Consider the following 57,282-nt stretch of genomic DNA (forward strand, 5'->3'; position numbering starts at 1 on the left):
GGCGGATGCTCGAGCAGCTCGAGCTGGTCGGCCAGGTACGCGTCGAGCCGGGTGCGCTCGGCAGCGGTCCTGCCCCACCGCACCCACGCGACCCCGCCGCGGATCGCGAGCACGGCATCCGCGGGTGCGTCGACGAGGGATGCGTCGATCGCGACGGGCGCGGTGGCGTGGTTCACGACGTCGCCGATCGCGAAGCCGCCCGCGAGCGCGGCGACGCGCTCGGCGCGGCGCAGCTCCACCGACGCCGTGAGCCCCTGCGGTCGGCCGGGATCGGTCACGCGCGTGATGGTGCCCGTCGCGTGCACCGAGCCGTCGCGCGCGACGAGCAGCGCCCCGACGCGCCACACGCGGCCGCGGCGATCGATGCGCGGCGGCCGACCCACGCCGAGGATCCGTCGCGGGATGACGACCTCGCCGAGCCACTCCTCGCGTGCGCCGGCGGCAGCGAGGCGCCGCACGGCCGCGTCGATGGCCGCGCGCACGGCGGCGACGTCGTCGCTCACGCGGCGCCGCCGAGACGAGCGATGGTCGGCGGCTCCCCCACGATGCGCATGCAGCGAGGGTAGCGAGCGGGTGACGAGCGCCGCGGGCGGGGCGCTCCGCCACCAGGATTCGAACCTGGACTGCACGGCTCCAAAGGCCGGCGTGCTGCCGTTACACCATGGCGGATCGCGCCCTCCAGCCTACGAGGCTCCAGGGCGCGACCCACGACGCCTGCCTCGCCTCAGGACCGCTCGGAGCTCCGCGTCGACGCGTCCTGCTCGTCGTCGTCGCCGACGTCGAGGCCGGGGTCGCCCGCGTGCGGCTGGTCCTCGACCTCCGGCAGCTGGCCGCGGGTCTTGACGAGGCTCGCGACCGTCGCGACGAGGATCGTCGCCGCGATGACGACGAGCGAGAGCCACGTGGGGATCTCGGGCACCTGCTCGAGCGGCTGCCCGCCGTTGATGAACGGCAGCTCGTTGACGTGCAGGGCGTGCAGCAGCAGCTTCACGCCGATGAACGCGAGGATGAAGGCGAGCCCCTGCGCGAGGTAGACGAGGCGCTGCAGCAGGCCGCCGACGAGGAAGTACAGCTGCCGCAGCCCCATGAGGGCGAAGGCGTTCGCCGTGAACACGATGTAGGCCTCCTCGGTGAGGCCGTAGATCGCCGGGATGGAGTCGACGGCGAAGATGAGGTCGACGACGCCGATCGCGACGATCGTGAGCAGCATCGGCGTCACGAACCGCTTGCCGTCGACCACCACGGTCAGCCGGTCGCCGTGGTACTTGTCGGTGACGGGCAGCCGGCGCCGCAGCAGACGCATCGCGCGGCTGTTCGCCGGGTCGGCCTCGTGGTCGGAGAACGCCTGGCGCCACGCGAGCAACAGCAGCAGCGCCCCGAACACGTAGAAGATCCACGACAGGTTCTCGATGAGCGCCGCACCGATCGCGATGAAGCCGCCGCGCATGATCAGCGCGATCACGATGCCGATGAGCAGCACCTTCTGCTGGTACTCGCGCGGCACCGCGAAGGCGGTCATGACGAGCAGGAAGACGAAGATGTTGTCGACCGACAGCGCCTTCTCGGTGAGGTAGCCCGCGAAGTACTCGCCGCCGAAGCCCCAGCCGGACACGAGACCGATGCCCACGCCGAACAGCAGCGCGAGCCCGATGTAGAAGGCCGACCAGCGCGCGGCCTCGCCGATGGAGGGTTCGTGGGGCTTCCGCACGTGCGCGAAGAACTCGAACACGAAGAACGCGATCGTCACGGCGATGGTGACGATCCAGACGATCGGGGTGATCTCCATGCGCTTCCTCTCTCGGGCAGCAGGTCGACATCCGGATCCTGACAGCCGCCGACCGGCGCCGCGCGTCAGGGCGAACCCATAGGAGTCCGTGGCAGCGCCGGCGCCGCAGGTGCGAGGCGCGAGGTGCGAGACTCGACGCATGCCCGCCCACGACGAGGTCGACGAGATCATCGCGCAGTGGGTGCATGTGCGCCCCGATGCCGACGTCGCCCCGTTCGCGGTGCTCTCGCGGCTCACGCGCCTCGCGCGGCGCCTGCAGCGCGTGCGGGCGGCGGCGTTCGCGGATGCGGGCATCGAGGCGTGGGAGTGGGATGTGCTCGCCGCGCTGCGACGTGCCGATGCGGCGCTCACGCCGAAGGAGCTCATCGCGCAGACCATGGTGACGAGCGGCACGATGACGAACCGCATCGACAACCTGGTGGGGCGCGGCCTCGTCGAGCGCATCGCGAACGACGCCGATCGTCGCTCGACGCGCATCCGCCTCACCGACGACGGGCTCGACCGCGTCGACTCCGCGCTCGACGCGCTGCTCGACGCCGAGCATCGCGTGCTCGCCGCCATGGGCCACGACGACCGACGTCGACTCGCGGGCCTGCTGCGCGACGTGGGTCACGGGCTCGACGCCGGGCCGGTGCTGCCGTAGTGTCGCGCGCGCCGCTCGTCGTGCGCGGCTCCGTGCGGCACGTCTTCGCGTCGAGGGCGAGCGCCGTCCTCGCGGCGTTCGGGGTGGTCGTGCTCGGCGCCGGCATCCTCATCGGTCCCGTGGGAGCGGTCATCGGCGTCGCGACGCTCGGCCTCCTCGCCTGGCAGTGGCGGTCGCTGCCGAGGCGCATGCTCGTCGTCGACGCCCCGGGGCCGGGCGCGAAGGTGCACCACGGCCGCGACGGCCGGCGCTCGGTGCGCCTCGCCGACGTCGCCGGCGGCATCGTGCAGCGCACGGCGGGCACGACGTACCGCGGCATCCGCACCGGCGCGACCGTCGAGCAGTGGCTGCTCGTCGGCCGCGACGGACGCGTGCTCGATCGCGTCGACGGCCGTGGCCTCGCAGCCGACGACCTGCTCGCCGCACGCTCGCGCATCGGCGGCACCTGGATGTCGCTGCGCGAGGCGCACGAGCGCGGGGCCCTCCCCGCCGACGCCCCGTGGGATCTCCGCCACCCACGGCGCGCGGGAGCGGTCGCGGTGGCAGCGGGCATCGCGACCCTCGTCATCCTGCTGGCGGCGTGGGCGTCGCTCGCGGAGGTCGGCCGCGCCGCCTTCCTGTGGCCGTGGTGGTGACGCGACGTCGGCCGCGCACGAGATGAGCCTGAGCGGCCCACCGGGTGGCATGCACCCTCGGCGGCCCGCTCAGGCTCATCTCGTGCTGTCGGCGCGGACGCGCCGCACGCCTCAGTAGCGGTAGTGGTCGGGCTTGAACGGGCCCTCGACGGGCACGCCGATGTAGCGCGCCTGGCGGTCGGTGAGGGTCGTGAGGCGCACGCCGAGCGCGTCGAGGTGCAGACGCGCGACCTCCTCGTCGAGCACCTTCGGCAGCACGTGCACGTCGGTGGCGTACTCGGCGGAGCGCTGCGCGAGCTCGATCTGCGCGAGCACCTGGTTCGAGAACGAGTTCGACATCACGAACGACGGGTGACCCGTCGCGTTGCCGAGGTTCATGAGGCGACCCTCCGACAGCACGAGGATCGATCGGCCGGTCGGCAGGCGCCACTCGTGCACCTGCGGCTTGATCTCGACGCGCTCGGCGCCCGTGGCCGCGAGGCCCGCGACGTCGATCTCGTTGTCGAAGTGCCCGACGTTCGACACGATCGCGAGGTGCTTCATGCCGAGCATGTGGTCGGTGGTGATGACGTGCTCGTTGCCCGTCGTCGTCACCCAGATGTCGACCTCGTCGAGCACGTCCTCGACGCGTGCGACCTGGTACCCGTCCATCGCCGCCTGCAGCGCGCAGATCGGGTCGACCTCCGACACGATGACGCGCGCGCCCTGGCCGCGCAGCGACTCCGCCGCGCCCTTGCCCACGTCGCCGTAGCCGACGACGAACGCGACCTTGCCGCCGATGAGCACGTCGGTGGCGCGGTTCAGGCCGTCGGGCAGCGAGTGGCGGATGCCGTAGCGGTTGTCGAACTTCGACTTCGTCACGGCGTCGTTGACGTTGATGGCGGGGAAGAGCAGCTGGCCCTCGCGCGCGAGCTCGTACAGGCGGTGCACGCCGGTGGTCGTCTCCTCGGTGACGCCGAGCAGGCCGTCGGCGATGCGCGACCAGTACCGGTCGTCGGCCGTGATGGATGCGGTGAGCACGGCGTCGACGACGCGCTCCTCCTCGCTCGCGTCGGCGGCGGTCTCGGGCAGGCGCCCTGCCTGCTCGAGCGCGCGGCCGCGGTGCACGAGCAGGGTGGCGTCGCCGCCGTCGTCGAGGATGAGGGTGGGACCCTCGTCGAAGGCGAAGATCTGCTGCGTGCAGGCCCAGTACTCCTCGAGCGTCTCGCCCTTCCACGCGAACACCGGGACGCCCGCGGGGGCGTCGACCGTGCCGTTCGGGCCGACGACGACGGCCGCTGCCGCCTCGTCCTGCGTGGAGAAGATGTTGCACGACGCCCAGCGCACGTCGGCGCCGAGCGCGACGAGCGTCTCGATGAGCACGGCCGTCTGCACCGTCATGTGCAGCGAGCCTGCGATGCGCTGGCCCGCGAGCGGCTGCTCGGCGGCGTAGCGCTCGCGCAGCGCCATGAGGCCGGGCATCTCGTGCTCGGCGAGGCGGATCTGGTGGCGTCCGGCCTCGGCGAGGGCGAGGTCGCGCACCTGGAAGTCGAGTCGGCTGGCTGCATCCACGGTCATGCGCCCATCCTCCCACTCGAGGCGGGCGTCGCGCGTCCGCTCACCGCGCACCACGCGTCCGCTCACCGCGGAGCGCGCGTCCGCTCCCCTAGGCGCGGATGATCGCGAGCGCGGCGTCGCGGACGCGCTCCATCGTGCCCGCCTCCTCCGCCTCGACGTTGAGCCGCAGCAGCGGCTCGGTGTTCGAGGGGCGCACGGAGATCCACCACGAGCGGTCGTGGGCCGTGATGCACAGGCCGTCGAGCTCGTCGAGCTCGCCCTCGCTCGCGAACGCCTCGACGATGCGGGCGTAGGCGGCCGGCACGTCGTCGACGGTCGAGTTGATCTCGCCGGACGCGTGGTACGGGGTGAAGCGGTCGGCGAGCGCCGACATCGCCTCGCCGGTCGCGCCGAGCTCTGCGAGCACGTGCATGGCGGCGAGCATGCCGTTGTCGGCGCCGAAGAAGTCGCGGAAGTAGTAGTGCGCGCTGTGCTCGCCGCCGAACACCGCGTTCGTGCGCGCCATCTCGTCCTTGATGAGCGAGTGGCCGACGCGGGTGCGGATGGGCGTCGCGCCGGCGCCCGCGATGGTCTCGGGCACGATGCGCGACGAGATGAGGTTGTGCAGCACGACGACGTCGGTCTCGCCCGCGGCCTGCACGCGGCCGATCTCGCGGAGCGCGACGATGGCCGAGATCGCGGAGGGCGACACGGCGGCGCCGTGCTCGTCGACGACGAAGCAGCGGTCGGCGTCGCCGTCGAACGCGAGCCCGAGGTCGGCGTCGTGCTGCACGACCGCGGCCTGCAGGTCGACGAGGTTCTTCGGCTCGAGGGGGTTCGCCTCGTGGTTGGGGAAGGTGCCGTCGAGCTCGAAGTACATCGGCACGATCTCGATCGGCAGCGCGGGCAGGCCCGCGTCGGTGCCGAGCACGGCGGGCACCGTCATGCCGCCCATGCCGTTCGCGGCGTCGACGACGACCTTGAGCGGTCGCACGCTCGAGAGGTCGACGAGGTCGCGCAGGTAGGCGGCGTAGTCGGCGAGGACGTCGCGCTCGACGAGCGAGCCGGTCTCGGCCTCCGCCTCCGGGATGCCGGTCTCGAGGTAGGCGGCCGCCCGATCGCGCACGGCGGCGAGCCCCGTGTCGAGGCTCATGGCCTGCGCGCCCGCCCGGGAGAGCTTCATGCCGTTGTAGGCCGCGGGGTTGTGTGAGGCCGTGAACATGATGGCGGGGGCGTCGAGCGTGCCGGACGCGAAGTACGACTCGTCGGTCGAGCACAGCCCGATGAGCACGACGTCGCCACCGCGCGCACGGATGCCGTCGGCGGCCGCGGCGGCGAGGTCGGGCGACGAGGGGCGCATGTCGTGGCCGATGACGATCGGGCGGTCGACGCCGACCTCGTCGGCGAAGCCCGCGCCGAGCGCGCGCACGACGGTGGGCGTGAGCTGCCCGTCGACGAGCCCACGCACGTCGTAGGCCTTCACGATGGCGGCGAGGTTCTCGGAGTCGGTCATCGGCTGTCCTTCGGCGTCGGGCGATGTCGGCGGTCAGACATCGGCGCGGTGCTGCACGATCGTCCATCCGGCCGGCGGCTGGATGCGAGCGGCGTGCACGTCGCAGAGGTCGTATCCGCCCTCCTGCCGCGCATCGAGCAGCGGGCCGATCGCCATCATGCGGTCGTCGTAGTCGTAGGTGAGGGTGCGGTCGGCGTAGTTGCGGCACGTGGGTCGCGAGCACAGCCTGCCGTCCATCCGGATCAGGCTACTCGTAGGATCGACGCATGGCCCGCGCACGCTCCCGACGACGCCACGATCGGGGTCCGAGATCCTCGGTCGCCGGGCCGGTGCTCCCGCTGCTCGAGTCGCGGCAGACGCGCTTCGAGGACGTGGCGGCCGACGCCGCCGAGCACCTCATGGGTCTGTGGCCCGACGACCTCGCGGGCGTGCGCTTCCGCTGGGCCGACATGCCGCCGTCGGAGACGGCGCCAGGCGCCCGCGAGGTGCCGCAGTGGGCGGTCGACCACCGCGAGCGCACGATCACGATCTTCCGCCTCCCCATCCAGCGTCTCGTGCATCTGCACGTCGACGACGAGTGGCATCGGCGCATCGCGATCGAGTCGTGCGTGTTCCGGGCTGCGGCGGAGATCATCGGCCGGGAGCCGTGGGAGATCGCTCCCGACCGCTACCGGCACCACTGAGGCGCGTCAGAGCACGACGTCGATGCCGCTGCGGGCGGCGAGCGGCGGCGTGATCGACGATCCGGCGATGCCGTCGGGCCCCGAGGTGGTGACGGCGGCGACGACGCCCTCGCCCTCGATCGTCGCGATGCCCGCCTGGGCGGGCAGCGAGCGCAGCCCGTTCGGCGCGAGCTCGAACGACTGGCCGCCGACGGCGACGGTCGTCGCCTCGTCGCCGATGTTGAGCACGTGGATGCGCGGATCCTGCCCCTGCGGGACCGCGACGGTCGTGGCGCCCGCGAGCGGCTGCGTGGCGGCGGCGATCCAGTCGAGGTCGACGCGGTCGCCGTCGATGCGCACGTGCCGCGCGCCCGCGACGATCGGCACGTCGGCATCGATGCGCAGCGCGTAGGTGCCGGGGGCGAGCCCTCCGAGGTCGACCTCCTGCACCTGCCCGCCCTCGAGGTCGAGGGTCGACGCGATGGGCTGCGATCCGTCGGCGATCGTCGTGATCGTCACCTGCGTCGACTCGGCGGCGAGCAGCCGCAGCGCAGGCGTCGCGTCTGCGAAGCCCTCCTGCGTCTGCACGCCCGTCGCCTCGCCGATCTCGAGCCCCGCGATCGCGACGCTCGTGGCGGCCTGGGTCGGGTCGGCGACGTCGACGCCGCCCGGCTGCAGCGTGCGCACCACCGTGTGCTGCAGGTGCGCGGCGACGGGGCCGCCGGAGGATGCGACGTGCACGACGGGCGAGGCGACGCCCGGCGCGAGCGCCGCGAGGTCCAGGACGGCCGTGCTGGCGGGCGCGATGGCGATGCCGGTCGAGCCGACCGCGTCGACCTCGCCCTCGGTGCCGAAGATCCGCACGTCGACCGACGTGGAGGCGCGACCGGGGTTCGCGATCGTCAGCACCGAGCTGCGGCCCGTGGTCGTGGCGCCGCCGACGAGCCACTGCGACGTCGACGGGGCGACGCATTCGCTCGCCGCGGCGCCGAAGGCGGCATCGCTCGCGACCGCGAGGGACTCGGCGCCTGCGACGTCCGCTCCGCGCAGCGCCACGAGCGAGCCCTCGACGCCGTCGAGCGCGACGTCGGCGCGCTCGTCGGTCGACGTGACGAGCTGGGGGTCGGCGAGCACGCGCACGATGCCGGCGTCGCCGCTCGCGTCGCCGACGCCGAGCAGCGGACCCGCGCACACGCGCGACTCGATCGGGGCGGTCGGCACGACGGACTGCGCTCGTGGCTCGGCGGTCGTCGCGGGCAGCGAGGGTCCTGCGAGCACGGCGAGCACGCCCACGGCGATCGTCGCGATCCCTGCGGCGGCGCGCACGCCCCACAGCCCCACGGTGCGGGGCTGCAGCGCGCGGGCCCGCTCGGCGGCCTCGTTCGCGGCGGCCTCGCGGTCGGTGGCGGTGACGTCGGTCGCGAGGTCGACGGGCGCGGCGTCGTCGGTCGCGGCGTCGTCGTGCGCTGCGTCGTCGGTCACGGCGTCGTCGTGCGCAGCCTCGTCGACGGCATCCGCGGATGCGTCGTCACCCTCCGGCACCGAGCCGGCTGCACCCGCGGCCGCAGCGTCGCGCGCCGACTCGGGCGCCGCATCCTCCTGCGAGCCGTGCGTCTCGCGCGGCTCGCCGTCGTGTCCCGTGCGGTCGTCGCTCATGCCCAGTCCTTCACGATCCTCGCTCGGCGCGATCGCGCCCGCGAGCCGCGCCTGGCCGACGGCAGCGCGAGCACGATCGCCGCAGCGATCGACAGCAGCTGCGCGGCGAGCAGCGCCCACGCGAGCGTCGTCGTGGCGGGGGCGGTCGCGACGGCGGCGTCGCGCTGCCACAGGACGCCCACGGTCGTCTCGCCGATCTCCTCGAGCCCGTCTCGCTCGGACAGGCTCGCGTCGACGACGGTGCCGAGCGCCGCGTCGCCGTCGGCGAGCAGCACGTAGCGCACCGACCACTCGTCGAGGGCGGCATCCACGTCGCCACCGCCCGCGACGAGGTCGGCGGCGACGACGGCGAGCGCCGAGCCCCGCTCGCCGACGTCCGACGTCGCGACGAGCGTCGACGCGTCGGTGAGGGTCGCACCCGAGCCCCGCTCGACGCGAGCGGCGACCGCGTCGTCGCCGAGCGGCGTCACGACGAGCGTGCCCACCGCGGGGTCGGCGACCGCGTCGGCGACGACGAACGCGGGCAGCGCGCGCACCGGCGCCTGCTCGAGGACGGGCGTGAGCATGCCGAGGACGACGACGGGTGCCGCACCGAGCGCCGCTGCGAGCGCGACGAGCGACGTCGGCACGCCGGCGCGCATGTCGAGCACCGCGGCCGTGCGGGTCGCCGCGGCCACGAGCCCGAGCAGCATGGCGCTCACGCCCGTGCCCGCCCACAGGTGCACGGCGTCGAGGCCCGTCGTCGCGACGGCGACGTGCGTCTGCGCCACGGCGGTCGCGAGGCCGAGCGTCGCGAGCGCGATCGCCACGAGCGCCCGTACCCGCAGGAACGGCGCGGCGACCGCCATGAGCACGAGCGGCGCCGCGAGGCCGATCGCGATCCAGCGGCCGTCGACGCCGAGCGCGTCGCCGACGACGCCGAGGCCGCCGAGGTCGCCCGAGGGCATGCCCAGCAGCAGCTGCAGCGGCGTCGCGGGCTCGCTCGCGAGCTGCACGCCCGGGTCGGCGAGCGCGGCGAGCGGCGTGCCGGCGGCCCACTGCCACGCGACGGTCGGGCCCGCGAGCAGCAGCGTCGGGACGATGGCGGCGAGGATGCGCGGCGAGCGCCAGTCGCGCACGGCAAGCGCGAGCCAGCACACGAGCACGAGGGGCAGCAGCGACGGCGCGCCCGCGACGATGCCCGCCATCGCGAGCGCCGCGCCGCCGGTCGCTCGCCACGAGCGTGCGGCGGCGAGGCCGCAGGTCGCGGCGACGGGCAGCAGCACGTGCGCGACGACCGCGCCGAGCCTGCCCTCGTGGACGCCGACGAGCAGCGTCGGCGCGAACGCCCACACGGCGGCTGCGACGGTCGGCATCCACCTGCTCGTCGTGATCGAGCGCACGAACGCCCACCCGGTGACGGCCGAGAGCGGCGCGGCGGCGAGCAGCGCGACGATGACGGCCGTCGACGGCGCCCAGGGCGTCAGGGTGCCGAGCATCGCGAGCAGGAGCGCGAAGCCGTCGGCCGGCCCGGCGACGTCGCCGAGGCCGTCGCGCACGCCCCACGTCACGTCGGACCACAGGCCGGCGACGGTGGCGTCGAGCGGCATGAGCGCGCCGCCCGTGAGCGCACCGGCTCCGATGAGCGGGGCGAGGACGAGCACCGAGACGACGACCGCGAGCGCCGCGACCCACAGCGCGGCGCCCTCGACGAACCCGACGCGCTCGTCGACGACGCGCGCGTTGTGGTCGACGTCGTCGCCGATGCGCTGCCGATGCTCGCGCAGCGCCCGCCAGGACACGCGCAGGCCGCGCAGGTCGCGCCACGGGGCGACGCGCGTGCGGCGGATGCGGCCGCGCGCCCTGCCGACGCGTCCGAGGCGCACGGCGGCGGTGGCCGCGGCCGCCCACTCGGCGGGGATGCTGCCCGGCCGCTTCGCGAGCACGTGCCCGATGGAGCGCAGCAGCGCGAGCGGCAGCAGCGCCAACCAGTGCAGCGGCACGAGCGCGGCGTTCGCGTAGACGAGCCTGCGGTGCAGCTCGGCGGCGCGCGCGATGCGCGTGCGCCGAGCGTCGGACACCCTGCGCAGCCGGAAGTGCTCGGGCCCGCCCGCCCTGCGCACGCGTGCCGCGGGCTGCAGCGCGACGCGATGCCCGGCGAGGCGAGCGCGGATGCCGAGGTCGAGCCCTGCGTCGATGCTGGGCAGCGCGGGGTCGAGGCCGCCGAGCGCCGTGTAGACGTCGCGTCGCACGAGCACGCCGGCCTCGGCGACGCCGAGCGCATCCGAGTCGCCGTCGTGCTGGCCCTGGTCGAGCTCGCCGTCGTGCAGTCGCACGCTGCGGCCGAGCGGCGTGAGGGTCTGCCCGTACTCGGCGAACGTGTCGGGCTCGGCCGCACGCATGACCTTCGGTCCGACGACCGCGACCGAGGGGCTCGTCTCCGCGGTCCCGAGGAGCGCCGCGAGGGCGTGCGGATGCGGCAGCGAGTCATGGGCGAGCAGCCAGAGCCAGTCGCCCTCCTCGGCCTCGGGCAGCGCTCGTGCGCCCGCTGCGACGGCCTCGCCGAAGGATGCCGACGCCTGCGCCTCGACGAGGTGGACGCCGGCGTCGGTCAGCAGCGTGCGCGACGCGTCGGTGCTGCGCGCGTCGACGGCCACGATGCGCTCGGGCCTCGCAGTCTGCGCTGCGATGGCCTCGAGCGTCCGAGGGAGGTAGTCGGCACCGTTCCGGACGGCGAGCACGACGAGGACACGCTGACGCACCCGGCAAGGCTAGGCACCATGTGCGCCGCTCGACGGGAAGGTCGCCGGTGCGGCGCGAAGTCGTCAGCGACCGAATGCGCCGCGCACGCGCACGGCTGCACGGTGCACGGGATCGTTCTCGAGCTCCTCGATGCGCGTCCGCGCCTCCTCGAGCTCGCGCCGGAGCTCGTCGCGCTCGACCGCCGCGGCCTCGAGCGCGACGCGATGCTGCTCGCGGTCGTAGGCGATCCCATCGCGGTCCTCGACGACGCGGGCGAGCTCGGCTCGCTGCTCCTCGGCGTCGGCGCGGGCGCGGGCGACGTCGGCATGGGCGACGGCGTCGACGTCGCGGAGGTCGTGCGCGACGCCGCGGAGCCGCACGATCTCGGCGTCGTCGAACGGCTCGCCGTCCTCGAGCGACGCGGCGAGCAGCTCGGGCAGCCGGGCGTCGAGGCCGCGCAGCGACGTGCCGAGCGACCGGTCGAGGCGCAGGCCGTCCTGCGACATCTCGTCGGACGTCATCATCCTGAGCGCGAGGAAGGGCAGCAGCACGCCACCGCGCAGTCGCCGCCAGTCGCGCATGCCGTGATGGTTGGCGCTCGGGCGCAGCTCGGGGCTCTCGTCGTAGCCGCGACCCATGTTCTCGGTCTTGCGCATGACCTGCGCCACCGAGCGCCACGGCAGGTGCAGCACCTCGAGCTCGAGACCCTCGGGCACCTCGCCGTGCACGCCGATGCTCGTCGAGTGGTTGCCCTGCACGACCTCGACGTCGGGCGAGGCGACGTGGACCGCGTTCGGGGTCGGCTGCGATCGCACGCCCGCTGCCTCGAGCTGCTCGGCGTCGCGCTCGTCGCGCAGCACGAGCCGCTCGATGCCGGCCCCGGAGCTCGCGATGCGGCCGACCATGTTGACGACGGGCACGCGCACCTCGCCGAGCTCGACGGGCATCGCGGCGAACACGTCGCGGAGGGTGCGAGCAGGGTCGACGGGCCGGAGGAACTCGTCGGCGTCGGCGTTGATGACCCAGGTGGCCCCGAGCGCGTGCGCCTCGCGTGCCATGCGCGTCACGACGCGGCCCTGCTGCTTGCGGTGCTCGGGGTCGTCGTGGATCGTGAGCGGGGCGACGCCCGCGTACGCCTCGAGGATCTCGCGCGTGCCGTCGACGGATCCGTTGTCGGTCACGACGATCCGGTCGACGCCCTGCGCGAGGTGGTGCTCGATCGTGGCGGCGATCACGTCCGCCTCGTCGCGGACCATCATGGTCATGACCAGCATGCGGGTCAGCCTAGAGCCGAGGAAGGCTCGGCGAGATGCAGGGGGTCACGCCGAGCGACGCAGCTTGCGGCGCTCGCGCTCGGAGAGCCCGCCCCAGATGCCGAAGCGCTCGTCGTTCTGCAGCGCGTAGTCGAGGCACTGCGCGCGCACGTCGCAGCCCTCGCAGATGCGCTTGGCGTCGCGCGTCGAGCCGCCCTTCTCGGGGAAGAACGCCTCGGGGTCGGTCTGCGCGCACAGCGCGTCGACCTGCCACGAGAGCTGGCCCTGCTCGTCGCCCTCGGCGACGGGCGTCGCTCGGCGGAGCGACGATCCGGGGACGCCCAGCTGGACGGGGTCGACGAACCAGTCGTCCGGAACGCTGCGACGGTTCGCTTCGCGCATGCGGTGCTCCTGATCCCTCTTCGCGCCGCTCGGCCTGCGTCGCGCTGCAGCAATTACACCGGTGTGATTCGCCCGCGTCAAGTCGCGGACCCTACAACCCTCCACCGACGCTGCAGGGAAGCCCGCGGATCACGGCGTGTCGCGCACCTCGAGCGCGAGCCACGCGTCGCGCGTGTCGAGGCGGATGGCCTCGGGCGAGGAGGCGAACGCCGCCTCGCCCCGCGCGAGGTCGAGTCGCACGCCTGCGACCTCGACGGTCGTCGGGGCGACGGCGAGCACGACGGCGCACGCCGCGGGGCCCGCGTCGTGCGCGCCCATGACGTGCCGCAGCTCGAAGGGTGCGGCGGGGCGGTAGGCGGTCGCACCCTCGAGCGGCACGGGATGCAGCATGGGGTCGTCGACGGGCGTGACGTCGACGACGCGCAGCAGCTCGTCGCGATCGACGTGCTTGGTCGTGAGACCGCCGCGCAGCACGTTGTCGCTCGCCTCCATGAGCTCGATCCCGAGGCCCTCGAGGTACGCGTGCAGGTTGCCGGCGGGCAGGAAGACCCCCTCGCCCGGTGCGAGCGAGACGCGATGCAGCATGAGCGCCGTCGCGATCCCCGCGTCGCCCGGGTAGTCGGCCGTGAGGCGCGCGACGGTGTCGGCGGCCGCCGCGTGCTCGGCGGGCAGCGACGGCGCCGCCGCCACCACCCCCGCCACCACGTCGTCGACGTCGCCGCCGCCCGCGAGCAGCCAGGCGAGCGCCTCGCGCGTCGAGCGGCGCACGATCGCCGCGTACGGGGCGACGCGACCGTCGATCGCGGCGAGCGCGTCGAGCACCGCGAGGGTGCGTGCAGTGGGCTGGAAGCCCGAGAGCGCCTCGAACGGCGTCACGGCGACGATGAGCTCGGGCTTCGAGCGCGGATCCCGGTACGACCGGTGCGATGCGTCGAGCGGCACGCCCGCAGCCTCCTCCGCGGCGAAGCCCGCCTGCGCCTGCGCCGTCGACGGATGCACCTGCAGCGACAGGGCATGCGCGGCGGCGAGCGCCTTGAGCAGGATGCCGGGCTGCTCGGCACCGGCGTCGGCGAGCGCGACGTCGAGCGGCGTGCCGTCGTCGAGGCGCGCGGGCCACGCGGGGTGCGCCCCGAGCCACAGCTCGGCCTCCGGACCACCGGAGGGCTCGGAGCCCAGCAGGTCGGCGAGGAGCGCGTCGCTCCCCCATGCGTAGTCGCGCACGTCGTTGGCGATGCGCGCCAAGCGGACCGCGGAGGCGAGGTCGGTCATGGTGAGCGACGCTACAACACCCGCGCCGCGCGGCCGCGTGCTGCGTAGGCTGCGAGCCGATCCATGCGTCGAAGGAGCCCCATGACCCTCACCCAGCTGCCCAGCGACTTCTACGGGATGGAGTCGCAGCTCACCGCTCGCGAGCAGGAGGCGATCGCCGAGCTGCGCGCCGCGCTCGAGCCCATGCGCGACGTCGTCGACGAGCACTGGCACCGCGACGAGTTCCCCATGGACGTCATCCCCGCCATCGCGGCGACGGGCGTGCTCGGCCACTCGTGGGAGGAGACGCAGACCTTCCCCGCCTCGGCGGTGTACCGGGGCTGGGCGGCGCTCGAGATGGCGCGCGTCGACGCCTCCCTCTCGACCTTCGTCGGCGTGCAGAACGGCCTCGCTGCTGGCTCCATCGGCGCGTGCGGCTCGCCCGAGCAGCGTGCCGAGTGGCTGCCGCGCCTCGCGTCCGGCGAGGTGCTCGGCGCGTTCGGGCTCACCGAGCCGCTCTCGGGCTCCGACTCCGCCCGCGGCCTGCGCACGACCGCGCGCCGCGAGGGCGACGAGTGGGTGCTCGACGGCGAGAAGCGCTGGATCGGCAACGCGACGTTCGCCGACGTCGTGATCATCTGGGCGAAGGACGTCGCCGACGGCCAGGTGAAGGGCTTCATCGTGCCGACGACGACGCCGGGCTTCACGGCGACGAAGATCGAGCGCAAGATCGCGCTGCGCATGGTGCAGAACGCCGACATCGTGCTCGACGGCGTCCGCGTGCCCGAGTCGCTGCGCCTGCAGCGCGCCGAGTCGTTCCGCGACACCGCGCGCGTGCTGCGCCTCACGCGCGCCGAGGTCGCGTGGGCAGCCGTCGGCGTCATGGCCGGCGCGTTCGAGGCCGCCGTCCGCTACACGGGCGAGCGCGAGCAGTTCGGCCAGCCCATCGCGGGCCACCAGCTCGTGCAGGACCTGCTCGCGAAGTCGCTCGGCGCCATCACGGCCTCCATCGCCCTGTGCGTGCAGGTGTCGCGCATGCAGGACGAGGATCGTCAGGACGACGCGCACTCCGCCCTCGCGAAGGCGTTCACGACCGCGCGGATGCGCGAGGTCGTCGCCTGGTGCCGCGAGGTGTGCGGCGGCAACGGCATCGTCACCGATCACGACGTCGCGCGGTTCTTCGCCGACGCCGAGGCGCTCTACTCGTACGAGGGCACGTTCCAGATGAACCAGCTCATCGTCGGCCGCGCGATCACGGGACGGGCTGCGTTCGCCTGAGACGGCGGGGTCAGGGCTCGTCGCCGAGCGCGTCGCACGTCAGCACGGCGAGGCCGCCCGACCAGCCGGCGGGTGCGACCTCGAGCTGGCCCTCGTCGGCACCCGCGTCGCACGCGGCCTGCGCCTCGTCGACCTCGACCGACCACGCCGCGCCGCCCGGCCGCGACGAGCCCGTCTCCGGGGCCTGCACCGCCATCCAGCCGACCGCGGCCACGACGACGACCGACGCGGTGGCGACCCGCGCGATGCGGGCTCGCCTCCACCCGGCGTCGCGGTCGCGATCGACGACGATGCCGGCGGCGAGCGGCACGAGCGCCGCGCAGTACATGCCCGCCGCGGCGCCGTAGCGGAAGATCACGACGGCGCCGAGCCACTCCTCGCCCTCGAGCGACGCGTAGCGCCACACCTCGAGCTGCGACGTGAGGATGCAGCCGGCCATGATGCCCGCCGACAGCAGCGCGAGCGTCACGACCGCGATGCGCTGCCGCGACGTGCCGCGCACGAGTCCGACGACGCCCGCGATCGCGAACGGCACGAGCGCGGCGAGCCCGACGACCGGTCCCACGTCGGCGAGCGCGGCGATGACGTCGGCCCGTGAGCCATCGACGATCGGCAGCACGGCCTGCACGAGCCACGCGAGCACGATGTCCGGGATGCCGATGCCGAGGCTCGGGTAGCCCTCGCGCGGCGACAGCAGCATCGCGGCGACCTGCGCCGCGGCGCCCACGAGGGTCGCGACGACCGGCAGCCAGGTCTCTCGTCGCCGCGGCCGCAGCATCGCGAGCGCGAGCGGCACGAGCAGCACGGCCTGCACCTCGGTGAGCATGCAGGCGAGCAGCACGCCCGCCCACGCCACGCCGGCGATGCCGCGGCGAGGATGGGCGAGCAGGATCCAGCACCCCAGCCACAGGCAGTAGGTGTGGAGGTTCGCGAGGTTGCCGAGCACCTCGGCGCCGAGGGCGGGCAGCACGATCGGCACGGCGGCGATCCCGAGCCGCGCGGGCCACCAGCGCACGACGTCCGCCGAGAGCACGAACGTCGCGACGGCGACGGCGACGACGAAGGCGATCGAGGCGAGCGTGACGGCGACCGCGTGCAGCTCGAGCGGGACGACGGCGACGAGCACCGCCGTCACGAGCCTCGGCAGCAGATGGAGGTAGCCCGCATACGGCTCGAGCAGCACGGCCCAGCCGCCGCGCTCGAGCGCGTCGGCGAGGAAGTCGCGTCCGTCCTCCGCCCAGAGCACGTCGAACGTGCCCTGCGGGATGCGCAGCACGAGCCACAGTCCTCCGACGGCCGCGAGCAGCACGATCGGCAGCCACCGCGTCACGACGCCGGCGCGCGGCGCGCGTCCTCGTGCTCGGCTCGGCACGTGCGGCGGCGCGCTCGCGCCGGGCTCCGTGCCGGTCGTCACGTGCGGACGCCCTCCGGTCGCTGCGGCGCGGAGGTCGTGCGGCGACGCAGCACGCGGCGGGCGAAGCCCCAGCGCGTGACCTTCGCGAGCGCCTCCACGATGATCGACGACGACATCTTCGACACGCCCTGCGCACGCTCGCGGAACTCGATCGGCACCTCGTCGATGCGAGCGCCCAGGTCGGCGGCTGCGATCGTCAGCTCGATCTGGAACGCGTAGCCGCGGCTGCCGACCGCGTCGAGGTCGATGCGCTCGAGGAGCTCGCGACGGTACGCGCGGAAGCCGGCCGTCATGTCGTGCACCGGGATGCCGAGCGCGATGCGCGCGTACAGGTTGGCGCCGCGGCTGAGCGCCTCGCGATGCCGCGGCCAGTCGACGACCGAGCCGCCGCGCACCCAGCGCGAGCCGATCGCGAGGTCGGCGCCGTCGTCGACGCGGGCGAGCATCGCGGGCAGCCGCTCGGGCGGATGCGAGCCGTCCGCATCCATCTCCACGAGCACCTCGTATCCACGCTCGATGCCCAGGCGGAAGCCGGCGACGTACGCGGCGCCGAGCCCGCGCTTCTCGCTGCGATGCAGCACGCGGATGCGTGCGTCCTCCGCCGCCATGCGCTCGGCGAGCGCTCCGGTGCCGTCCGGGCTGCCGTCGTCGATGACGAGCACGTGCACGTCGGGCGCCGCCGCGAGCAGCCGCCCGAGCGTCACGGGCAGCGACTCGCGCTCGTCGTAGGTGGGGACGAGCACCAGGGTGCGTGGCAAGGGATGGCTCCTCCGGTCGAGGTGGGCCGATCATGGCACACGCGTGACCGCGGGACATGAACGGCGGGTGTCCGAGAGGGGTCCGGGGCCAGAGCGCCTGCCGGATGGCCGGGCGGGCTCGTGGGACGATGGTCGGCATGACCCTGCGGCCGGCCTCCCTGCTGGCCGGCTGGGCGGTGGCGCTCCTCGCCGCGGGCGACGCCGTGCGCTACTCGCTCGGCTACGCGGGCTGGGCCGTCGTGTGCGGGCTCACGCTCGTGGCCGCCGTCGTCGTCCTCGTGCGGGCCCGTCCGCGCCTGCGTGCGACGCCCGTCGCGCTCGCGATGCTGCTCGCGCTCATGCTGCTGTCGGCGGTCTGGGCGATCTCGCCGCTCGCGACCCTGCTGGGTGCCGCGCTGCAGCTCGCGACCGCGGCGGCGGGCCTGCTGCTCGCGCAGCTCGAGCCCGAGCGGCTCCTCGCGACGGTGCACGGCGTGCTGCAGGGCATCCTCGCCCTGTCGGTCGCCTTCGAGCTCGCCGTCGCCGTGCTCGTCGGCGGCCGCGTGTACCCGCTCTTGCCCATGCCGGGCGTCGACTCCTACGGGCCGGACTCCCCCGCCTCCTACGCGTGGTCCCGCGGGCTGCTGCTCGAGGGTGGGCGCATCCAGGGCATCGTGGGCAACGCGAACCTGCTGGCGATGCTCGCGCTGCTCGCCCTCGTGCTGGCCGCGTGCCTCGCGGCGTCGCGGCGGCTGCGCGCGTGGCCGGCGTGGGTCGCGCTGCCGCTGCTCGTGCTGGCGCTCACCCGCTCGGCGACGGTGCTCGCGGCGCTCGCGGCCGTGGGCGTCGTCGCCGCGCTCGTCGCAGCCTGGCGCAGGCTGCCGCGCCGCGCCTTCCTCGGCACGCTCGCGGGCACGGGCGTCGTGCTGCTCGCCGCGGCGACGACGGCCGTGGTGCTGCGCGAGCGACTGCTCGACGCCGTCGGCCGCGACGGCGACCTGACGGGCAGGACCGGCATCTGGGAGGCCGTCGCTGGGCTCTGGCTGCGCAGCCCCGTCGTCGGCACCGGCTGGGTGGGCTACTGGCCTCCGTACGTCGAGCCGTACGACGACCTCGCGGTGCACGACGGCGTCGTGTACCTGCAGGCGCACTCGGTCGCGCTCGACGTGCTCATGCAGCTCGGCGTCGTCGGCCTCGTCGCGTGGATCGCGCTGCAGGCGACCGCGTTCGTCGGCGCCGGGCGGTGGCTGCGCGACGCGCCCGCCGGCGAGGCGGCGCTGCGCGCCGCGCCGCTGCTGGTGCTCGCGGCGCTCGTCGCGCAGGGGCTCGCGGAGTCGCGCCCGCTCATCGAGCTCGGCTTCGCGCTGCTCGTCGCGCTCGCGCTGCGGCTGCCCGCTCGCTCGGGCGCCGTGTCCGAGGCGGTGCGCGCGTGAGGCATCTGCTCGAGGTCGCCGAGCACGCCCTCGGCCAGGCGCGCATGATCCAGGCGCTCGCGACGGTGTCGATCGGCACGGCCGTGCTGGCGCCGCTCATCGTGCGCCTGTCCGGGTGGGCGGGCCTCGCGGGCGTGCTGGCCGTGCTCGTCGTGCTCGCCGCCGGGTCGCTCTGGTCGATGCGCCTCGAGCTCGAGGTGCGGCACGTGCCCCTCACGCTCGCCGTGCTCGTGGCCTACGCGGCGCTGTCGATCGTGTGGTCGCGCTATCCGGGTGCCGCGGCCCTCGGCGTCGCCGAGCTGCTCGCCGTCGGCCTCCTCGGCGCCTACGTCGCGCTGACGCGCGACATCTCGCAGATCGTGCGCGCCTTCGGCGCCGTCCTGCGGCTCGTGCTCGCAGCCTCGTTCGTCGTCGAGATGCTGCTCGGCGTCGTGCTCGACATGCCGTTGCAGGCGCTCGGCGTGCACGGCAACCTCATCCGCCTCGGCCCGGTGCAGGGCCTCATGGGCCGCGCGGAGCTCATGGGGATCGTCGGGGTGCTCGCGCTCATCACCTTCGTCGTCGAGCTGCGGATGCGGTCGATGCCGACGTGGCCGGGCGTCGCGTGGATCGCGGGTGCGGTGGCGACGGTGCTGCTGTCGCGCTCGGCGACCGTCATGGCGCTCGCGCTCGTCGCCGTCGCGGCCTACGGCGCGCTCGCCTTCATCCGCGCCGCCACCCCGCAGCGGCGGACGAGCAGGCAGGTCGCCGTCGTGCTCGCGGCGGTCGCGTCGGCCGTCGTCGCGTATGCGGCCCGCTGGCCCATCATCGGCGCGCTCGACGGCGTCTCGGAGGCGCTGTACCGCCTCGACGTGTGGCGGCAGGTGCTCGCGGTGCAGCGGCTGCAGTCGCAGTGGCTCGAGGGCCGCGGGTTCGTCGGCAGGTGGAACCTCGACGTCGCGCCCTACTCCGAGGTCGCCAACGTGCAGTCGCGGCAGGTCGTCGACGCGTCGAGCGCGTACATCGACGCGCTCGTGCAGATCGGTGCGCTGGGGTTCGCCCTGCTGCTGCTCGCGCTCGCGGCGGCCACGGGGCGATCGTGGCTGCTCGCGTCGCGCAAGCGCTCGGTCGTCTACGTGTGGCCGGCGGTCGTGCTCGCCGTCATGGTGGTGTCGGGCTTCGCGACGAGCATCATGCTCCACGAGCTGGGGTGGCTGCTCGTCGTCGTGTGCGCCGTGAAGGCGTCGCACGCCATCTCCTGGCGCCGAGCCCTCGAGCCGCCGCGGGAGCGGTAGGCTCGCCGCGATGCGCCAAGGAGACCGAGTGAGCGAGCACGTCGTCGTGACGGGAGCCGCGGGCTACGTCGGCCGGCACGTCGTGCGCGCGCTGCTCGATCGCGGCGCTCGCGTCACGGCCGTCGTGCGCTCGACGCGTGCGTACCGCGTCGACGATCGGGCGCGCATCGTCGAGGCCGACGTCCTCGACGCCGACCTCGACCTCGACGCGATCGTCGACGGCGGCGTCGACCGCGTCGTCCACCTCGCGTGGGAGGCCGGCTTCGCGCACGACGCCCCGGTGCACATGCTGCACGTGTCGCAGCACTACCGGCTGCTGCGCGCGTTCGCTGAGGCGGGCGCGCACACGATCGCGGCCCTCGGCACCATGCACGAGATCGGCTACCACGAGGGCGCGATCGACGAGTCGACGCCCACGAACCCGACGTCGCTCTACGGCGTCGCGAAGGATGCGCTGCGCCGCGCGACGCTGCGCTCGCTCGGCGGCGATGCGCGCGTGCTGTGGCTTCGCGCCTTCTACATCCTCGGTGACGACCGCAACAACCAGTCGATCTTCACGAAGCTGCTGGCCGCCGCCGAGGCGGGGCAGCGCACGTTCCCGTTCACGACCGGCACGAACGAGTTCGACTTCATCGACGTCCAGGAGCTCGCCGAGCAGATCGCCGTCGCGACGCTGCAGGACGAGGAGTCCGGCGTCGTCAACGTCTGCTCGGGCGAGCCCGTCTCGCTGCGCACCCAGGTCGAGCGCTTCATCGCCGAGCACGCGCTCGACATCGAGCTGCAGATCGGCGCCTTCCCGGATCGCCCCTACGACTCCCCCCGGACGTGGGGCGACCCGACGCGCATCCGGCGCATCCTCGAGCGCGACGCGGCCCGCCGAGCCTGAGAGGTCGGCGCCGCTCGTCGAGCAGCGCCCGGCTCAGCGCCGCTCGTCGAGCAGCGCCCGGTAGGCATCGGCCGTGCGCCGCGCCGTGGCGTCCCACGTGAACGCGCGCGCCCATCGCGGCCCGGCCTCGCGCGCGTGCGCCGCGACGCGCTCCGTGCGCGCCTCGCGGAGTCGCTCGCGCATCGCGACGGCGTCGCCGGCGGGGAAGTAGAGCGCGACGTCGCCACCGACCTCGCGACCGACGCCCGCATCGACGACGACGACGGGCGTGCCGGTCGCGAGGGCCTCGAGCGTCGGCAGGCCGAACCCCTCGTAGCGCGAGGGGAAGGCGAGCGCGTCGGCGCGTGCGTAGACCGTGGGCATCTCGGCGTCGCTCGGCGCGATGCGCGCGACGCGGTCCGCGATGCCCGCCGCCGCGAGCATGCGCTGCTCGTCGTCGGAGAGCGGGCCGCCGCCCACGAGCACGACGTGCAGCGCGGGCTCCTCGGCGAGCAGCGGAGTCGCCGCCTCGACGAAGACGTCGAAGTCCTTGTAGCCGCGTCGCACCCCGACGAAGAGCAGGTAGCGCTCCGGCAGGTCGATCTCGACGCGGGGCGCGTCGAGGAACGCGTCGGCCACGCCGAGCGGCACGACGACCGCGTGCTCGGCCGCCGCGTCTCCGTAGAAGCGCCGCAGGTCGGCGAGCGTCGCCTCCGAGATGCTGAGCACGAGGTCGGCGGCCTCCACGAACCGGCGCTTCGCGAAGTGCGGGTTGCCGAGCGGGAACTCCTTCGGGAAGCGCTCCGGCATGAAGTCGTACACGCTCATGACGCGCGGCACGGGCAGCGGCCGCAGGTACGAGGGATGCGTGAACGTGTGATGCACGAGGTCGACGGGGGGCAGCGCCCGGCCCTGCTCGCGCGGGCGACCGAGCACGCGCCACCCGAACCACTCGGCGCGGGCTCGCAGCGCACCGGGGTCGGCGCGGCGCGGCACGAGCCCGCTCGCGGCGAGGTGCTCGTTGCGCGTCGTGCGCGACAGCAGCACGGGCTCGACGCCGTGCTCGGGCAGCCGCAGCGCGGTCTCGACGAACATCTTCGAGACGCCCCCGCGCTGCTGCGCGACGAACGCCTGATCGTCGAAGGCCACTCGGATCTCGCGGTCGGTCACCGCTCCATCGTGGCACGCGCGTAGGATCGTCCTCGATGACCTTCGACGTGATGCTGCCCTTCTACGGTCGCTTCGACCACCTGCAGCTGGCGGTCGAGAGCGTGCTGTCCCAGACGCACGAGGATCTGCGCCTCGTCGTCGTCGACGACGTCTACCCCGACCTCGCTCCCGGCGAGTGGGTGCGCTCGCTCGGCGACCCGCGCGTCGAGTACGTGCGCAACGAGGTGAACCTCGGCGTGAGCCGCAACTACCTCTCCTGCGTCGACCGCATGCGCAGCGACTACTCGATGCTCATGGGCTGCGACGACGTGATGCTCCCCCGCTTCCTCGAGCGCGTCCACGAGCTCGTCGCCGAGCATCCGGGCGTCGACGTCGTGCAGCCCGGCGTCCGGGTGATCGACGGCGACGGCGGCGCGACCGATCCCCTCGCCGACCGCGTGAAGCGACTCGTCTCGCCGCGCGGGCCCCGCCCCGTGCTGCTGTCGGGCGAGCCGCTGGCGCGCAGCCTGGCGTTCGGCAACTGGACCTACTTCCCGTCGATCGTGTGGAAGGTCGAGACCATCCGCTCGATCGGGTTCCGCGCCGAGCTCGACATCGTGCAGGACATCGGCATGCTGCTCGACATCGCGCGACTCGACGGCTCGCTCGTGCTCGACGACGAGGTCGTCTTCGCCTACCGCAGGCACGCCGCGAGCGTGTCGTCGGCGACGGCGGTCTCCGGCAAGCGCTTCGACCAGGAGCGTGCGATCTTCGAGGAGCAGGCGAGCCTGCTCGCCGAGCGCGGGTGGCCGCGCGCCGCGCGCGCGGCTCGACGGCGCAGCCTCTCGCGCCTCAACGCGCTGACGCAGCTGCCCGCCGCGCTGCGCGCGGGAGACGCGGCAGGCAGGAGCGCGTTGCTGCGGCACGCGCTGCGCTGACGACGATAGGCTCGGTGCCATGACGGCTGCGCGACGAGTGCTCATCGTCATGCCCGCGTTCAACGAGGAGGAGGCGGTCGGCGCATCGATCGCCGACGTGCTGCGCACCCTCCCCGGCGCCGGCTGCCTCGTCGTCGACGACGGCTCTCGCGACGCGACGGTCGAGCGCGCTCGCGCCGCCGGCGCGCTCGTCGCACGCCTCCCCTACAACCTCGGCGTCGGCGGTGCGATGCGCGTCGGATTCCGCTTCGCCCTCGAGCACGGCTACGACGTCGTCGTGCAGATCGACTCCGACGGCCAGCACGACCCGGCGTACGTGCCCGAGCTGCTCGCGCGGCTCGACGACGCCGACGTCGTGCTCGGCGCTCGCTTCGCGGGCGTCGGCGACTACCGGACGCGGGGCCCGCGCAAGTGGGCGATGTCGGTGCTGTCGACCATCCTCAGCCGCACGGCGGGCACGCGCCTGACCGACACCACGAGCGGCATGCGGGCCTCCGGCCCGGCCGCCGTGCGCTTCTTCGCCGAGAACTACCCTGCCGAGTACCTGGGCGACACGATCGAGTCGCTGACGCTCGCGGCGCGCGCCGGCCTGCGGGTCGTGCAGGTGCCGGTCGTGATGCGCGAGCGGCAGGGCGGGGTGCCCAGCCACGACTTCTGGAAGTCGACCGTGTTCCTCGGTCGTGCGGCGATCGCGCTCGTCTTCGCGCACATGCGCTCCGTCTCGACGCTGGCAGGTCGCCCGTGAGCATCGTCACCTACGTGCTGGCGATCGCGTGCGCGATCGTCGGCATCCTCGTCGTCGTCGAGCTGCAGCGCAGGCAGCGCCTGCGCGAGCGGCATGCCATCTGGTGGATGATCGCGGGGTTCGGGGCGCTCGTGCTCAGCGTCTTCCCGCAGCTGCTCGAGTGGGCTGCCGACGTCGTGGGCGTCGAGGTGCCGACGAACCTCGTGTTCTTCGCATCGATCGCGCTGCTGTTCGGCATCTGCCTGCAGCTGTCGAGCGAGGCGACCGAGCTCGAGACGAAGACCCGCACGCTCGCCGAGCGCATCGCGATCCTCGAGCTGCGCATCGCCGAGCTCGAGCGCGGCTCGCGCGCACCGCAGTCGCCCGCCGACATGCGGCGCGACGACGAGACCGACCGGGCCTAGCCGCTCAGACCCCGTCGACGACGGGCGCCTGCGGCGTGCGGTCGTCGTCCGCGAGGCGGCCGGACGCGCGGACGAGCCCGGCGACGTGGACGGCGACGCCGAGCGCAGGGCCGACGCCGACGGCGACGACGGCACGCGTCGCGAGGTCGCCGGGCACGAGCAGCAACGCGATCGTCGTGATGGCAGCCACCGCCCATCCGCCGAGGTACGCCCCGTGCGATGCGCGTGCGAGCACCATGGCGCCGCTCACCGTGAGCAGCGCGATCGAGCCCGCCGAGCCGACGATGCCGGCGAGCACCGCGCCCGGCATGCCGTAGCCGCGGTCGAAGAACGCGGCGAGCGCGACGGGGCCGAGCCACCATGCGAGTGCCGCGAGCGCCGCCGACACGACGGCGACGACCACGGCGATGCGTCCGAGCAGCGCGAGCGGCCTCCCCTGCGCTCGGAACCGGGTGACGAGGAAGGTCTGCAGCGCCATGACCGCGACGACGAGCGGAGCGCGGGCGAGCGTGAAGGAGAAGGAGAACGCCCCGAACTCCTCGTCGGGCACCTCGGGCGACAGCACGCGCAGGGCGAAGGGGAAGCCGCTCACGAGCAGCGCGGTCGCGGCGCTGCCACCCACGGTCACCGCGATGGTCGCGAGCAGCGCCCGCGGCGAGGCGACGACCCCGACCGACGCGATCGCGCGGCGCACGGGCACGAGCGTCACGACGACCGTGACGAGGAAGGGTGCGGCGAACGCCAGCACCACGACGGGCATGGGCGCGCCGAGCGCGAGGGCGAGCGTCGTGAGCACGGCACGCGTCGCGGCGTCGACGACCATGGTCGTCGCGACGAGACGCCACGCCTCAGCGCCGTAGAGCAGCCCCGAGACGGCCGCGAGCAGCACGTATCCACCGATGCCGAGCGCGAGCGCCGCGGCGATCGCGGGCTCGCCGCCCGCGAGCAGCGCGGCGACGGCGATCGCCACGATCGCGACGGCCCCGACGACGAGCACGGCCGCGAGCACCGAGCGCCCGCGCCCGCCCGGCGCCGCAGGGCCGGAGGCTCGTGCGATCTCGTGCTGCACGCCCGCGACGGCCGCGACGACGAAGTACAGCAGCGACCACCACACCGTGAACGACTCGTAGCCGTCGGGCGGCAGCAGCCGGGCTGCGAGCAGCTGCGACACGTAGCCGAGCCCGCCGGCGACGACCGTCGCCCCGAGCAGCCACGTCGCCGCGCCGATCCGCGCGCCCGCGCGCTCAGGCATCCGCCGGCATCCGCGTGCGCCGCGCCGCGCGCACCCGCTCGACCCAGTAGGCGACGCCCCTGCCCGGGCCTCGGTCCTTCAGGCGCATCGCCCAGCGCTCCACGCCGTGCCACGACAGCCACGCCATCGCGAACGCCGCCACGAGCGCGAGGAGCGTGAACGGCACGTAGCCCCACAGGTGCACCCCGAGCGCGGCGAGCACCTGCTGCATGGGCCAGCCGTAGAGGTAGAGCCCGTACGAGTAGTCGTTGTCGCGGCCGATCCACTGCAGGCGACGCGGCAGCCGCGCTGCGAGGTACAGCAGCACGTAGGCGAAGGCGGGCAGCCCGACGACGTGCAGGCCACCGCGGAACGCGCTCACGACGACGACGACCGCCGCGAGGGCCGCGAGCCCGTCGTGCAGGGGCACGTGCCGCGAGTACACGGCGATGCACGAGCCGATCATGAAGATCAGCGTGAGCTGGATGAAGTAGCGGTCGGTGAAGAACGGCAGGAGGCCGAGCGCGGCGTCGCCGGCGATGGCGTACGCCATCTGCAACGCGAACAGCACGCCCGTGACGACCGGCACGATCCAGCGCGCGCTCACGAGCACGCCGAAGAGCACGAGACCCGCGATGACGAGGTACGCGAAGAACTCGTAGCGCAGCGTCCACAGCGAGCCGTTCATCACCGAGCCGGCGACGGCGCCGTACGGGTTGTCGCCGAAGACGTCGAGGATGCCGTACTGGCGGATCGACAGATCCCAGTTCGCCAGGAGGTAGGCGACGGGGCCGCCGGGCTCGGCAGTGAGGTACGCCGCGAGGTCGCGGCCCTTCGCGAGCCACCACGCGGGCCCGATGACGAACGCGGCGACCAGCAGCACGAGCCAGTAGGCGGGCATGATCCGCAGCACGCGATGCCAGAGGAACTGCACGACGTCGGTGCGCGCGCCGCTCTTCGCGATCAGGTAGCCGCTGATGGCGAAGAACCCGAGCACGGCGACGCCGCCCAGGTTCTCCTGCTGCTCGAAGCGGGCTGCGAACGGATCCTGGCCCCAGCCGCCGATGGGGTACGAGTGCGACAGGACGACGGCGGCTGCGAGCAGGAGACGCAGGATGCCCAGCGCGTTGTCACGCCCGGCGAGCGCCTCGCCGATGGACGGCCCGGTCGCCGTCGGATAGCGCGCGAATCGCGGTCGCGACTCGGTCGCGTCGAGCGAGGACGATCGATGCACGTGTCTCCCGACCCCGGATGGCCTGACCATGGACGCCCTCGATCCTAGGATGCGCGTCGGCGTCCAGCCGTCACCTCGTAGATTGGAGGCCGACACCGCGAGGAGGAGCGACGTGCAGCGACGCCTGAAGGACTTCGTGGCAGGGGCGGCGGTCTTCTTCGCCCTGGCCATGACGTGGTCGCTGGCGACCCCGTTGATGGGCGTGCCCGACGAGCCCGCGCACGCGGTGCGCGCGGCGGCGGCCGCCCACGGCCAGCTGACGTCGGTGTCGTCGGAGGTCGTGCCAGGCACCGCCGAGTTCGACGTGCCGGTCGGCATCGCGCAGGCCAACAACCTCGCGTGCATGGCCTTCGACCCCACCCTGACCGCCGAGTGCCAGCCCGACGTGCCCGACGAGGCGCAGCCGCTCGGCGCAGGCACCTCGACCGCGGGGCTGAACCTGCCGACGTACTACGTGCTGGTCGGATGGCCGACGCTCCTCCTCGGCGGCGAGGCGGGCATGTGGGCCATGCGCATCGTCAGCATCCTGCTGTGCTCGCTCGCGGTCGGCGCTGCCGTCATGGAGCTGCGCTCCGCTCCGCGCTCGCGATGGGCTCTCACAGGGCTCGCCCTCGCCGCCACGCCCATGACGCTCTGGCTCGCGGGCTCGCTGAACCCGAACGGCCTCGAGTGGGCGGCCTCGGCGGCCGCGCTCGCGGCGCTCGTGGCGATCGCCCGCGACGCCGATGCGTCCCGCGGCGTCCTCGTGCAGCGCGTCGCGGTCGTCGTCGCCGCCGCGGTGCTGCTCGTGTCGGCGCGCAGCATCACGATCGCCTGGCTGCTCGTCGCCATCGCCGCGGCGCTCGCGCTCGCGAACGCCGAGAGCCTGCGGGCCGTCGTGCGTCGCAGGACGCTGTGGATCGGCGTCGCGATCGGCGCCCTGTACGCGGGCGCCTGCGCCCTCTGGATCGTGCGGCCGCCGCAGTACGACTCGTACGTGCTCCCCGTGCCCGGCATCGGCGAGACCTTCGCCCAGGGCTTCTCGACCGTCTGGCGCGGCACGCCGTTCTACTGGCGCCAGATGGTGGGCGTCTTCGGCTGGAACGACACGCAGGCACCCGACATCGTCGTCGCCGCCTACGCCGCAGCCATCGGCGCGCTCGTGCTCGGCGCCGTGGCGCTCGCTCGCATGCGGACGCGCCTCGTGCTGCTCGGCGTGGTCGCCGTCATGCTCATCGTGCCGCCCGTCGTGCAGGGCCTCCTCGTCACCGAGGTGGGCTACATGTGGCAGGGCCGCTACATGCTCGCGATCCTCGCGATGCTCCTCATCGTCGCGGGCATCGCGCTCGACGAGCGCGAGCCGTCGCTCGGCGCAGCACGACTGCAGGGCACGCTCCTCGTGGTCGCGGCCACCGCCTCGGCGTTCGCGCTCCTCGTGATGGCGCAGCGATTCGCCGCCGGCACCGATCAGGGCTGGCGCGTCTTCCTGCTCGACCCCAGCTGGCAGCCGCCGCTCGGCACCATCGGCGTGACGATCCTCGCCGCCCTCACGACCGCGGCAGCGGTGCTGGCGCTCGTGCGCGCCGGCGACGGCCGTACGGAGCCCGTCGTGGTGCGCTCGACCGCGAGCGTGCGCTAGACCGGCGGCAGCGGCACGAGCCGCCCCCGACCCGCTCGTGCCACCGCCGCGGAGGCGCACGCCGGGGTCCGCGGCCGCGTCCGCCGGGCAGGCAGCGCGCGGCGGGCCGCGGACGCGTCGGTGCGGAGCGCGCGAGCCGCGGCCGAGCGCGGTCGCCGCAGGCACCGCCGCCCCGACCCGCTCGCGCTTCGCACGGCTGCCGCGCGCCCGCAGGCAGGCCACGATCGACGCCGCGCGAGCCCGGTCCGGGCCTCATCGCTCTCGCACGGACGACGACGGCCCGTGCTCCTGCAGGAGCACGGGCCGTGGGTCAGGCCGACGCGGCCGTCAGCGCGTCAGGGTGCGGCACGCCAGCCACGTCGTGCTGCCGGCGCCGACGTTGATCGCGGCGACGCAGACCTCGCTGCGGCCCGCGGGGATCGGCACCGTCAGCGAGAAGCCGTGGTCGGCCCCGTACGCGGGATAGGCGCGACCGACGTCGGTCCGCGTCTGGTTCGCGAGGCCTCGGCCGCCCCATCCGCCGTTGACGTAGACGTGCAGCTCGACGGCCGCAGCCGTGTCGGGATCGATCGACCATCCGCTCACGAGCGCGTTCGCGCCCGAGACGGATGCGTTCTCGAAGTTGCCGAAGGGCGAGCCGCTCGGCAGCGTCACCGACTTGCACCGCCAGACGTTCGAGCCGGCGCGCACGTTGATGTACGCGACGCAGACCTCGTGCACCCCGCCCGTGAGGCCCGAGAGCGTGGTCGAGTAGCCGTGGGCGTTGCCGTAGCCGGGGTTCGCCCGCCCGACGTCCGGCCTCGACGCGTCGGCGACGAGGGCGCCGCGGGGTCGGCCGTCGACGTAGACGTGGGCCTGGATCGGGTCGGCCGTGTCGGGGTCGATGGCCCAGCCGCCGAGCGAGACCGTGCCGGGACCCGTCGCCGTGACCACGTCGAGCGAGCCGAACGGCGGACCGCTCGCGAGGCTGCCCTCGACGGTCTTCCACGTGTTCGAGCCGCCGCCGACGTTCACGAAGGCGATCGAGACGTCGCTCGTGCCGACCGGCAGGGGCACGCGCAGCGTGTAGCCGTGCGCGGGGCCGTAGGCGGGATGGACGCGGCCGACGTCGGGACGGGCCTGGTCGGCACGCGTCGCCGAGATGAAGCGCGTGCCGATGTAGGCGTGCACCTCGATCGAGCTCGCGGTGTCGGGATCGATGGTCCAGCCGGCGACGACCAGCTCGGAGCCCTCGATGCGGGTCGTGTCGATCGATCCGATCGGAGAGCCCGTCGGCGTCGACACCTGCTGGCACGACCACGTGTTCTGCCCGGCGCCGACGTTGATGAACGCGAGGCACACCTCGCTCGTGCCCGCGGCGAGCCCGACCGTGATGTCGAAGCCGTGGGCGTCGCCCAGCCCGTAGGCGCGCCCGACGTCGGGTCGCGATCCGTCGGCCCGGTAGCCGGACTGCGCGACGCCGTTCACGAACGTGTGCACCTCGAGCGACGCCGACGTGTCGGGGTCGAGCGCCCATCCCGTGATGCGCACCGATCGCAGGGAGGTCGTCGTCGACTCGATGCGCACGATCGGCGAGGGGTCGCCGGCGAGCGGTCCGCGAGGATCGCCGAACCAGTCGCTGAAGATGCGCCAGAAGTTGCGGTTGCCGTACGCGGAGCACGCGTCGCCCGTGCCGTACAGGTTGCCGAGCGCTGCCGCGTTCGGCTGGTACGGCGTGTAGTTGTACAGGCCGGCGGTGGCCTGGTTGGCGACGTACACGCGGCTCGTGCCGCACGCGGAGTTGGGGTGGAACAGGATGTTGTTCCACGCGGCAGGCTGGTGGTTGTACGAGCCGGGGAAGGCCCGGTACACCTGGAACTGCCTGGCCGCGTAGTACACCTGGTAGAAGAAGCCGCCGAAGCTCGAGTCGCACGGAGCCGTGTCCGGGCAGGCGAAGCCGGTCGCCGACGAGTACCGCGTGCCGTTGGGGCTGCGGTGCGTGACGAGGCTCTGCTCCTTCTCGAGCAGCACGAGCAGCACGCGCGGGCTGACGCCGCACGCCGCGCCCACGCGGGCGACGATGCTCGCCGCCGACTCGGAGCCCGATCCGGCCATCGCGGAGCAGTACCGGTTGGCGGCCATCGCGGGCGTCGCCTGCGCGTACTGCGGCAGGCACGTGTAGCCCGCGGCGCAGTCCGGGCGACGCTGCTGCATGAACGACTGGATCTGCGACGTCGTCATCGAGCCGCCGTCGTAGAAGTTCGCGTCGGAGATGATGTTGCCGGCGTCGAAGTTGCGAGCATCCGCCGCCTGGGCGGGCGGAGCCGACGACGTCGACCAGGGCATGACGAGCGAGGCGAGCACCGCCAGCACGGTGCACACGACGACGATGGACGTGCGCCTGCGACGCGGGGCTGAGCCGATCCTCACGCGGGGCAGTCTAGGTGCGCGCCGAGGATTCTCCCAGGATCAGCCCCGCGGGTCGCAGAGATAGTCGTAGATGTGGTCGAGCGCCGCGTCCCAGTCGGCGTGGCCCGCATCGATCGTCGCGAGCGCACCCTGCTGCAGCGTGCGCCGCCGCTGCTCGTCGACGATCAGCTCGTCGAGGCGCTGCACGACGTCGTCGACCGTGCGCATCGACTGGTTGCTGTTCTCGTCGGAGAACAGCCACTTGAAGAAGGGGCTGTCCGGCGCGACCATCGTCGCGCCCGACGCCATGATCTCGAGCGGCAGGTACGACGGGTGCCTGCTGATCTGCAGGGTGAGCCCGATGTCGGTCTCGCGGTAGATGGCGCCCGTCGCGCGGTAGTCGAGCAGTCCCATGTCGACGAAGTCGGCCTGCTTCGGCAGGTAGCGCGCACCGGCGGCGATGATGCGCACCCCGTCGCCATGCTTGCGCTTGATCCGCGCGAGCGACTCGTAGGCGAGCTCCCAGCAGTTGCGGAAGTGGTCGCGGGCGTAGGCGAAGATCGTCACGGGCTCGTCGGGCGCCTTCTGCCTGCGACCCTCGGGATGGAAGATCGAGCGATCGACGGCGGGCGCGAACCACGTCGCCTGCTGGTCGTAGAGCCCCGTGTAGATCTTGTGCATCGTCGACGTGTTGCACAGGCCGTAGAGGCCGAGCCGGTAGCTCTCCTCCGTCATGGCGAACATCGTGCTCGCAGGGTAGAACTCGGGCTCGTAGTCCTGCACGAGGTAGAACTTGCGGCGCATGCCCTGCGCCTTCGCGAGGTGCATGGCCGTGAGCCAGAGCGTCGCGACGCCCGCATCCGCCTCGGGGATCGCCGCGAGCGACGCGTCGGTGCCGTCGTAGTGATGCACCTCGGCCTCGCGCAGCTCGGGGAAGGCGGCGGCGAGCGCCGTGGGCACCCAGTGCGGCGACGGTGCCGAGAACACGACGAACCGGTTGTGCACGCCGTGCTCGCGCTGCAGCTTCGCCGCGATGCGGAAGCAGGTGTTGAGCCCGCCGAAGAAGGGCATGTCGATGTCCGGGATGAACCAGTTGATCGTCTTGACGTCGATGCGGCCCGCGTGCTCCTCGTGCAGCGCGCGCACGCCGTCGCGCTGCGCGGCGCTCACGCTCGCCGTGCCCAGCAGGCCGACGGCCTCGGCGGAGATGCCCATCGACTGCTGCACGACGCCCCACGGGCGCCCCAGCGCCTGGAAGGTCGAGCGCAGCGGCGACGCCTCGTCCTTGGAGCGCAGCGCGGGCACCGCGGAGCGGCGGGACAGGTTGGGGCTCCAGAACGGGTCCTCGCCGCGCAGCCAGGAGTGGTAGCGCCAGTAGCTCGCGAAGAAGTCGGTCTCGGGGATGCCGCTGCCCGAGCGCGTGACCGACTCGTGGTGGCGCACGAGGTCGAACGGCAGCACGACGTTGCGCCGGCCGCGGAGATGCTGGTCGAGACCCAGCACGACGTCGGAGCCCGTGAGGATGAAGTTCTCGTCGAGCCCGCCGACCTCGTCCCAGTGCTCGCGGCGGATGAGGGTGCACGCACCCGTGACGGCGAGCGAGTCGCGGTAGTGCGCCGTCGAGCCCAGCATGGTCTCGGAGCCCGGCTCCATGCCGGTGAACGTGTTGTCGGCGAAGCCGTTGGGGCCGAGCGTCACGCCGCCGTGCTGGATGCGGCCGTCTGCGAAGCGGTGCTGCACGCCCACGGTGCCGACGCCCTCGCGCAGGAGGTGGCCGACCATCTCGGCGAGCCATCCCGCATCCATGACCTCGGTGTCGTCGTTGAGGGTGAGGACGAGCGGGCCGTCGGTCGCGGCGACGGCCGCGTTGATGGTCGTCGAGTAGTTGAAGGGGACCGACTCGTGCCACACGACGCGCACGTCGAGGCCGGCGGGCGTGTGCTCGGCGTACCAGGCCTCGCGCTCGTCGGTGCGGCCGGCGTTGTCGAAGATCGTGACGTCGAGCGCCGGGTACTCGGTGCGCGCGAGCGACGGGAGGAGGCGCGAGAGGTTGTCGCGGTGGTGCCTCGTCGGGATGACGATCGAGACCTTCGGCTGCTCGGCAGGCTCGAACCGCACGCGCAGCACCTGGCCGGCGGGCTCGGCCGTCGCGCGCTCGCCGCGGGCGGCGAGCGCCTCGACGACCATGGCGGCGTCTGCCGCGTCGGGGCGACGCGTCCGACGCGCGGCGGTCAGCAGCACGGAGGGCACGCGGCCGATGCGCGCGGCGTCGAGACCGTGGGTGAGCAGGAGTCGCCAGATGCCGCGGTCGTCGAGCACGGCGTCGGCGGGGATGGCATGGGCGCGGATCACGAAGGCGCGGTCGACGTGGTTGGCACCGAGCAGCATCTCGGGCGAGTGCTCGGGCACGAACTGCGGGTGCACGCGCTCGGTGCCGCGGCGGTGGTCGCGGTCGAAGGCGATGAGGGCACGCGAGGGGTCGTTGGCGTGCTCGCGCGCGATGACCGAGAGGGCACGGGGGTCGAGCTCGTCGCCGTCGCGCAGCAGCAGCACGAGCTCGTCGTCGGCGAGGCCGAGCGTCGCGATCGCGGTGCCGGACGCGGCGGGCACCAGACGTGCGCGCACGCCGCGCTGGCCCTCGACGCTGCGTCGCGTGCGGGCGTCGACGGCCGAGCCCGCGACCTCGACGACCACGGCGAAGCCGACGTGCGAGGTCGACGTCGGCTCGGGGAAGCCGGCCCGGTGCTCCTTGAGCCACGAGGGGTAGTCGCCGGGCTTCGTCACGCGGATGAAGCCGCCCGCGTCGCTGCCGTACGCCGCCTGGAACTCGGCGCGCGCCGCACGTGCCGTGCGCACTGCGACGAGTGCCGAGTGGCGCCCGCGAGACCCGGCGGGCAGGACCTTCCGAGCGACACGACCGAGGGCACGACGCAGCGACGACATGGCTCCGAGCCTAGCCAGTGCGACCCGTCGAGACACGCTGCGGTAGGCTCTGCGGGTTCGGAACACGATCTTGGAGGTGGCGTGGCTGCGGACATCGTCGCCGAGCGCGTGGCGCGGATCGAGGCCTCCCCCTGGGAGGAGGCCGGCGCGAAGGGCACGGGTCTTCGGGGCCTCGCGAATGCCGCGACCGACCTCTGGCGCTACCGCGAGCTGTTCGGGCTCCTCACGCGCCGCGAGCTGAAGGCTCGATACAAGGACTCCCGTCTCGGGTTCCTCTGGAGCCTCGTGCGACCGCTCGCGATGCTGCTCGTGTACGCGCTCGTCGTCGGCGAGTTCCTGGGCGCCGCGCGCTCGATCGAGGACTTCGCGATCTTCATCTTCGCCGGCCTGGCGATCTACACGCTGTTCTCCGAGATCCTCGCCGGCGGCACGAGCTCGATCGTCGCGAACGCGGGCCTCATCAAGAAGGTCTACCTGCCGCGCGAGATCTTCCCGCTCGCGACCATCGGGCCGGCGCTGTTCACCCTCGCGATCCAGCTCGTCATCCTCGTCATCGCGGCCCTCGCGTTCGGCACCCTCTCGTTCGGCCCGCATCTGCTCTACGCCCTGGGATCGATCGTGCTGCTCACGATCTTCGGCGCCGCGACCGCCCTCGTGCTCTCGGCGCTCAACGTCTACCTGCGCGACATCCAGCACCTCGTCGACGTGCTGCTCGTGCTGCTCATGTGGGGCTCGCCCATCCTGTACTCGCTCTCGATGGCGCACGACCGCTTCACGGCCTTCGGCGTCTCGGGGCTCAACGAGATCTACACGAACTCCCCGCTGACCCTCGCGGTGCTGGGCTTCCAGGAGGCGTTCTGGAACCCGGGCTTCTCGGCGCAGTACGTCGACCAGCTCTGGCTGCACATGCTCGTCGCAGGCCTCGCCGGCGTCGTGCTCCTCTTCGTGGGGCAGCGCATCTTCGCGCGCCTGCAGGGCGACTTCGCACAGGAGCTGTGATGCAGCACGTCCCCGTCGTCCGCGTCGAGAACGTCTCGAAGCACTTCACGGTCCGCAAGGACAAGAGCCTCAAGGAGCGCATCGTCAACGTGTCGCGCAATCGCGCGCACGTCGAGCGGTTCGAGGCGCTGAAGGACATCGACCTCGAGATCATGAGCGGCTCGACCGTCGGCCTCATCGGCCCGAACGGCTCCGGCAAGTCGACCCTGCTGAAGACCATCGGCGGCATCATCCAGCCGTCGTCGGGGCGCGTGGTGCGACGCGGCCGTCTCGCGGCGCTGCTCGAGCTGGGCGCGGGCTTCCACCCCGACCTCACGGGCCGCGAGAACGTGTTCCTCAACGCGTCGATCCTCGGGCTCAGCGAGCAGCAGACCGCGGGCTACTTCGACGAGATCGTCGCCTTCTCGGGCATCGAGGACTTCATCGACACGCAGGTGAAGTTCTACTCGTCGGGCATGTACGTGCGCCTCGCGTTCGCCGTCGCCGTGCACGTCGACCCCGACCTGCTGCTCGTCGACGAGGTCCTCGCCGTCGGTGACGAGGCCTTCCAGCAGAAGTGCCTCGACAAGATCCGCGCCTTCCAGCGCGAGGGCCGCACGATCGTGCTCGTCACGCACACCATGAGCCAGATCACCGACCTGTGCACGCGCGGCGTCGTCCTCGCGAAGGGCAACGTCGTGTTCGACGGCGCCCCGGTCGACGCGGTCGACCTGCTGCGCGGCGGCTTCCGCGCGCAGCGCGCCGAGGAGTCGGTGCGCCTCGAGCGCGAGGCGCGCGAGCGCGACGAGGCGGCGCGCGCGCGCGTCGCCGACCTCGACGTGGGGCTCGTCGACGCCGACGGCTCCCCCATCTCGACGCTCGAGCACGGCCGCGACGGCTTCGTCGACGTGACGCTCGACGCTCGGGAGCGCATCGACGACTGGAGCCTCGGGCTCCAGATCTCGACCTCCCTCGGGCAGCTCGTGCTCTTCACGACGACCGAGCGGCTGCGCGTGCAGAAGCGTCCGCTCGAGGGCCGGCAGCGTCTGCGGTTCCGCTTCCCCGCCTTCCACCTCGGCGGCGGCGAGTACACGCTCACGGCCGCGCTCTCGTCGGGAGACGACGAGCTGGCGCGCACGAGCGGGCCGACGTTCCGCACGGAGTCCCCGGAGCGGACGATGGGGCCGGTCGTCACCGATGTCGCCTTCGAGCAGCTCGTCTGACGCGTCGCGCGTCGCGGTGCTGCTCGCGACGCACGACGGCGCCGCCTTCCTCGACGAGCAGCTCGACTCCATCCTCGCCCAGCAGGGCGTCGCCGTGACGGTGTTCGTCTCGGACGACGGCTCGACCGACGGCACGGCGACGATGCTCGAGCAGCGCGCGGCATCCGATGCCCGCCTCGTGCTCCTGCCCGCCGGCCGCTTCGGCTCGTCGTGGGCGAACTTCTATCGGCTGCTGCGCGACGTCGACGGCGACGGGTTCGATGCCGTGGCGATGTCCGATCAGGACGACGTGTGGATGCCGGGCAGGCTCGCGACGCAGGTCGCCGCGCTCGCCGACGCCGACGCCGTCTCGTCGGACGTCGAGGCGTTCGACGAGCACGGGCGTCGCAGGCTCATCCGCAAGAGCCAGCCGCTGCGGGCGCTCGACCACGTCTTCGAGAGCGCGGGACCCGGCTCGACCTTCGTGCTCTCCCCCGCCGCGGTCGGGCTCGTGCGCGACGTGCTCGACGCCGATCCCGTCGCGTCGACCGTCGAGGCGCACGACTGGCTCGTGTACGCGGTCGTGCGTTCCGCCGGCATGCGGTGGCGCATCCTCGACCAGTCGCTCGTCGCGTACCGGCAGCATGGGGCGAACGTGCTGGGCGCCAACGTGGGCGTGCGCGCCCGCATCGATCGCAGCGGCCGCATCCTGCGCGGGTGGTACCGCGAGCAGGTCGGGCGCGTGGCCGAGGTGAGCGCGCGCGTCGCCGCGCCCGCGGAGCGCGCCGAGCTCGAGACGCTCGCGCGAGCGGTGCGCGGCTCGCGCATCGACCGGATGCGGCTCGCGACGCGTGCGGGCGCCTTCCGCCGACGCAGGCGCGATGCGGTCGCGCTCGGGCTGCTCATGGCCGTCGGCGCGTTCTGACGCGATCGCGTCAGGGGTCGCCGGCGCGGCGGCGACCCAGCAGGCGGTCGCGCACGCGGCGCGCCTTCCACGGGATGCGGGCGACCTTGCGCGCGACGACGCGCTCGAGCGACGCCTCGGCGACGTCGAGCTTGTGCTCGAGCAGCGCGTGCGAGCGGGCCGCCTCGGCGGCGGAGAGCACCGTGCGCACCGCGTAGCCGCGCTCCTGCGCGGCCGGGGCGAAGAGCCGCTCGATCACGTGGGCGAGGCTGCCGTCCTTGTACTCGCCCTCGGTGGGGAACTCGTCCCAGTCGAACCCCGCCTCGACGAGCGGCGCGAGCGCCTCCGGCCGCGCAGCGAACATCGAGCCGTAGGGCGCGACGGGGCTGTCGTCGTCGAGCGGCACGCGGATGCCGGCGCGACGCGCGACCTCGATCGCGCGCGGGCGGTTCGTGTACCAGGCACGACCGAGCGTGCCGTACCACGAGTGCACCATCGGCGGCACGACGAGCCCGAGACGCGGCGACTCGGCGAAGAGCCCGAGCATGCGCTGCGCGTGGCCGCCCGAGCCGAGCAGGTTGTCGAGCAGCAGGCGCTTGAAGGCGCGGCCCGCCGTGCCGCCGACCTGCGGGCTGCGCTTCGAGTGCACCTTCACGACGACGTCGACCTCGCCGGACGTCAGCAGGTCGCGGCAGCCGAGCAGGAAGGCCGAGATGTCGCGGCCGCGGTTCGACGGCATGACGCGGACCTCGCCTGCGACGTCGAGCGCCTCGAGACCGCGCTCGAGCTCGACGCCGCGCTCGGCGCCGAAGGTCGTGACGACGAGCCGGTGGGGGCCGAGGCCCGCGATGCGCGCCGCGAGCTCGGGCAGCATGTCGGGGTAGAAGACGTGGGCGACGACGAGCACGCGCAGCGACGTCGGCTGCACGACGGGATCGTCGGAGAGCACGGAGACGAGCCCGAGCGCCGTCTGCAGCGCGCGCGGCGGCGCCTCGCCCGCGAGGGAGGCCGCGAGCGCGTCGACGTCGAGGCCGCGGTCCGCGAGCTCGCGCACGAGCGTCGCGGTGCTGAGGCCTTCGGCGTCCGCCTCGAGCGGATCGCGCAGCACGACGTCGCGGTGCACGATGGGCGCCCCGGCCTCGACGGCGGCGAGCGCATCCTCGGCGACGATGCCGCCGGACGCCCGCGGCGCGTCGCCATCCACGAGCCACGCGCCGAGCGCGTCGCCGCGCACGACGACCCACGAGCGCTCGTCGTCGACGAGTCGCGCCGAGTCGCCGGCGGGCCATGCGTCGCTGAGCGGGCCGATCCAGTCGTCGTCGGCGAGCAGGACGGCGTCGGGCTCGAGCGCGCGCGCGAGGTCGCGCGCGGCGTCGCCGTCGGCGACCACGTGCACGCCGTCGGCCACCGAGGCCGCATCCGCGAGGGCGCGGGCACGGTCGACGACCACGACGGCGTCGGCCTGCGCGCTGAGCCGCGCGAGCATCCATCGCAGCGTCGTCGCGTCGCGCACGGGGCGCGCGACGTCGACGACGGCGACGCGGGGCACCTACGCTCCGACGAGCTGCGTGAGGTACCGGCCGTAGCCGCTCTTCACGAGCGGGGCCGCGAGCCGAGCGAGCTGCGCGTCGTCGATCCACCCGGCACGCCAGGCGATCTCCTCGATGCAGCCGATCTTGAAGCCCTGCCGGTCCTCGATGACCCGCACGTACTCGCTCGCCTGCATCATCGACTCGAACGTGCCGGTGTCGAGCCAGGCGACGCCGCGGTCGAGCACCTGCACCTGCAGGCGGCCGGCGTCGAGGTAGCGCTCGTTGACCGTCGAGATCTCGAGCTCGCCGCGGGCGCTCGGCTCGATGGACTTCGCGATCTCGATGACGTCGTTGTCGTAGAAGTAGAGGCCGGGCACCGCGTAGTTGCTCTTCGGCTGCGTCGGCTTCTCCTCGATGGAGATCGCGCGCTTCTCGTCGTCGAACTCGACGACGCCGTAGGCCGTCGGGTTGGCGACGTGGTACGCGAAGACGAGACCGCCCTCGATCTCGCCGTGCGAGCGCAGGCTCGAGCCGAGGCCGACGCCGTGGAAGATGTTGTCGCCGAGCACGAGCGCGACCGACTCGTCGCCGATGAACTCCTCGCCGATGATGAAGGCCTGCGCGAGGCCGTCGGGGCTCGGCTGCACGGCGTACTGGATGTCCATGCCGAGGTCGCTGCCGTCGCCGAGGAGCGCGCGGAACTGCTCGTTGTACTCGGGCGTCGTGATGACGAGGACCTCGCGGATGCCGGCCATCATGAGCGTCGACAGCGGGTAGTAGACCATCGGCTTGTCGTAGATGGGCATGAGCTGCTTCGAGATGCCCTTGGTGATGGGCCACAGCCGCGTGCCGGAACCTCCGGCGAGGATGATGCCGCGCATGGTCTCCCTAGTCGATGCTCGTGCGATGCTCCCGCGAGTCTACGCGGGCGCACCCGGCCGGGCCGCGGCGCTCGCCGCTCAGCGACCGGCGCGCAGCCGGGCGAGCGCGACCGCGCCGTACGTCGCGGCCATCTGCTCGTCGTTGCGGCCGCCCATGACGTTGCCCTGGTAGAGGCCCTCGATCTGGGTGTCGGGCACGAAGTCGTAGTTCGCGGGCGCGGGCCGCACCTGGCGCACGCTCGCGCCGATCTCGAGCGCGGCGGCGTGCAGCCAGATGTCGTCGTTCGACGGCGCGACCTCGAGGAACCGCGTGCCCGACGCGCGACCGGCGCGGTGCACCGCGACGGGGAAGAGCTGCCCGGACACCGAGGTGCCGAAGTGCCGCGGGCTCGGCTCGACCGTCATGCAGGGATGCCAGCGGAGGTAGGGGTCGACCTCGTCGTCGGTGAGGCCGATGACGTGGGCGCGGTGCACGACGACGTCGTCGGGATGCTCGCGGTGCACCCGGATGAGGTCGGCGAGCCAGTCGCGCGGGTAGAGCTGGTCGTCGTCGCTCGTCACGAGCGGCGTCTCGAGGTCCTCCGAGATCGGGTACCACTTCGTGTGCACGCCCAGCTGCTGCTCGACCTCGAGCACCTCGAGGCCGCGCGCGACGAGGCGCTGCAGCTCGGGCCCGATCCCCCGCGCATCGGTCGGCGAGAGCGACAGCACGATGCGGGCGGGCAGGGCCGCCCCGTCGGCGATCGACTCGAGCGCCGTCCAGGCCCGATCGACGCGGCGGCCGTGCGACGTCATCGTGACGGTCACGGGCGAGGTGGGATCGACGATCGAGCGCGTCGACGTGCGGTTGCGCTCGGCGAGCTCGTCGATGCGGCGGGCGACCTCGGGCGACGCGGCATCGTCGTAGACGCGGGTGGCGACGGCCTCGCGCTCGGGGCCGGGAGTCCGGTGGGTGAGCGCGCGCAGGCGCCGTGCGGCCCCCCGCGCGAGACGCGCGATCGTCTGCATGCGGCAATGGTAGCCGGGTGCGCGCACCGCATCTCTGCGCGAGAGGGCTTGACCTTGTACCCCACGTCTGCAGAAGATGGGTACAGAAACGCCGATCCTGGGAGGATCCACAGGATCTCGCAAGCGACGGGAGACCACCGTGCACCAGCGCATCGCAGCCATCGTCCTCAGCGTCTCCGTGCTCGCCACGGCGCTCATCGCCGCGCATCCCCCAGCCGCCGAGGCCGCGATCGACCGCATCGCGGGCTCCGATCGCTTCCAGACGTCGGTCCAGGTGTCCGACGCGATGGGGGCCAGCCGCGGCGGCGTCGTCTACCTCGCGAACGGGCTCGCATTCCCGGATGCGCTCGCCGCAGCACCCGTCGCGGCCGCCGAGGACGCTCGGCTGCTGCTCTCGGCCCCGTGGGACATCCCCGACTCGGTCGTCGCCGAGATCCGCGACCTCGCGCCACGCGAGATCGTGCTCGTCGGCGGCGAGCCCTCGCTGAGCGAGGCCGTGCGCGCCGAGGCAGCCTCGCTGGCGCCCACGATCACGCGCATCGCCGGCAGCGACCGCGTCGAGACCTCGATGCTGCTGCTCGACCGACGACGCAGCCTCCCCGTCGCGCAGCCGACGCAGCTGTGGATCGTGAGCGGTTGGAACTTCCCCGACGCCCTCGCCGCAGGCGCGGTCGCCGCGCGGGACGGCCACGCGCTCGTGCTGACGGGCGGCGACCAGCCGGCCTTCCGCGACATGCTCACCGCGCGGATGGGCGGCATCCCCCGCATCAACGTCGCGGGCGGCACGCCCTCGGTGAGCGACGCCGTCGTCGGCTTCGCGAGGACGCTCGCCACCACCAACCGGTACGCGGGCTCCGACCGCTTCCAGACGGCCGTCGTCATCAACCGCGCCTTCACCTCCAGCGCAGCAGGGGGTCGCATGCTGCTCGCGAGCGGCCAGAACTTCCCGGACGGCCTCGTCGCGAGCGTGCTCGCGGCGCACCGCGGCCAGCCGCTCTACCTCGTGCCGCAGGCGTGCGTGCTCGACGACGCCGTCGCGGGCGAGATGGCCCGCCTCGGCATCCGCGACACCACGGTCATCGGCGGCACCCCGTCGGTGAGCGCCGCCGCCTCGCGCCTCGAGCGCTGCGTCGACCTCGGGGCGGTGCAGGCCGAGGTCATCTCGATCGTCAACGCGCACCGCGCGAACGTGGGCCTGCCCGCGCTCACGCCCCACGGCGGGCTCACGACGATGGCCCAGGGCTGGAGCGGCCAGATGGCGGCCGCGCAGAGCATGGTGCACTCGACGACCTTCTGCAACGAGACCTTCGCCATGGGCTTCCGCCGCTGCGCCGAGAACATCGCGCGCACCGGCTCGGCGAGCGCCGGCGGCGTCATGAACGCCTGGATGAACTCGGCGGGGCACCGCGCGAACATCCTGAACCCGAACCTCACCCACATCGGGGTCGGCGTCGTGCAGGGGCCCGACGGCAGGTGGTACTGGACGCAGAACTTCGGCGGCTTCTGAGCCACCCGTCGCGCGCCCGGTAGACTGCCGGGCGCGCGACGCTTCCGCGCGCCCGTGAACGAAAGAGACAGCAGCAGTGAAGATCCTCGTCACCGGCGGCGCCGGGTTCATCGGCTCGAACTTCGTCCGTCGCACGCTCCAGGACGCATACGAGGGGCTCGAGGGGGCCGAGGTCGTCGTGCTCGACGCCCTCACCTACTCGGGCAACCCGCAGAACCTCGCGCCCGTCGCCGACAGCCCGCGCTACGAGTTCGTGCACGGCGACATCCGCGACAACGCGCTCCTCGACCGGCTCATCCCCACGGTCGACGCCGTCGTGCACTTCGCCGCCGAGAGCCACGTCGACCGCTCGGTGCGCGACGCGTCGGTGTTCGTCGAGACGAACGTCGTCGGCACGCAGCGCCTGCTCGACGCCGCGCTGCGTCACGACCTGCAGCGGTTCGTGCACGTGTCGACCGACGAGGTCTACGGCTCGATCGCCGAGGGCTCGTGGGACGAGGAGCGCCCGCTCGAGCCCAACAGCCCGTACTCCGCGTCGAAGGCGGGCTCCGACCTGCTCGCACGCTCGTACCACCGCACGCACGGCCTGAACGTGTCGATCACGCGGTGCAGCAACAACTACGGCCCGTACCACTTCCCCGAGAAGGTCATCCCGCTCTTCGTCACGAACCTCATCGACGACCAGCACGTGCCCCTCTACGGCGAGGGGAACAACATCCGCGACTGGCTGCACGTCGACGACCACTGCCGCGGCATCGCGATGGTGCTGACGCGCGGACGAGCGGGCGAGATCTACAACATCGGCGGCGGCACCGAGCTGACGAACAAGGAGCTCACCGAGCTGCTGCTCGAGAAGACCGGCAAGGACTGGTCGTACGTCGACCGCGTCGCCGACCGCCTGGGCCACGACCTGCGCTACTCGGTCGACATCTCGAAGATCCAGGCGGAGCTCGGCTACGAGCCGCAGGTGCCGTTCGAGCAGGGTCTCGCCGACGTCGTGCAGTGGTACCGCGACAACCGCGCATGGTGGGAGCCGCTCAAGGAGCGGGCGGCGCTCTGACGATGAGGATCCTGCTCGTCGGCGCGAACGGCATGCTCGGCCAGGACCTCCGGGCGGCCCTCGCGCACCATGACGTCGTCGCCGTCGGCAGCCGCGAGCTCGACGTGCGCGACGCGGCGGCGTGCCTCGCCGCCGCCGACGGCGTCGACGCCATCGTCAACGCGAGCGCCTACACGGCGGTCGACCAGGCCGAGTCGGACGAGGACGCCGCCTACGCCGTGAACGCCGACGGCCCCGCCAACCTCGCCGCCGCCGCGGCCGCGAACGGCGCCGTGCTCGTGCACGTGTCGACCGACTACGTCTTCCGCGGCGACGCCACCGAGCCCTACGCCGAGGACACCCCCGTCGACCCCGTGTCGGCGTACGGGCGCACCAAGGCCGCGGGCGAGGCGCGCGCGCTCGCCGCCAACGCCGACACGATCGTCGTGCGCACCGCGTGGCTCTACGGGCCGGGCGGCGGCAGCTTCGCCTCGACGATGGTGCGGCTCGCAGGCGAGCGCGAGACGCTCACGGTCGTCGACGACCAGCGCGGGCAGCCCACGACGACGCACGACCTCGCCTCCCGCATCGCGGCCCTGCTCGACGGCGGCGTACGCTCGGGCATCTTCCACGGCACCTCGAGCGGCGAGACCACCTGGTTCGGCTTCGCGCGCGCCATCTTCGAGGAGCTCGGGCTCGACCCCGAGCGCGTGCAGCCGACCGACTCGACCGCGTTCGCGCGCCCCGCGCCGCGGCCGGCCTACTCCGTGCTCGGGCACGACGCGTGGACGCGTGCGGGCATCGAGCCCATCGGCGACTGGCGCGCAGCCCTCGCGGCAGCCGTCGCGCGCGGCGAGCTCGCGGCATGACGACGCTGCGCGTCGTCCTCGACGGCGTCGGCGAGCAGCCGTCGAACGTCGGCAGGTACGGCACGCAGCTCGCGCGCGCCATGCACGCCTCGGCGCCCGCTGGCGTCGAGGTCGTGGCGTTCGCCGCCGGCGCCGACGCCAGCGCTCGGGCCACGGTCGAGGGCGAGCTCGCCGAGCTCGATGGCGTCGAGTTCGCCCGCATGCCGAGGCGCGAGCTGCGCGAGGCGTGGCTGCACTCGTTCACCACCACGGCGTTCGACGGCCTCCTGCACGGCTCGAGCCTGCTGGCGCCCATGCGCGCCGACGACGACGACGCCGGCAGGCAGGTCGTCGTCACGGTGCACGGCCTCGAGGCGCTCGATCGCGACTCGCGCACGGCACGCTGGTTCCGGCGGGCGCTGCGCCGCGCGTGGCGCCATGCCGACGCCGTCGTCGTGCCGACGCACGCGACCGCGGCGCAGCTGCAGGAGCTGCACGACTTCGGCGACCGCGTGCGCGTCGTCGGCGCGGGCGTCGACCCCGCCTCGCGCGTGCCCGCCGACGCCGACGCGCGTGCGCGTCGCCTGGGGCTGCCGACGCGCTACGTGCTCGCGACGACCGACCGCGGACGTCGCGCGCGCGCCGACCGGCTCGTGGCCACCGTCGCCAGCGGGCAGATGCCCGACGTGCCCGTCGTCGTCGCCGGCCCCGTCTCGTGGGGCGAGGTCACGCTGGCTCAGATGGCCGTCGAGGCGGGGCTGCCGCCGTCGCGCATCCTGCCCGTCGGCGACCTCGACGCCGCCGACCGCGCCGTCGTCGTCGCACGTGCGGACGCCATGCTCCTCGTCGCCGACGAGCTCGGCTTCGCACTGCCCATGCTCGAGTCCTTCGCGCACGGCACGCCCGTCGTGCACCCCTCCTCCCCCGCCTCCGACGAGGTCGCCGCCGATGCGACGCTCGCCGTGACGCTCGCGGGCGACGACTCCGACGCCGATCGCATCGCGCACGCCGTCGGCCAGGTCGTCGCGCACGACGCGATGCGCGAGCGGCTCGCGCTGCTCGGGCAGGATCGCGCTCGAGCGTTCGACTGGTCGACGACCGCCGCCCAGCTCTGGCGACTGCACGCGGACCTGTGATGCGCGTCAGCGTCGCGCTCTGCACGCATCAGGGCGAGGCGTACGTCGAGCAGCAGCTGCGCAGCATCCTCGCCCAGACGCGACCCGTCGACGAGATCGTCGTCGGGGACGACGCGTCGACCGACGCCACGCTCGCGATCGTCGAGCGCGTCGCGGCCGGCACCGACGTGCCGTTCGCGATCGTGCGGCACGCGCCCGCGCTCGGGGTCGCCGCGAACTTCGCCGACGCCATCCGTCGCTCGACGGGCGACGTCGTGGCGCTCAGCGACCAGGACGACGTCTGGCACCCCGACCGCATCGCGCGGATGCTGCCGGCGCTCGAGGGCGTCGCGCTCGCGCACTCGGACGCACGGCTCGTCGACCGCGACGGGAGCCCGCTCGGCGCGACCCTGCTCGACGCGCTGGGCGCGAGCGCATGGGAGCGCGAGCGCATGACGAGCGGCGGCGCCCTCGACGCGCTGCTGCGACGCAACCTCGTGACGGGTGCCACGGTCGTCGTGCGCAGGGATGCAGCGCTCGCGGCGCTGCCCGTGCCGGAGGGCTGGATCCACGACGAGTGGATCGCGATGACGTGCGCGCTCGGCGGCGGCGTGCGGCTGCTCGCCGAGCCCACCATCGACTATCGCCAGCACGGCGCGAACCAGATCGGCGTGCGCAGGCTCACGCTGCGCGGACGCCTCGCACGCCTCGTCGAGCCCGACAGCGGGTCGCACGCGCGCAAGGCGCTGCGAGCCCGCTCGCTCGCTCGCGAGGCGGCCGCGCGCGGTCTCGGCACGCAGGAGCAGCGACGCGCGCTCGCCGAGAAGGCCACGCACGAGGCCCGTCGAGCCGCGCTGCCCGACGCACGCGTCGCCCGCGTGCCCGCGGTCCTGCGCGGTCTCGCGGCCGGGCGTTACGGCCGATACTCCCGCGGGGCGCTCGACGTCGCACGCGACCTCCTCGAGCGCCACTGACGCCCGTCGCGCGCGACCTCGTCAGTCGCCGGCGACGAGTGCGTCGACCGCGCGCCGCTCGGCCTCGAGGATGCGTCGACGCGGCACGAGCTGCGCCGCCACCGAGTGCCGCCTCCTCGCCGTCGCGAGGCCGCTGCGCGCGATGCGCTCGAGCTCGCCCTCGCGGCGCGAGATCCGCAGCAGCCTCGCGGCGATCGCATCCTCGTCGGCCGGCTCGAGCACGATGTCGCGCCCATCGCGGAAGTCGCGGTTCTGCGCGCGGGGATCGGCCGTCACCGCGAGCGCGCCGCACAGCATCGCCTCGATCGTCGACCCCGTCGGGAAGCCGTCGAAGCTGCCGGGGGCCAGCACGTCGGCCCGCACCGGCGAGACGACGACGTCGACGCCCAGGAGCACGCTGCGCAGGCCGATGGCAGGCAGCACGCCGTGGAGGCGGAAGCCCGCAGGGTCGCGGTCGCCGAGATCGTCGGCGGCATGCCCGCCGACGAGGTGCGCCACCACGTCGACGCCCGCATCGCGGAGTCGGTCCACGACGCCGAGGAACACCGGCAGGCCCTTGTCGGCGCCGTCTCGCGTGTAGCGATGCGCGACGAAGGCGACGTCGAGCACCTCCTTGCCGGAGCCGAAGTACGCCGAGCGGCGTCCGGCGCCCGGCGAGAGGTAGAGCGGATCGACGACGACGCCGGGGATCTCGGTGACGCCGACGCCCTCGCGCACCGAGCGCGCGACGCGCTCCGTGACGATCGGCTGCGTCGTGATCACGTGCCTGAGCATCTCGGAGGCGAGCACCCGGTCGAGCCTGCGCTCGACGTCGGCGTCGCCGAGGTACAGGCCACCACCCGGGTACAGCTCGAGGACGAACGGCACGCGCCGCCGCTCGAGCTCGTCGAGATGGTGGTCGACGGTGTTGAGGAACACGAGGTAGGCGAGCGACGCGCCGTCGAGCGAGGCGTCGTCGAACGCCTCCACCCGCTCCCACACGCGCGGCTCCTGCGCCGAGTAGGCCGGCAGCGACGCCTCCAGGTTCGGCGAGGTCGTGGCGACGCGGTCGACCGTCCCGTGGCGCAGCAGCCACGAGAACTCCGCGATGCGGAACCCGGTGCCGACGGTCGGGAAGTGATCGTCGACGATGACGACGCCCGTCACGGGTTCCTGCCGAGCGCCCTGCCGAGGTGGTGCACCAGGCGGTGCGGCAGCACGCCGAGCCGCGCCCGACGTGCGCGACCGACCACGATGCGCGCCAGCTCGCCGGCGGGCACGTGCTCGACGGGCGTCACCGCAGGCGGCAGGTACGTCAGGTGGTCGGCGCGCGCGAGCCACTCGGCCGCGACCTCCGACACGAGCGGCGAGTCGTGGGCCGCCTGCCGGTGCAGCGCGAGCTCGTCGAACTGGAACCGCGTGCGCAGCAGCAGCGCCGTGTCGGTGCGGCCGAGCAGCTCGCGGAGCATCTGCGTCGACAGCTCGCGGTTCAGCTCCTGGAGCGGGCACGGCGCATCCCACAGCAGGAAGGCGATGGCGCACAGCCGCTCGTCCTCGCGCTCGATGGTCTGCAGCCGCAGCACATCGCGGAAGGCCTCCTCGATGAGCCGGTTCGACGCGCCCACGAAGAAGCCGCGCAGGATCCACTCGTGCTCGGCGAGCCCGCGGATGCGGTTCGGCCTGCTCGACGCGCTCGCGTTCTGCTCGGCGGGCAGCAGGCGGAAGCGCACGAGATCCTCGTCGCCGAGCACGTGGATCGGGTAGTGCTTCACGAGCGTGATCCAGCGCTCGAAGTCCGGCAGCTGCCGCAGCCGGTTGTCGTAGAGCCCGTGCTCCTCGTAGAACCGCCTGCGGATGAGGATGCTGGGGTGGCACAGCGCGTTGCCGTGCTCGAAGAAGAACCGCAGCCACTGCGCCTGCGAGCGGTTCGGCTGGCGGAAGATCGCGCTCCACGACGGGATGCGCTCGGCCGGCAGCGGCGCGCCGTGCTCGTCGACGTACCGTGCACCCGTGAACACCGCGCCGAGCTCGGGGCGCGCGTCGAGCACGGCCATCTGGCGCTCGAGCTTGCGGCGCTCCCAGACGTCGTCGGAGTTCAGCACGGCAACGAGCTCGCCGCGCGTCTGCTGGATGGCGAAGTTCAGCGCCGCCGCGGCGCCCTGGTTCTGGGCGAAGCGGAACACCCGCACGCGCGGGTCGTCGAACTCGGCGATGACGCCGACGGATCCGTCGTTCGACCGGTCGTCGACGACGACGAGCTCGAGGTCGCCCATCGTCTGGTCGAGGACGCTGTCGATCGCCTCGCGCACCCACGCCTCGTGGTCGTAGCAGGTCATGACGACCGAGACGCGCGGGCGCTCGCCGACGCCGGTGGGCACGGGCGTCGCGATGGGCGCGTCGCGCATGGCCGACTCGGCCTCGGGGAGATCCGGGGTGGCCGAGAGCCGCGACTCGAGGTCGTGCAGGAGTCGCGTGAGCTCACGCCGCGGCTGCTCGCCGTCGAGCAGCTCGATGTAGCGCGGCAGGAGCCCGCGGATGAGCTCGTCGCGATCGCGCTGCTTCGCGCTCGACCACTGCCCGCCCTCGTGCACGCGGTAGAGCGTCGCGACCTCGGGCGCGAGCAGCGCGGGCCCGTGCGCCGTGACCGACATGCAGATCATCCAGTCGTACGACGTCGTCTCGAACACCTCGGGCCCGATGCGCTCGAGCACGTCTGCCCGGTACATGCAGGCGCTGAACGTCGCGAACCAGTTGTTCTCGGCGATCTGGTAGTCGGTGAGCTCGGTGACGAGGCGATCCATGCCGATGAGCGGGATGACGCTCGACGATCCGGAGTCGTCGTCGAACAGCAGCACGCGGCTCGCGACCATCGTGTGGTCGGGGTGCTCGTCGAGCAGGCGCGCGCCGATCGCGAGCCGGTCGTCGCGGATCCACTCGTCGTCGCCCTCGAGGCACGCGACGTACTCGCCCTGGCACGCGGAGAAGCCGCGGTGGTAGTTCTGCGTGATGCCGAGCCTGGCCTGCTCGGGCAGCACCCGCACCGTGAGGTGCGTCTGCCGCGCAGCCCACTCCTCGATGCGCTCGCGGGTGCCGTCGGTCGAGTGGTCGTCGGCCACGACGACCTCGACGTCGGCGTCGATGCGCTGCATCGCGATGGATGCGAGCGCGCGGTCGATGTACTCGATGTGGTTGAAGGTGACGAGCAGCACCGACACCGTCGGACGATCAGCCACGGGTGCCGCCTTCCATCCTCCATGCGATCGCGTCGCAGATGCGCTCGACGTCGTCGGTCGTGAGCCCGCCGTGGAACGGCAGGGCGAGGCATTCGTCTGCCGCGCGCTCGGCGTTCGGCAGGTCGCGCGCAGAGGGCAGCCGGTCGTAGGGCGCGATGACGCTGCAGAGCGGGTGGAAGTAGCGCCTGCTCACGACGTTGCGCTCGCGCAGCGCGGCGTGGACGGCATCGCGGTCGACGGCGCCGTCGCGGTCGACCCGCAGCACGAGGTACTGCGCCGAGGGGCCGAGGCCCGCGACGATGCGGAGGCCCTCGATGCCCGAGAGCCGTCGCTCGTAGACCTCGCCGAGGCGGCGGCGCTGCAGGATCTCGCCGTCGAGCATCTCGAGCACGCGCAGTCCCATGGCCGCGTGCAGCTCGCTCATCTTGCCGTTCAGGCCGACGCCCTCGACCTCGTCCTCGGATGCGATGCCGAAGTTGCGCGAGCGCCGCAGCCGACGATCCACCTCGGGGTCGCGGGCGATGAGCGCGCCGCCCTCGACCGAGTGGAAGAGCTTCGTCGCGTGGAAGCTGAGCATCGTGACGTCGCCGAGCACGGCGTCGCCGTCCGGGAAGACGGGGCGCGCGCGACCGAACGAGTGCGCGCCGTCGTAGACGATGCGCAGGTCGTGCTCCCTGGCGATCGCATCGAGGGCGTCGACGTCGCACGGGGTGCCGTAGATGTGCGTCGCCACGATGGCGCTCGTGCGCTCGGTGACGCGATCGGCGACCGATGCCGGGCTGATCGTCATCGTGACGGGGTCGACGTCGGCGAACACGGGCTCGAGCCCGAGCGCGGCGATCGCGTGCACCGTGGCGGGGAAGGTGAAGGGCGTGACGACGACCTCGCCGCGCAGGTCGAGCGCCATGAGCGCGCCGAGCAGCGCGTTCGTGCCGTTGCTCCACACCGAGACGTGCCCCATGCCGATGCGCTCCTGCAGCGCGGCCTCGAAGCGTCGATGGAACGGCCCGAGGTTCGTGAGGGTGCGCGACTCCCACATGCTGCGCAGGTCGTCGACGTAGTCGTCGAGGTCGGGCAGCATGGGCTGGCTGACGTAGCGGGGAGCGTCGAAGCCCTTCGGTCCGGCCGAGGTCACGCGGTGCCTTCCTGCTCGTACGAGGCGAGCGTCGCGAGGACGCCCTCGCGATCGCGGTCGCGGAGTCGTCGATTGCCGACGTAGACGCCCCAGGGCTCGAGGTCGCGCGTGACGACGCTGCCCGCGCCGACCGTGGAGCCCTCGCCGATCGTCACGCCGGGCAGCACGACGGCGTTCGCGCCGACGATGCAGAGCCTGCCGATGTCGATGGGGGCTCGCGTGGCGTTGCGGTACCGCTCGGGCACCGTCGAGTTGCCGAAGCCCCAGCCGGTGAAGTCGTCGGTGCCCGTGAGGATGCGTGCGCCCTGCGAGACGGCCGCGTAGTCGCCGATCGTGACGGCGGCGCCACCCGTGATCGAGGAGAAGCACGCGATGTGCACGTGATGGCCGATCGTCATGGGGTCGCGCGCCACGATGAGGGTGAAGTCGTCGACGAGCACCGGATCGCCGAACGTGATGTGCTCCTGCCCCACGATGCGTGCGGACGGGAAGACGGTGACGGGCACTGGCCACCATCCCTTCTCATCGTCCGCAGGCTCTCGGACAGCCTATGGTCCGGCTCGCGATCGCGACCGGCCCTCCACAGGCGGGCAGGCGGCACCGTGCCGCAGACGCGAGCGTAGGGTCTGTCCCCCGAGAGGAACCTGGACGGCTCGCGCCGGCGCTACGGCGCGGGCGAGGGCTCCTCGACCGTGGCAGCCGTGGCGATCGCCTCGTCGACCATCGCGTGGATCGCCGGGAAGTCGGGGTCGAACGTCTCGACCTGCGGCGGCACGAGCTCGAGGTTCGTGATCGGCAGGGATCTCGTGCGCTCGGCGAGGTCGGTGAGCGAGCCGATCATCGACTGCGGGATGTCGGTCTGCACGAGATCCTGCCCGGCCGACGACAGCGCGGCGTACTGCGTCAGCAGCGTCTGCGGCGTGAACTGCGCGATCACGGCCTCCTGCACGACGCGCTGCCGCTCCATGCGCGCGTAGTCGTTCGAGCCCGCACGGCTGCGCGCGTACCAGAGGGCGTGGTAGCCGTCGAGCTCGACGGCCTGGCCCGCACGGATCCACTCCTCCACGGGGCCGCCCTCGATCGCGATCGGCACGTCCTCCGGGATGTCGATCGTGATGCCGCCGAGCGCGTCGATGAGGTCGTCGAAGCCCTGCATGTCGACGATGACGAAGAACTGGACGTCGATGCCCGTGGCACCCTCGACGGCCTCGCGCGTCGCCTCGATGCCCGGGCTCGAGCCCTCGGGCGTCGTCGCCGCGAAGAGGTCGGGGTTGTTCTGGCCGTACGTGTAGGCGGCGTTGATGTAGCAGTTGGACGTGCCGCAGTCGAAGCCGTTCGGCCACTGCGAGGCCATGACCGAGCCCTCGGGGAACGGCACGCGCTCGAGGTTGCGGGGCACGCCGATCATGGTCGCGGCGCCGGTCTCGGCGTTGACCGACACGACGGTGATGGAGTCGGGACGCAGGCCCACGCGGTCGGCACCCGCATCGCCGCCGAGGAGCATGAACGTGTACTGGCCGTCGATCGGCTCGACCGACGGGCCGCCGAAGGCGAAGACGTTCGACACGAGCCCGCGGCCCGCGTCGATGAGGGTCGCCGTGTAGCCGGCCGCTGCCGCGGGGGCGACGGTCACGAGCACCGCGACGGCTGCGACGACGGCACGCGCACGAGGTGCGGCCTTCGCCACCTGCGCGAGGCGCAACGTGTCGAGGCCGAGCACGAGCCACAGGATCGCGTAGGCGATGACGAGCACCTCGAGCACGAGCAGGCCGACGGCGTTGCCGACGATCGTGAGCACGAACGCGCGCGACACGAGCCACAGCACGCCGCCGACGATCGCGAGCGCCAGCAGCACGAACGTCGCGACGAGGCCGACGCGGCCGAGCCGCTTGCTGCCAGCCAGGATCTGCGCGCTGCCCGGCAGCAGGAATCCGACGACGACGAGCCACCACGCGCGACGCGTCATGACGCGCTCGGAGCCGTCGGGGCTGCGCAGCGACGTGCGCGGCGCGAGCAGCACCGTCATGCGCGCTCCCCACCCTGCGCGACGCGCTCCTGCAGCGCCTGCGCCTTGCGCTCGACGGCCTCCTCGAGGCCGGCGGCGAACGCGTCGAGCCTCGCCGCCACGTCGGCGTCGGTCGTGCCGAGGATGCGGGCGGCGAGCAGGCCCGCGTTGCGGGCACCGCCGATCGAGACCGTCGCGACCGGGATGCCGGCGGGCATCTGCACGATCGACAGCAGGGAGTCGAGGCCGTCGAGGCGCTCGAGCGGCACGGGGACGCCGATGACCGGCAGGCGCGTCATCGACGCGACCATGCCGGGCAGGTGCGCGGCGCCGCCTGCGCCGGCGATCACGACGCGCACGCCGCGGTCGGCCGCGGCTCGCGCGAACGTCGCCATCTTGTCCGGCGTGCGGTGCGCGGAGACGACGTCGACCTCGTAGGCGATGCCGAGCTCGTCGAGCGCGGTCGCCGCATCCTGCATCACCCGCCAGTCCGAGTCGGACCCCATGATGACGCTCACCTGCACTGCCACGCAGTACAGGGTAGGCGTGCGGGCCATGGTCGGCGCGCGCTCGCGCGGCGCGCCGTGGCCGATCCGCTCAGTCGAAGGCCGCGGCGGCCGCGCGTGCCTCGTAGGCGACCTCGTCGAGCTCGTCGCCCACGACCGTGACGTGCCCGACCTTGCGGCCGGGCCGCGCCGTCTTGCCGTACGAGTGGATCTTCGCGCTGCCCTGCGCCGCGAGCGCCCGCTCGTAGCGCGCCTCCATGCGACCCTCCGCGGGGCCGCCGATGACGTTGACCATGACGGCGGCGGGAGCGAGCATCGCGCTCGACCCCAGCGGCAGGTCGAGGACGGCCCGCAGGTGCTGCTCGAACTGGCTCGTGACGGAGCCGTCGATCGACCAGTGCCCGGAGTTGTGGGGTCGCATCGCGAGCTCGTTGACGAGCAGGCGACCGTCGTCGGTCTCGAAGAGCTCGACCGCGAGCGCGCCCGTGACGTCGAGGCCCTCGGCGATCGCGACCGCCATCTCCTCCGCCACGGCGCCGAGCGCGCCTGCGCGCGGCGCGGGCACGACGACCTCGGCGCAGATGCCGTCGCGCTGCACCGTCTGCGCGAGCGGCCACGCGACGACCTGGCCCGAGGGGCGGCGAGCGACCTGCTGCGCGAGCTCGCGGCGGAAGGGCACGAGCTCCTCGGCGAGCAGCCGCGGGCCGCCCTCCTCGGCGCCCTGCAGCCAGTCGGCGACGTCGTCGACCGCGCGCACGACGCGCACGCCCTTGCCGTCGTAGCCACCCGTCGCGGTCTTGACGATCGCGGCGCCACCGTGGTCGTCGAGGAAGGCCTGCAGCTCGGCCGCGGCGTCGACGGGTGCCCAGTCGGGCTGCGCGATGCCGAGCTCGGCCATGCGGGCGCGCATCTGGCGCTTGTCCTGCGCGAAGCGCAGCGCATGCGGGCCGGGGTGCACGGCGACGCCGGCCTCCACGAGCGTCTGCAGCACCGTCTGCGGCACGTGCTCGTGGTCGAAGGTCACGACGTCGACGTCGCGCGCGAACGCGAGCACCGTCTCCGCGTCGCGGTAGTCGCCGACGGCCGTCGCGGCGAGCGCAGCCGACATGCCCTCGGCCTCGGCGAGCACGCGCAGCTCGACGCCGAGCGCGACGGCCGGGGGGATCATCATGCGGGCGAGCTGCCCGCCTCCGACGACGCCGACGATCATGCGCGTGCCTCCTCGGGCTCGGGAGCGGATGCGGGTGCCGGGTCGCGATCGGGCCTGCCGAGCGCCACGACGCGGAAGCCCGCCGCGGTCCACGCGTCGCGATCGAGCACGTTGCGGCCGTCGACGACGACGCGGGCGGGCGTCGCACCCGCGAGGACGCGGGGGTCGAGGTCGCGGAACTCGCGCCACTCGGTGCCGAGCGCGAGGACCGCGGCGTCCGCGACGGCGTCGGCGAGCGAGTCGGCGAGGCGCAGCGCCGGCGCGCGACGTGCGGCGGGCGCGGCGGCCTGCGGGTCGTAGGCGACGACGTCGTGCCGCTCGGCGAGGCGCATCGCGACGTCGAGCGCCGCCGAGTCGCGCACGTCGTCGCTGTCGGGCTTGAAGGCGAGGCCCAGCATCGCGACCGCTCCCCCGCCCGCGGCGTCGAGCTCGCGCTCGACGAGGGCGACCATCCGATCGCGACGACGCAGGTTCACGCGATCGACCTCGTCGAGGAAGCCGAGCGCCTCGGGCGCGCCGATCTCGATGGAGCGCGCACGGAACGCCCGGATGTCCTTCGGCAGGCAGCCACCGCCGAAGCCGATGCCCGAGTTGAGGAAGCGACGGCCGATGCGCGCGTCGATGCCGATCGCGTCGGCGAGCTGCACGACGTCGGCGCCCGCCTGCTCGGCGACCTCCGCCATGGCGTTGATGAAGGAGATCTTCGTCGCGAGGAACGCGTTGGCGCTCACCTTGACGAGCTCGGCCGTCGCGTAGTCGGTGACGATGCGGGGCGTCTCGCGCGCGAGGATCGATGCGTAGACGGCGTCGAGCAGGGCGACGGCGTCGTCGTCGCCGTCGCGCACCCCGTAGACGAGGCGATCGGGGGCGAGGGTGTCGGAGACCGCGAGGCCCTCGCGCAGGAACTCGGGGTTCCACGCCAGGCGCGCGCCCGTGGGCTCGACGAGCGCCGCGAGCCGCTCGGCGGTGCCGACCGGCACCGTCGACTTGCCGACGACGAGCATGCCCTCGCGCAGGCGCGGCAGCAGGGCGTCGATCGCGGCGTCGACGTACGCGAGGTCCGCGGCGTCGGAGCCCGGCTGCTGCGGGGTGCCGACGCAGACGAACCAGACGTCGGCCTCCACGCTCGACGCGTCCGTCGTGAACCGCAGCGTGCCGGCAGCGATCGCCGTCGCGAGCATGTCGTCGAGGCCTGGCTCGAAGAACGGCGCGGCTCCAGCCTGCAGCGCGTCGACGCGCGCGGCGTCGACGTCGATGCCGACGGTCTCGAAGCCCAGCGACGCCATGCCTGCGGCGTGCACGGCGCCGAGGTAGCCGACGCCGACGACGGCGATGCGGGGTGCGGTCATGCGAGATCCTCCAGTCGACGCGCGTCCTCGACGCGCGGTTGGCTCGGGGTCTGGGCGACGAGGTCGGTGAGGGTGCGCTGCACGAGCGACGCGCTCGGCACGTCGGCGAGCGTCACGGGCTGGTCGCCGCCCGTCGACAGCAGCACGTCGCCGGAGCCGAGGAGGGCCTGGATGCCCTGCCTGCGCAGGGTGACGTCGTGGATGCGGGCGAGCGGCACGTCGCGCTTCCGCCCGCCGAACGCGCTGCGCACGATCACGCGCCGCGACGTCAGCACGACGCGGCGCGACATCCACGCGAGCGTCGGCACGACGCACAGCGTCACGACGAGGACGAGGGCGAGCGTCAGGATCACGAGATCCCACAGCGGCCACTCGACGCGGCCGAGCGCGAACGTCGTGCCGAACGCGATGCCGCACAGCAGCGCGGCGGGGAGGACGAGCACCCTGCCGTGGGATCGCAGGCGCACGACGATGCGCTCCGGATCGCTCATGGCTCCATCCTCGCAGCAGTCACCGCACGTGCGTGACGTCACCCGCCGAGACGCGCTCGACGCTGCCGTCGACGTCGACGTCGAGCTCGCCCGCCGGCCCGAGGCCCGTCGCCGTGCCGACGAGCGTGCGATCGCCGGGCAGCAGCACGCGCACGTGCGCGCCGATGGTCGAGCAGCGCGCCGCGATGCGCGCGTGCAACGCGGGGTCGGCCAGGTCGGAGGCGTCGCCGAGGCCCCGCAGCACGCCGGCGAGCACGGCGTCGGCCAGCTCGGGGGCGTCGGCGGTCGCGCCCGCGATGCGCAGCGACGTCGCGCGGTCGGTCGGCAGCTCGGCCGGCTCGAGCACGAGGTTGACGCCGACGCCGACGATGACGGCGTCGCCGCGACGCTCGCAGAGGATGCCGGCGACCTTCGCGCCGCCGACGAGCACGTCGTTCGGCCACTTCACGCCCACGCGCGCATCCGGCACGAGCGCATCGAGCGTCTCGGCGAGCGCGAGCCCCACCGCGAGCGGCAGCCAGCCCCACGCATCCTCCGACGCCGTCGGCCGCACGAGGATGCTCGCGGCGAGGCAGCGGCCAGCAGGCGCCACCCACTGCCTCCCGAGGCGTCCGCGTCCCGCCCGCTGGTCGAGCGTCGCCCAGGTCGCGAGCGTCGGCGCCGACGCGTCGACGACGTCGAACGTGCTGCCGACCGACGGCAGCGCCGTCACGCGCGCGAGCGCGCGCGCACGAGGGAAGGAGGGGTCGGTCGGCATGGGCGCTGCGGGCACGCGCCCACGGTACCCGCGCGTCCGAGGGCCCGCGCGGCTTGGAGGAATCCACGACGGAACCGCGCGGAACGTCGTGGGATGCCGCCAGGGCCCGGCATCCGCCGCCGTCTAGTGTGGACGGGTGACCAACCCCGAGACGACCACCGCTGCCCGGATCGAGCAGCTGCGTCAGCGCAACCAGGAGGCGGTCGTCGCCAAGGAGCGCGCCGCGCGAGAGCGGCAGCACGCCAAGGGCAAGAAGTCGGCTCGCGAGCGCATCGAGGCGTTCGTCGACCCGGGCACCTTCGTCGAGTTCGACGCCTACGTGCGGCACCGCACCACGGCCTTCGGCATGGACGCGAGGCGCCCGTACGGCGACGCCGTCGTCACGGGCATCGCGACGATCCACGGGCGCCGCATCGCCGTGTACTCGCAGGACTTCACGACCTTCGGCGGCTCGCTCGGCGAGGTCGCGGGCGAGAAGATCGTGAAGATCATGGACTACGCCATGAAGGTCGGCGTGCCCATCGTCGGCATGCTCGACTCGGGCGGCGCCCGCATCCAGGAGGGCGTCGTCGCCCTCGGCAAGTACGGCGAGATCTTCAAGCGCAACACGGCCGCGTCCGGCGTCATCCCCCAGATCTCGATCATCATGGGCCCCGCGGCCGGTGGCGCCGTCTACGGACCCGCGCTCACCGACTTCGTCGTCATGGTCGACAAGTCGAGCCACATGTTCGTCACCGGCCCCGACGTCATCAAGACCGTCACGGGCGAGGAGGTCGGCTTCGAGGAGCTCGGCGGCGGCCTCACCCACAACTCGATCTCGGGCGTGAGCCACTACCTCGCCGCCGACGAGGACGATGCGCTCGACTACGTGCGCGCGCTGCTCGCGTTCCTGCCGGACAACAACCAGTCCGAGGTGCCGGCGT

At 73.3% G+C, this 57,282-nt stretch carries 50 protein-coding genes and 1 tRNA gene (2 of these 51 cut by a window edge); 20 read left to right on the forward strand and 31 right to left on the reverse strand.

The genetic code is table 11. The features are described from left to right. The 3 genes from ACFQPP_RS09790 to ACFQPP_RS09800 all read right to left on the reverse strand — a co-directional run. Nucleotides 1-503, reverse strand: the 5' portion of a protein-coding gene (locus ACFQPP_RS09790) for a hypothetical protein (protein WP_376916391.1). 13 nt of this gene lie to the left of the window's left edge; only the first 503 of its 516 coding nucleotides appear in the window; the start codon lies at nt 501-503; its stop codon lies beyond the left edge, outside the window. Between the two features lie 94 nt (nt 504-597). Continuing rightward, nucleotides 598-669 (reverse strand) — tRNA-Gln (locus tag ACFQPP_RS09795). A 55-nt stretch (nt 670-724) separates the two neighbouring features. Next, on the reverse strand, nt 725-1,786 hold the full coding sequence (locus tag ACFQPP_RS09800) for a TerC family protein (protein ID WP_376916392.1): 1,062 nt from the start codon (nt 1,784-1,786) through the stop codon (nt 725-727). Between the two features lie 139 nt (nt 1,787-1,925). On the opposite strand from ACFQPP_RS09800, the gene ACFQPP_RS09805 reads away from it, so the two are divergent. Together ACFQPP_RS09805 and ACFQPP_RS09810 are read left to right on the forward strand one after the other, a co-directional pair. Continuing rightward, the gene (locus ACFQPP_RS09805) at nt 1,926-2,429 is read left to right on the forward strand and encodes a MarR family winged helix-turn-helix transcriptional regulator (protein WP_376916393.1); all 504 of its coding nucleotides are present in this window, start codon (nt 1,926-1,928) and stop codon (nt 2,427-2,429) included. After that, on the forward strand, nt 2,429-3,064 hold the full coding sequence (locus ACFQPP_RS09810; RefSeq protein WP_376916394.1) for a hypothetical protein: 636 nt from the start codon (nt 2,429-2,431) through the stop codon (nt 3,062-3,064). Before ACFQPP_RS09805 ends, ACFQPP_RS09810 begins: the two co-directional genes overlap by 1 nt. A gap of 111 nt (nt 3,065-3,175) precedes the next feature. Here the strand turns inward: ACFQPP_RS09810 and ahcY are convergent, their stop codons facing one another. The 3 genes from ahcY to ACFQPP_RS09825 all read right to left on the reverse strand — a co-directional run bounded on the left by ahcY (nt 3,176) and on the right by ACFQPP_RS09825 (nt 6,350). After that, nucleotides 3,176-4,621, reverse strand: a complete 1,446-nt coding sequence (gene ahcY, locus ACFQPP_RS09815) for an adenosylhomocysteinase (protein WP_376916395.1) — start codon at nt 4,619-4,621, stop codon at nt 3,176-3,178. An 88-nt stretch (nt 4,622-4,709) separates the two neighbouring features. Further along, complete coding sequence (locus tag ACFQPP_RS09820; protein WP_376916397.1) at nt 4,710-6,113, reverse strand: phosphomannomutase/phosphoglucomutase; 1,404 nt, start codon at nt 6,111-6,113, stop codon at nt 4,710-4,712. A 33-nt stretch (nt 6,114-6,146) separates the two neighbouring features. Then, entirely contained in the window at nt 6,147-6,350 is a 204-nt protein-coding gene (locus ACFQPP_RS09825) for a DUF3499 family protein (RefSeq protein WP_376916398.1), read from the reverse strand. Nucleotides 6,351-6,379: 29 nt separating this feature from the next. On the opposite strand from ACFQPP_RS09825, the gene ACFQPP_RS09830 reads away from it, so the two are divergent. Beyond that, complete coding sequence (locus tag ACFQPP_RS09830; protein ID WP_376916399.1) at nt 6,380-6,796, forward strand: metallopeptidase family protein; 417 nt, start codon at nt 6,380-6,382, stop codon at nt 6,794-6,796. Between the two features lie 6 nt (nt 6,797-6,802). On the opposite strand, the gene ACFQPP_RS09835 is transcribed toward ACFQPP_RS09830, so the two are convergent. The 5 genes from ACFQPP_RS09835 to manA form a co-directional block, all read right to left on the reverse strand. After that, complete coding sequence (locus tag ACFQPP_RS09835; RefSeq protein ID WP_376916400.1) at nt 6,803-8,431, reverse strand: DUF5719 family protein; 1,629 nt, start codon at nt 8,429-8,431, stop codon at nt 6,803-6,805. Continuing rightward, nucleotides 8,428-11,172 (reverse strand): glycosyltransferase, encoded by a 2,745-nt coding sequence (locus ACFQPP_RS09840; protein ID WP_376916401.1) that lies wholly within the window; start codon nt 11,170-11,172, stop codon nt 8,428-8,430. Before ACFQPP_RS09840 ends, ACFQPP_RS09835 begins: the two co-directional genes overlap by 4 nt. Before the next feature lie 63 nt (nt 11,173-11,235). Next, nucleotides 11,236-12,426 (reverse strand): glycosyltransferase family 2 protein, encoded by a 1,191-nt coding sequence (locus ACFQPP_RS09845; RefSeq protein ID WP_376916402.1) that lies wholly within the window; start codon nt 12,424-12,426, stop codon nt 11,236-11,238. Nucleotides 12,427-12,471: 45 nt separating this feature from the next. Further along, a complete protein-coding gene (locus ACFQPP_RS09850; RefSeq protein ID WP_376916403.1) occupies nt 12,472-12,807 on the reverse strand; it encodes a WhiB family transcriptional regulator in 336 nt (111 codons plus the stop codon). 129 nt (nt 12,808-12,936) lie between these two features. Then, nucleotides 12,937-14,076 (reverse strand): mannose-6-phosphate isomerase, class I, encoded by a 1,140-nt coding sequence (gene manA / locus ACFQPP_RS09855; protein ID WP_376916404.1) that lies wholly within the window; start codon nt 14,074-14,076, stop codon nt 12,937-12,939. A gap of 81 nt (nt 14,077-14,157) precedes the next feature. On the opposite strand from manA, the gene ACFQPP_RS09860 reads away from it, so the two are divergent. Next, nucleotides 14,158-15,333 (forward strand): acyl-CoA dehydrogenase family protein, encoded by a 1,176-nt coding sequence (locus tag ACFQPP_RS09860; RefSeq protein ID WP_376916406.1) that lies wholly within the window; start codon nt 14,158-14,160, stop codon nt 15,331-15,333. A gap of 10 nt (nt 15,334-15,343) precedes the next feature. Here ACFQPP_RS09860 and ACFQPP_RS09865 read toward each other — a convergent pair whose 3' ends face one another. Together ACFQPP_RS09865 and ACFQPP_RS09870 are read right to left on the reverse strand one after the other, a co-directional pair. Next, a complete protein-coding gene (locus tag ACFQPP_RS09865; protein WP_376916407.1) occupies nt 15,344-16,747 on the reverse strand; it encodes a hypothetical protein in 1,404 nt (467 codons plus the stop codon). Then, nucleotides 16,744-17,505, reverse strand: a complete 762-nt coding sequence (locus ACFQPP_RS09870) for a polyprenol monophosphomannose synthase (RefSeq protein ID WP_376916408.1) — start codon at nt 17,503-17,505, stop codon at nt 16,744-16,746. Before ACFQPP_RS09870 ends, ACFQPP_RS09865 begins: the two co-directional genes overlap by 4 nt. A 137-nt stretch (nt 17,506-17,642) precedes the next feature. Here ACFQPP_RS09870 and ACFQPP_RS09875 point away from each other — a divergent pair, with 137 nt between their 5' ends. Genes ACFQPP_RS09875 through ACFQPP_RS09885 form a run of 3 tightly spaced genes read left to right on the forward strand, consistent with a single transcriptional unit; the run spans nt 17,643 to nt 21,077 of the window. Then, complete coding sequence (locus ACFQPP_RS09875) at nt 17,643-18,917, forward strand: O-antigen ligase family protein (protein WP_376916409.1); 1,275 nt, start codon at nt 17,643-17,645, stop codon at nt 18,915-18,917. Beyond that, nucleotides 18,914-20,191: an exopolysaccharide biosynthesis protein gene (locus ACFQPP_RS09880; protein ID WP_376916410.1), complete on the forward strand. Its 1,278-nt coding sequence runs from the start codon at nt 18,914-18,916 to the stop codon at nt 20,189-20,191. Before ACFQPP_RS09875 ends, ACFQPP_RS09880 begins: the two co-directional genes overlap by 4 nt. 28 nt (nt 20,192-20,219) lie before the next feature. Then, nucleotides 20,220-21,077 carry an NAD-dependent epimerase/dehydratase family protein gene (locus tag ACFQPP_RS09885; protein ID WP_376916411.1) on the forward strand — a complete coding sequence of 286 codons (858 nt, stop codon included), beginning with the start codon at nt 20,220-20,222 and terminating at the stop codon, nt 21,075-21,077. A gap of 33 nt (nt 21,078-21,110) precedes the next feature. On the opposite strand, the gene ACFQPP_RS09890 is transcribed toward ACFQPP_RS09885, so the two are convergent. Then, on the reverse strand, nt 21,111-22,226 hold the full coding sequence (locus ACFQPP_RS09890; RefSeq protein WP_376916412.1) for a glycosyltransferase family 4 protein: 1,116 nt from the start codon (nt 22,224-22,226) through the stop codon (nt 21,111-21,113). A 35-nt stretch (nt 22,227-22,261) separates the two neighbouring features. Between ACFQPP_RS09890 and ACFQPP_RS09895 the strand changes: the two genes are divergently transcribed. The 3 genes from ACFQPP_RS09895 to ACFQPP_RS09905 are packed head-to-tail and all read left to right on the forward strand — an operon-like array spanning nt 22,262 to nt 24,292. Continuing rightward, a complete protein-coding gene (locus ACFQPP_RS09895) occupies nt 22,262-23,143 on the forward strand; it encodes a glycosyltransferase family 2 protein (RefSeq protein WP_376916413.1) in 882 nt (293 codons plus the stop codon). Between the two features lie 19 nt (nt 23,144-23,162). Beyond that, nucleotides 23,163-23,888, forward strand: a complete 726-nt coding sequence (locus tag ACFQPP_RS09900; RefSeq protein ID WP_376916414.1) for a glycosyltransferase family 2 protein — start codon at nt 23,163-23,165, stop codon at nt 23,886-23,888. Beyond that, nucleotides 23,885-24,292, forward strand: a complete 408-nt coding sequence (locus ACFQPP_RS09905; RefSeq protein ID WP_376916415.1) for a DUF2304 domain-containing protein — start codon at nt 23,885-23,887, stop codon at nt 24,290-24,292. Before ACFQPP_RS09900 ends, ACFQPP_RS09905 begins: the two co-directional genes overlap by 4 nt. A 4-nt stretch (nt 24,293-24,296) precedes the next feature. Here ACFQPP_RS09905 and ACFQPP_RS09910 read toward each other — a convergent pair whose 3' ends face one another. After that, nucleotides 24,297-25,544 (reverse strand): hypothetical protein, encoded by a 1,248-nt coding sequence (locus tag ACFQPP_RS09910; protein WP_376916416.1) that lies wholly within the window; start codon nt 25,542-25,544, stop codon nt 24,297-24,299. Beyond that, complete coding sequence (locus tag ACFQPP_RS09915) at nt 25,537-26,757, reverse strand: acyltransferase family protein (RefSeq protein WP_376916418.1); 1,221 nt, start codon at nt 26,755-26,757, stop codon at nt 25,537-25,539. The genes ACFQPP_RS09910 and ACFQPP_RS09915 overlap by 8 nt, the downstream gene beginning before the upstream one ends. 112 nt (nt 26,758-26,869) lie before the next feature. On the opposite strand from ACFQPP_RS09915, the gene ACFQPP_RS09920 reads away from it, so the two are divergent. Further along, nucleotides 26,870-28,375 (forward strand): DUF2142 domain-containing protein, encoded by a 1,506-nt coding sequence (locus ACFQPP_RS09920; protein WP_376916419.1) that lies wholly within the window; start codon nt 26,870-26,872, stop codon nt 28,373-28,375. Nucleotides 28,376-28,702: 327 nt separating this feature from the next. Here the strand turns inward: ACFQPP_RS09920 and ACFQPP_RS09925 are convergent, their stop codons facing one another. Continuing rightward, complete coding sequence (locus ACFQPP_RS09925; RefSeq protein WP_376916420.1) at nt 28,703-30,784, reverse strand: hypothetical protein; 2,082 nt, start codon at nt 30,782-30,784, stop codon at nt 28,703-28,705. A 39-nt stretch (nt 30,785-30,823) separates the two neighbouring features. Continuing rightward, the gene (locus ACFQPP_RS09930; RefSeq protein WP_376916421.1) at nt 30,824-33,619 is read right to left on the reverse strand and encodes a glycosyltransferase; all 2,796 of its coding nucleotides are present in this window, start codon (nt 33,617-33,619) and stop codon (nt 30,824-30,826) included. Between the two features lie 168 nt (nt 33,620-33,787). On the opposite strand from ACFQPP_RS09930, the gene ACFQPP_RS09935 reads away from it, so the two are divergent. From ACFQPP_RS09935 to ACFQPP_RS09945, 3 genes are read left to right on the forward strand one after another with little or no spacing between them, the layout of a single operon-like run. Continuing rightward, complete coding sequence (locus tag ACFQPP_RS09935; protein ID WP_376916422.1) at nt 33,788-34,705, forward strand: ABC transporter permease; 918 nt, start codon at nt 33,788-33,790, stop codon at nt 34,703-34,705. Further along, a complete protein-coding gene (locus tag ACFQPP_RS09940) occupies nt 34,705-35,907 on the forward strand; it encodes an ABC transporter ATP-binding protein (protein WP_376916424.1) in 1,203 nt (400 codons plus the stop codon). The genes ACFQPP_RS09935 and ACFQPP_RS09940 overlap by 1 nt, the downstream gene beginning before the upstream one ends. 16 nt (nt 35,908-35,923) lie before the next feature. Then, a complete protein-coding gene (locus ACFQPP_RS09945) occupies nt 35,924-36,811 on the forward strand; it encodes a glycosyltransferase (protein ID WP_376916425.1) in 888 nt (295 codons plus the stop codon). Nucleotides 36,812-36,821: 10 nt separating this feature from the next. Here the strand turns inward: ACFQPP_RS09945 and ACFQPP_RS09950 are convergent, their stop codons facing one another. The 3 genes from ACFQPP_RS09950 to ACFQPP_RS09960 form a co-directional block, all read right to left on the reverse strand. After that, on the reverse strand, nt 36,822-38,339 hold the full coding sequence (locus ACFQPP_RS09950) for a rhamnan synthesis F family protein (protein WP_376916426.1): 1,518 nt from the start codon (nt 38,337-38,339) through the stop codon (nt 36,822-36,824). Continuing rightward, nucleotides 38,340-39,203, reverse strand: a complete 864-nt coding sequence (rfbA, locus tag ACFQPP_RS09955) for a glucose-1-phosphate thymidylyltransferase RfbA (protein ID WP_376916427.1) — start codon at nt 39,201-39,203, stop codon at nt 38,340-38,342. A gap of 78 nt (nt 39,204-39,281) precedes the next feature. After that, nucleotides 39,282-40,211, reverse strand: coding sequence for a hypothetical protein (locus ACFQPP_RS09960; RefSeq protein WP_376916428.1), 930 nt, complete (start codon nt 40,209-40,211; stop codon nt 39,282-39,284). A gap of 139 nt (nt 40,212-40,350) precedes the next feature. Between ACFQPP_RS09960 and ACFQPP_RS09965 the strand changes: the two genes are divergently transcribed. From ACFQPP_RS09965 to ACFQPP_RS09985, 5 genes are all read left to right on the forward strand, one after another. Beyond that, complete coding sequence (locus ACFQPP_RS09965) at nt 40,351-41,718, forward strand: cell wall-binding repeat-containing protein (RefSeq protein WP_376916429.1); 1,368 nt, start codon at nt 40,351-40,353, stop codon at nt 41,716-41,718. 76 nt (nt 41,719-41,794) lie between these two features. After that, on the forward strand, nt 41,795-42,778 hold the full coding sequence (rfbB, locus tag ACFQPP_RS09970) for a dTDP-glucose 4,6-dehydratase (protein WP_376916430.1): 984 nt from the start codon (nt 41,795-41,797) through the stop codon (nt 42,776-42,778). Nucleotides 42,779-42,780: 2 nt separating this feature from the next. Continuing rightward, nucleotides 42,781-43,626, forward strand: a complete 846-nt coding sequence (gene rfbD, locus ACFQPP_RS09975; RefSeq protein WP_376916431.1) for a dTDP-4-dehydrorhamnose reductase — start codon at nt 42,781-42,783, stop codon at nt 43,624-43,626. Next, nucleotides 43,623-44,741 carry a glycosyltransferase gene (locus tag ACFQPP_RS09980; RefSeq protein WP_376916432.1) on the forward strand — a complete coding sequence of 373 codons (1,119 nt, stop codon included), beginning with the start codon at nt 43,623-43,625 and terminating at the stop codon, nt 44,739-44,741. The genes rfbD and ACFQPP_RS09980 overlap by 4 nt, the downstream gene beginning before the upstream one ends. Then, nucleotides 44,741-45,694, forward strand: a complete 954-nt coding sequence (locus tag ACFQPP_RS09985; RefSeq protein ID WP_376916433.1) for a glycosyltransferase family 2 protein — start codon at nt 44,741-44,743, stop codon at nt 45,692-45,694. Before ACFQPP_RS09980 ends, ACFQPP_RS09985 begins: the two co-directional genes overlap by 1 nt. Before the next feature lie 21 nt (nt 45,695-45,715). Here the strand turns inward: ACFQPP_RS09985 and ACFQPP_RS09990 are convergent, their stop codons facing one another. The 10 genes from ACFQPP_RS09990 to ACFQPP_RS10035 all read right to left on the reverse strand — a co-directional run bounded on the left by ACFQPP_RS09990 (nt 45,716) and on the right by ACFQPP_RS10035 (nt 56,374). After that, nucleotides 45,716-46,840 carry a glycosyltransferase gene (locus ACFQPP_RS09990; RefSeq protein WP_376916434.1) on the reverse strand — a complete coding sequence of 375 codons (1,125 nt, stop codon included), beginning with the start codon at nt 46,838-46,840 and terminating at the stop codon, nt 45,716-45,718. Beyond that, nucleotides 46,837-48,906, reverse strand: coding sequence for a glycosyltransferase family 2 protein (locus tag ACFQPP_RS09995; RefSeq protein WP_376916435.1), 2,070 nt, complete (start codon nt 48,904-48,906; stop codon nt 46,837-46,839). Before ACFQPP_RS09995 ends, ACFQPP_RS09990 begins: the two co-directional genes overlap by 4 nt. After that, complete coding sequence (locus tag ACFQPP_RS10000; protein WP_376916436.1) at nt 48,899-50,041, reverse strand: DegT/DnrJ/EryC1/StrS family aminotransferase; 1,143 nt, start codon at nt 50,039-50,041, stop codon at nt 48,899-48,901. Before ACFQPP_RS10000 ends, ACFQPP_RS09995 begins: the two co-directional genes overlap by 8 nt. Continuing rightward, on the reverse strand, nt 50,038-50,547 hold the full coding sequence (locus ACFQPP_RS10005; protein WP_376916437.1) for an acyltransferase: 510 nt from the start codon (nt 50,545-50,547) through the stop codon (nt 50,038-50,040). The genes ACFQPP_RS10000 and ACFQPP_RS10005 overlap by 4 nt, the downstream gene beginning before the upstream one ends. A 158-nt stretch (nt 50,548-50,705) precedes the next feature. Beyond that, nucleotides 50,706-52,067, reverse strand: a complete 1,362-nt coding sequence (locus ACFQPP_RS10010) for an LCP family protein (RefSeq protein WP_376916438.1) — start codon at nt 52,065-52,067, stop codon at nt 50,706-50,708. Then, nucleotides 52,064-52,603 (reverse strand): 5-(carboxyamino)imidazole ribonucleotide mutase, encoded by a 540-nt coding sequence (purE, locus tag ACFQPP_RS10015; RefSeq protein ID WP_376916439.1) that lies wholly within the window; start codon nt 52,601-52,603, stop codon nt 52,064-52,066. The genes ACFQPP_RS10010 and purE overlap by 4 nt, the downstream gene beginning before the upstream one ends. Nucleotides 52,604-52,643: 40 nt before the next feature. Continuing rightward, a complete protein-coding gene (locus ACFQPP_RS10020) occupies nt 52,644-53,762 on the reverse strand; it encodes a 5-(carboxyamino)imidazole ribonucleotide synthase (RefSeq protein WP_376916440.1) in 1,119 nt (372 codons plus the stop codon). After that, on the reverse strand, nt 53,759-55,111 hold the full coding sequence (locus tag ACFQPP_RS10025; RefSeq protein ID WP_376916441.1) for a UDP-glucose dehydrogenase family protein: 1,353 nt from the start codon (nt 55,109-55,111) through the stop codon (nt 53,759-53,761). The genes ACFQPP_RS10020 and ACFQPP_RS10025 overlap by 4 nt, the downstream gene beginning before the upstream one ends. Beyond that, entirely contained in the window at nt 55,108-55,602 is a 495-nt protein-coding gene (locus ACFQPP_RS10030) for a PH domain-containing protein (RefSeq protein WP_376916442.1), read from the reverse strand. Before ACFQPP_RS10030 ends, ACFQPP_RS10025 begins: the two co-directional genes overlap by 4 nt. 19 nt (nt 55,603-55,621) lie before the next feature. Beyond that, complete coding sequence (locus ACFQPP_RS10035; protein WP_376916443.1) at nt 55,622-56,374, reverse strand: biotin--[acetyl-CoA-carboxylase] ligase; 753 nt, start codon at nt 56,372-56,374, stop codon at nt 55,622-55,624. A gap of 121 nt (nt 56,375-56,495) precedes the next feature. Here ACFQPP_RS10035 and ACFQPP_RS10040 point away from each other — a divergent pair, with 121 nt between their 5' ends. Then, nucleotides 56,496-57,282, forward strand: partial view of an acyl-CoA carboxylase subunit beta gene (locus ACFQPP_RS10040; protein WP_376916444.1) — the 5' end (the start) only. 797 nt of this gene lie beyond the right edge of the window; only the first 787 of its 1,584 coding nucleotides appear in the window; the start codon lies at nt 56,496-56,498; its stop codon lies beyond the right edge, outside the window.

It is taken from the genome of Agrococcus sp. GCM10030265 (assembly GCF_042666675.1).
GTDB lineage: Bacteria > Actinomycetota > Actinomycetes > Actinomycetales > Microbacteriaceae > Agrococcus.

Excerpts from the sequence above, each read along its gene's own strand:
- ACFQPP_RS09800 (WP_376916392.1), bottom strand. The coding sequence starts at position 1,786 with ATGGAGATCACCCCGATCGTCTGGATCGTCACCATCGCCGTGACGATC.
- ACFQPP_RS09805 (WP_376916393.1), top strand. The coding sequence starts at position 1,926 with ATGCCCGCCCACGACGAGGTCGACGAGATCATCGCGCAGTGGGTGCAT.
- ahcY (WP_376916395.1), bottom strand. The coding sequence starts at position 4,621 with ATGACCGTGGATGCAGCCAGCCGACTCGACTTCCAGGTGCGCGACCTC.
- ACFQPP_RS09820 (WP_376916397.1), bottom strand. The coding sequence starts at position 6,113 with ATGACCGACTCCGAGAACCTCGCCGCCATCGTGAAGGCCTACGACGTG.
- ACFQPP_RS09825 (WP_376916398.1), bottom strand. The coding sequence starts at position 6,350 with ATGGACGGCAGGCTGTGCTCGCGACCCACGTGCCGCAACTACGCCGAC.
- ACFQPP_RS09830 (WP_376916399.1), top strand. The coding sequence starts at position 6,380 with ATGGCCCGCGCACGCTCCCGACGACGCCACGATCGGGGTCCGAGATCC.
- ACFQPP_RS09835 (WP_376916400.1), bottom strand. The coding sequence starts at position 8,431 with ATGAGCGACGACCGCACGGGACACGACGGCGAGCCGCGCGAGACGCAC.
- ACFQPP_RS09845 (WP_376916402.1), bottom strand. The coding sequence starts at position 12,426 with ATGCTGGTCATGACCATGATGGTCCGCGACGAGGCGGACGTGATCGCC.
- ACFQPP_RS09850 (WP_376916403.1), bottom strand. The coding sequence starts at position 12,807 with ATGCGCGAAGCGAACCGTCGCAGCGTTCCGGACGACTGGTTCGTCGAC.
- manA (WP_376916404.1), bottom strand. The coding sequence starts at position 14,076 with ATGACCGACCTCGCCTCCGCGGTCCGCTTGGCGCGCATCGCCAACGAC.
- ACFQPP_RS09860 (WP_376916406.1), top strand. The coding sequence starts at position 14,158 with ATGACCCTCACCCAGCTGCCCAGCGACTTCTACGGGATGGAGTCGCAG.
- ACFQPP_RS09875 (WP_376916409.1), top strand. The coding sequence starts at position 17,643 with ATGACCCTGCGGCCGGCCTCCCTGCTGGCCGGCTGGGCGGTGGCGCTC.
- ACFQPP_RS09895 (WP_376916413.1), top strand. The coding sequence starts at position 22,262 with ATGACCTTCGACGTGATGCTGCCCTTCTACGGTCGCTTCGACCACCTG.
- ACFQPP_RS09900 (WP_376916414.1), top strand. The coding sequence starts at position 23,163 with ATGACGGCTGCGCGACGAGTGCTCATCGTCATGCCCGCGTTCAACGAG.
- ACFQPP_RS09910 (WP_376916416.1), bottom strand. The coding sequence starts at position 25,544 with ATGCCTGAGCGCGCGGGCGCGCGGATCGGCGCGGCGACGTGGCTGCTC.
- ACFQPP_RS09940 (WP_376916424.1), top strand. The coding sequence starts at position 34,705 with ATGCAGCACGTCCCCGTCGTCCGCGTCGAGAACGTCTCGAAGCACTTC.
- rfbA (WP_376916427.1), bottom strand. The coding sequence starts at position 39,203 with ATGCGCGGCATCATCCTCGCCGGAGGTTCCGGCACGCGGCTGTGGCCC.
- ACFQPP_RS09960 (WP_376916428.1), bottom strand. The coding sequence starts at position 40,211 with ATGCAGACGATCGCGCGTCTCGCGCGGGGGGCCGCACGGCGCCTGCGC.
- rfbD (WP_376916431.1), top strand. The coding sequence starts at position 42,781 with ATGAGGATCCTGCTCGTCGGCGCGAACGGCATGCTCGGCCAGGACCTC.
- ACFQPP_RS09980 (WP_376916432.1), top strand. The coding sequence starts at position 43,623 with ATGACGACGCTGCGCGTCGTCCTCGACGGCGTCGGCGAGCAGCCGTCG.
- ACFQPP_RS09985 (WP_376916433.1), top strand. The coding sequence starts at position 44,741 with ATGCGCGTCAGCGTCGCGCTCTGCACGCATCAGGGCGAGGCGTACGTC.
- ACFQPP_RS10010 (WP_376916438.1), bottom strand. The coding sequence starts at position 52,067 with ATGACGGTGCTGCTCGCGCCGCGCACGTCGCTGCGCAGCCCCGACGGC.
- purE (WP_376916439.1), bottom strand. The coding sequence starts at position 52,603 with ATGGCCCGCACGCCTACCCTGTACTGCGTGGCAGTGCAGGTGAGCGTC.
- ACFQPP_RS10020 (WP_376916440.1), bottom strand. The coding sequence starts at position 53,762 with ATGATCGTCGGCGTCGTCGGAGGCGGGCAGCTCGCCCGCATGATGATC.
- ACFQPP_RS10025 (WP_376916441.1), bottom strand. The coding sequence starts at position 55,111 with ATGACCGCACCCCGCATCGCCGTCGTCGGCGTCGGCTACCTCGGCGCC.
- ACFQPP_RS10030 (WP_376916442.1), bottom strand. The coding sequence starts at position 55,602 with ATGAGCGATCCGGAGCGCATCGTCGTGCGCCTGCGATCCCACGGCAGG.